The organism is Aquimarina sp. ERC-38 (assembly GCF_026222555.1).
GTDB lineage: Bacteria > Bacteroidota > Bacteroidia > Flavobacteriales > Flavobacteriaceae > Aquimarina.
In genome coordinates, this window is sequence record NZ_CP098511.1 from 282844 (window position 1) to 340514 (window position 57671).

Genomic DNA, 57671 nt, shown 5'->3' on the forward strand with positions numbered 1-57671 from the left:
AAAAATCTCTATTTACGGAAATTTGTCGTACACCCGGGGTCTTTTAACTTTGTAAAATGGCGATCTTTTATATATAGGTACATTTTACTTCTAAATTATCTTATCCATCGTAGTATTGCTTTCCAAAAATTAAAGGAAAGCCCGAATCGTAGCGTAACTTTTGACGGGTTATTCGTGCTACCTGCGTTGAATGAGACAGTAACAAATTGAGTTACCAGCAACTATTAAGACCCCGAAGGTTTTAGAAACCTTTGGGGTCTTAAGTGTACGACAAATTATAAAGCGCTTTTTTCTTTCACATACAAAAATGCTTCTTTGCACGTAGGGAAAACAAGTTGGGCTCCTGCTTCTTTCAACTGTTCCTGATTATATTGAGTTAAAATTCCTATCGGGTACATCCCGGCACTTTTAGCTGCTTTTAAGCCTACCAGGCTATCTTCAAAAATCCAGCATGCTGCAAAATCTTCGGACTTCATCTTCAGTGCGTTTGCTAAAGTTTTATAGGCTTCCGGGTCGGGTTTCGGTTTTTTATAATCTTCAAACCCAAAATATACAGGAAAATCCAAAGATAAACCCACTACACTTTTCTTTAAAAATTGCCGGGTGGCATTACTGGCAATCCCATATGGAATGTTTTGTGAAGTTGCCCATTTTTGTAAAGCTACTACTCCGGGCAATAAGTCCGGAAGTTCTTTATTCGTAACAATATGCTCATCTTTTAAATCATACAGGGCTTCCGCACTCTCCGTCTGACCTGCTTCCGTAGCAAAATGTTCTGCTATTTGCATCGGAGACTTTCCTGTTAAGAATTCAGGAAAGTCTCCAATGGATTTATTAAATAATGAGTGATATGCAGATTTCCAGGCATTATAGTGTACGGATTTACTATCCACCACTACTCCGTCAAAATCAAACAGTAACGCTTTCGGTTTTACGAACATCTTTATTTTTATTTACCAAGGCCGCAAGATAAGGATTCAAAAACTTATCTGTAGGATCCATTTCCTGCCTTAGCTTTTTAAAATCTTCCCATTTCGGATATATCTTGTTTAGTTCTTTATCCTTTGCTACAAAACGTTTACCCCAGTGAGGTCGTCCTCCGTACTTTAAAAAGATCCGTTCTACGGTTTTAAAAGCTTCATAAGTATCTGCTGTTTCGGCATTTCTAGATACACATCCCATAGTTACCGTATCCTGCCCGTATGCATAACTTAACCAGGAATTATCTTTATATATAAACCGAACGTCCATAGGAATATGTACAAAAGCATCGTTACTCCAGTCATTCAATTCTTTTTTTAATTCCTGGAATAACTGTGGAAACTTATCCAGGGCAACCGTCCATTCTGCTAACTCTAATGTAGAACCTCTGGATTTGGTTACTGTTGCCTGATACAAGGAACCTTTATGTTCTTTTTGAGAACTAAAGAAAATCCTATGTAAAATCTTATTAGCAATTCCTGTAATCCACGGAAATTTATGTGAATATTTATATAATATTTTAGATACTTTTCTACGGTGTTTTAAATATGCCGGTCCATTATTTACGACAACCTCCTTATCCTTATGAATCTTATCTCCGGTAATTACATAGCCGTAACCAGTATGGGGCAACCATAGAATTCTAAGAAAGTCATGCTTCTTTAAGTTTTCCGTAATATTAGGCAACCACTCCTTATCTTTTTGAGGTCCTTCTTTAACGTGTAGAATATACTCTGCTTCACATTGAAATGTAACTTCAGACACCACTCCTAATAAACCTAAAGATACTCGTAAAGCATCCATCAATTCATCCCCATCATTTACAATACGAATGGTTCCGTCTGCTAATACCAATCGGCATTCGTGAACATACTCTGCCAGGATATATCCGCTGGTACCATGCGTTCCGGTAGCAAGCGCACCTCCAATAGTAATTGTATTAATATCAGGAAGACAAGGGATGCACCACTCCAGTTTTTCTATTTCTTCTAATAAGGTACTCAAACGCATACCAGATTGTACGGTAATCTGCTTTTTTTCCTTATCAATATCAACAATCTGATCGTAAGAACGTATATCAATTAAGGTATCTACCCCCGCACTAATATCTGCCGAAGATTGCTTATTACCAAAGATTCGGATGTTATCTGCTTTTGCAACAATGCTACTTAGTTCTTCTTCAGTACGAACCTCATACAAATTTTTATAAGGATGCTTTACATTTTCATTCCAACTTTTCCATATTTTTTGAGCTTCCATAGTCTAGTAATTTTACTACGAAGTTGTTGATTTTTTATGGATTTGAAGCCGTCCTAACAAACAAAATTTTACCGCAATCCATGTAGATCGTACACGAATAGCAAATACCCAATATTTAGCTGAAACACTAATAGAATCGTAAAATTTAAATTCATTTGTTGCTAACTATTAAACTGATAAAAACTTCACCTTTAAAAATAAATTAACATTTTCAAATAGAATTCTTAAAATTTTTAAGAATTGTATACATTACATTACTAAAATTATCTAATGAGCACTTAAAAAACGTAGGTACTTTGTACTTTACCTTTCTAAAGTTTAAAGAAATGAGAAGTATTTTATGGTTAGTTGCCGTTATTGCTATTGTCGTGTGGTTGTTAGGTTTATTAGGTATTGTACCCGGGTTAGGAACCAGTAGCCTAATTCATTTATTACTGGTAATTGCAATCATTGTGATACTGTATAACATCATTACTGGTCGCAAACCCTTATAAAAAGGTTTCCCGACCGGATCATTTTTAAATCACTTTTAAGTTTGCCGGAAAGGCTATGATTTTAATTCACCGCCGGGCAATAACAAGGATATCTTTTAGGCCTACAGGCAAAGTTTAACCCTACGGTAATCTGATGAAATCCACCGTTGTTAAAAACAATAGGATTAGACTGATACGAGTAGGTATAGGCAAACATTAAATTCTTATAATTAACTCCTACAAAAGGTGTAAGATATTTCAAATTTTGATTTCTGATCTCAGAACCTTGTACGAATTCTAAAGCATCCAGACTGGTTCGATATGAAAAACCACCCCAAACCTTACCAAAACTCACATCGTAATATCCTTTTAGGTTAAAGTCGGCAAAACTTTGTTGTGTTCCAAAGCGATATGAATACAGCACAGAAGGTTCTAAAGACCAAGCCCTGCCAGCACGACTGAAGGTATAACCTGTAGATACTAATAAATTTCTAAGGTTACTCGTTACCTGCATATCACTATTTACCCCGGCATTTTCTAAAACATTCTTTAATGTAACATGAGTATAAAAGTTATATAATTGATAGGACATTCCTATATCCATATTAAACTCCGTATTGTTTAAGCGATCATCCAAAATTGCCAAATCAGTAGGATCATTGAATAAACTTTGATCAATACTATATTGTATGGCTCCGGCACTTAATCCAAAAGAAAGCATATTTAAGTCCAATTCATCCCTGGAGAACATTAGATGATGGGCGTAAGTTACATATCCTCCGGTTTGCTGGGTAAAACCATTTTCATCAGTAAAAAAATTGGCTCCTATACCTGATCTGCTTCCTACTTTCTGATTATAAGCAGCGGTAAATAACCCAGGGGTATCACCGTTACTTCCTACCCAATTCCTACGTCCGGTAACTCTAACTTGGGCACAATTTGCTGCACCTGCCATAGAAGGATGTATCAGGTAATAATTATCAGTTAGGTAATCGGAATATATAGGTAAGCCTTCCTGAGCCGATATTCTTTGCATCAAAAGTGCAAAAACCAATATCCAAAAATGCTTTATCAAAATATATTTTTTTATTGTTATCATTAATTTATTGATATTGGAATTTATCTCCTTAAATTAAAATGTCCGCTATATTCAATGCCGGTACCATCCATTAACCGGGCTGTAAACCAGTAATCCGTTGAAGGTAATGGTTGACCATTAAAACTACCGTCCCATCCTAAATCTTCCGGTTCTTGTCTACGTAATAATTTACCGTATCGGTCAAATATGAAAATTTCCATAGGAGGGATCTCATCATCTCCCTGTATTTTTACATTCCAGAAATCGTTGTTATTATCTCCATTAGGCGTAAAGAAAGCAGGGAAACCAAAAACTTTAATTTCACTAATATCTTCCCCGCAACCATTGACCTCACGTACCACTACTTCTCTAAGTCCCAGAGGTACATTTCTAAAAACATTACTGGATTGAAAAGGACCACCGTCCAGACTATATTCAAAATTACCGGCAAAAGGCATATCTGCAATCAGGTCATTTTCATCTGCAAACTGTCCGCGAGATAAAGATAAAGTCAAGTCTCCCGGTTGAATAGCCCGTACGGAATTTACAATGACCTGGCTGGTTTCAGAACATCCGGTAACCCGGTCCGTATAGGTTAAAGCATACGTACCTGCCTGCAGAACAGTAAGTAATTCAGCACCGACTTCCCCGGGAATAGGGGTACCTTCAAAACTCCATTGAAAGTCAAAATCGGCTGGGGATAAACCCGAAAGAATTTCAGGAAGACCGTTTACTCCGGATTGAAAAACACTGCCATCTTCATTTAAGCATAATACTCCGGTTACATCCAGGTCGATAATAGGTATATCTACAATTTCATAGGTTATATTAATACGTCCACTGGTACAATTAATCGTCATATCTTCAGCTTCTACCGAAAAAATATACGTTCCGGGTTGATCTACTACCGGAGTATAACTGGTACTACCTGCTACAACCAATTGGTTATTGTCATCATACCAGTTAGCAGTTAACCCGGCAGCTACGGATACTTCCAGTAAACCGTTAGGATCTCCAAAACAACTGGAATCTTGCCCGCTTGCAGTAATATCTACCGGTGGTGCTACAGAAGGACAGGAACAATCCGGAGCTGTTACTGAAACCTGAGTAGTACAAGCTGCATTACTTGGATTAGTTGCGGTGATATCCACATCAGTTCCATCGGGTATTCCGGTAATCGTACCAGCAGCTACATTCACCGTTCCTACATTAGGCGTAAGAGAATAGTTCCAGGTTCCATTGGCTGTAAAACTAATATCATACGTAGTACGATTGGTAGCACATACGGTACTGTCTATCATGACATCCGGAGTTAAATCTACAGAAACGTTTACCAGCGCTGTTGCCGGAATTGGGCAAGTAGAGGTTGATATAGTGTAAATATAATCCCCAGGAATAGCAGTAGCCGGATCAATGGTACCTCTATCTGCATTAGTCGTCGGTCCCGGGCCAGTCCAGGTTCCTCCCATATCCGGAGTTCCACCTAATTGACTAAAAAGATCAGTAAGACCATCCGTAGAACATAAGCGTATAGCATTATTTAATCCGGGATCGGCTCCAGGTTGTATAATTACCTCCACATTTGCACTTACCTGGCATCCGGCGGTACCTACTGTATACGTATATATTCCCCCTGGATCTGTTGCAGGGTTAAAATCTCCCTGGTCATTAGTTCCAAACTGAACGCTACCGGCAATAGGATCATTAAAAAACCATTCTCCCCCGGGATCCGGCGTACCTCCTAAACGTGAAAGGAGCGTAAAAGTAGTTGCACTACTACAGGTGGTTTCCATTCCATTAATACCAGCATTTCCTAAGGTACCTATAACTACATCTACCGTAGCCAGGCGAGGCAGACAACCTGGAACGGTCAAATCATAGGTATAGGTTCCAGTTATGTTAGAACCCGGGGTAAAGGTCCCTCTATCCCCATTAGTAAGAGGAGGTCCACCAGCCGGACCTGTCCAGGTTCCCCCTGGTATTGCTGCCTGAACTAAAGAAGTAAACAAATCAAATGGAGCCGTTGAAGACGTACAACTTGACTCAGTAAAAGATTCGGTAAAACCAATATATTCTTCCCTCCAATCTAATTCAGGAGTACCTGGGTCATAATTATTAGGGAAAGCCGTAGGCACATCAGTATTAGCTGCATTAGTATTTCCGGTTAATCGTCCTAATACCACCTTATCAAAAGCATCATCTAATCCGTCATTATCCATATCACGTCCTGAGGGGGTTGTGTCCGGAGTACCATCCTGATCTATGTCATAAGCTTCTTCTGTATCGGTCAAGCAATCTCCGGTAGCCGGATCGGAGTTTGTATCTACATAATCCGGTTCCGTATCAGCATTTGTATCTACAGGTACAACTGGGGTACCATTCAGATCATATACATCATCCACTCCGTTAAAATCACCGTCTATTCCGCTAGGGGCCACATATCCTAATGTAGTTTGTCCCTCAATATTATCTACAATTCCGTCATTATCAGAATCAATATCCAGATAATTATCATTAGTACCATCCCCGTCCGTATCAATTAAATTAGGGGTTATAGTACCTGAACCGGTAGCATTGATTGCTCCGTCGAAACGACCATCCCCATTTGTATCTGCTCCGGCATTTCCGGTTTCTACAATATCATAAATCCCATCGTTATCAGAGTCTAAATCTTCTGAGTTGGGAATTCCATCCCTGTCAAAATCACATGCACTGGTAGAAAGGAATATATTATCAATCCCTACATCATTTCCAAAACCGGTCATCGTCTGACGACTAGTTACCCGAATAGCAACCACCGTAGTACCAGCAGGAGCTATAAAATTACCAGTTACAGGAATCCACATATCAGTACCATTAGGAATAGGACCGGAATTACTATCAAAAAGTACCGTATTAGTTGCCTGATCTACCACTTCGATAGTTAGATCAGGTCTAACCACTCCCGGGTCATTATGTAAACTTGCAATAGCCATACTAAAATCATACGTAAGTCCGGGAGTAACCGGCAGGTCTCTTACTTCAAAAATGGGCTTGTTAGCGAAGAAAGCAGTATTCATATTAATCGCCATATAGCGCCCGTTTACATCACCATTTGCATCTACGTTTCTATTTAAGTCAGTAGATAAAAAGGTTTGTACAGTTCCTCCCAGAGCAGTTAATAGAAACGTAGAAGTAGCTACATTATATTCGCCATTTCCACCGTCTAAAGGAAGTCCCGGATTATAAGTTAAATCAGGCACCGCATAACGACTACGTGTTGGACCTCCAAAACCAAAATCTTCTTCTAATATAAAGATAGGTGTTGTAGAGCCTATACCTCCGTTACAATAGCTATCTTCCTCAAGGTTTGGAATCCCATCATTATCTTTATCCTGATCAGTCGTATCATCTACCCCATCCCCGTCAATATCTGTTATGTTACAGGGGCGTACGGTTACCGTAGCAGATTGTGGAGGACAGGCAGTTCCGCCAGCAACGGTATAGGTAAAAACCCCCCCATTTGGATTTGAGGTATCATAAGTTCCGGTACCATTGCTCCAGGTACCACCCATCTGAGGCGTCCCGTTTAGTTCATTAAATAAATTGATAATACCCGTTTTACCACATAAAAATAGGGTCGTATCAAAACCGGCATCCGGTACATCTTCTACGATTATTTCTATATCATCAAAGAGAGGTCCTGATGGCAGTCCATTTACCACAACTGAATAAATAGTTGTTATTTGAGGCGTAAACCTAATAAAAGAACAGGCTCCACCAGGTGCTGGCAAACTACAATTAACAATATTTGGATTACCTTGATCCTTATTCCATTGAACATTATATTGGCTTGTTGCCCCACTTGGTCGTGGTGGATTAACGGCCAGGTTAATTTGAATTTGAGTACCTCTACAAATAGTAGTAGCACCGGACAATGTTGTTAGTGTTGCTGACTGTGCATATAACAATTGCAACAGTACTACGGAAAAGTATAGAGACAGGGATAGTAATTTATGCTTCACAGTTTGTGTTTTAATTGGTTTTTGAACAGCCAAAGGTAACTTTAGTTAAGTGCTAATAACGGTAATTATCTTATCTTTATTTTAACATATTTTAGCTATTCGATAAGAAACTTATATACTCGATAAAAAGCTTGAATTAAAGCCTTATACAGGCTTATTGACCGAATTTAATAGGAATAAAATAAACGCATTAATTTTATCTAGGTATTGATCAAAATATCCCCTGGTAATATTAAAAATTTCTTAAAATATTAGGAATATCTTATATTTACGTTATAAAATTTAGAAGTATGCCTTTTTTAACAGAAAATGAACTACTGGATTATCGAACCCAGATTGAAGAAGCAAAGCAACAAGAAAGAGTAATCAACTATACCCATCATAAACAAATTGAAGATCGTAAAGAAGAAACTCAAAAGTATAAAATTGCTGCGATTCTTCTGGGAATTCTGGCTATTATCGGTATTGCCAGCACCATATACTACCAGTTTTTTAATATGGATCATACTATGATTCCAAAAGAACAATACTTTGCGGAAATTGCTAATTATCAAAATAAAATTACAGAGTTAGAATCTACTATCCAAGAGTTATCAATAAAAAAGGAATTGGCTCAGAATACTACAAGTTCTGAACAACCTTCTTTAAATAACGAATTGGTCTACACCGTGCAAATTGGTGCGTACCGTAACGAAAATATGGATTTATCGCTATACTCTGAAAAGTTTGTGAATTTTAAAGAGATACGTGGGGAACCTTTTAATAAATACGCTATTGGTAATTTTGCTACACTTAAAGAAGCGCAGCAATTTAGAAAACAAATAGTAAAATTAGGATTAAAAAATGCTTTTATAGCTTCTTACCAAGACGGAAAGCGTATAAAAATTGAGAAAACAAGATAATTTGATATTTACTTACTGGTAGTTTCTTTCTGAACTACCTGTTGTATAAATGTAATTATTGCGAAGGCTAATATCCAACGGGTATAAATAAAATAGCGGTCAATACTATGTTCTACCAGACATACTAAAACTGCGTTGCTAAAAAGCAATAAGAATAAAATTAGCATAAAGCTATCTTTTGTATTTCTTTTACGATGTATTACTACTTGAGACGTATAATATAGTAACAATAATACATGAAGGAAAAAGAGAATATATCCGTCAAAAGCATTCAGCAAATTTTGAAAGAAAATCCTGGTAAATTTTAAAAAATTATCCAGCACTAATGGCAACCACATTGCTATTAGCAGATCATTGTTTTTAATAAGTATCCTCTGAGATTCGCTATCTTCTTTTCCGAGAAAAAATCTTCCTTTTTTTGATAGGATCCCAAAAGATAAATCCGCATAATTTTTATGAAGATGGTGGTAAGAAGTATCGTCAAAAGAGGCTTTATAATAGTTTTGCAAAACCCTTGCACTATCTGCTTTTTGATAGACGTACTTAAAATAATTTTGCTTTAAAGGTTCTTTATAGATGTCAAAATCCCCCTGGTCTGCTACAAAAAATGGCATTGCCATAATTTGAACCCCGGTATTTGCCGTACTTACAAATTCTCCCCTCATGGCATAATGGTAACTTTTTTCAAACAACTTTAGGGCAACAGGTAGTAGCAGTACTATAAGCAGACTTGTATATATTATTTTCTTTTTGGCGATACGGATACTTAATGCGTAGAGTAAACTAATGACTAAAACCGGTAGAATAAAGAAAAATTGAGGACGTAAGGAGATTAGAATAAATAATACTGTAAAAAAATAGAATAGTTTTCTGCCCTGATACGTATGTAATAAACTTAATCCGATACCTAACCAAATTAAAAAAGTTGGATAGGCCAAAGCTTCACTTACTATTCTATTGGCCACCAAAATTCCGGGGTCCCAGAAAGGTACTAGCAGTATCACACTAAAACCAATCGTTAAGTAGGCTCTACACTGGTAATGAAATTTAATTTTATGTATAAAAAACCATATGGCGTATAATCCGTAGATCAACTGAACGGTTAGTACATAAGGCCCTAAACCGTCGATTCCAAAGATTTTTTTAAACCCGTATAAAAATAAGGGATAAACTGGGGTAGTTATAATGGTAAGATGTAGATAACTCCCGGTATCTCTTTCCATAATACTTCCTTTACTAAATACATATAGGATGGTTATCAAAAACAAGAAGAGCAAAGATCTGTTTTCTACAGTTTGGGCGGCTTCTCGGATTTTGTCAATAGATAGCATACCGCTTAAAGTTCGGTAGCTACTTTATCTATTACCGCTATGGTGGTATCCAGGTCTTGATAAGTCAAAGCATCTGTCAGGAACCAGGATTCAAAAGCGCTGGGTGCAATGTAAATACCATTTTTCAGTAATTGATGAAAGAAAGTATTAAAAGTCTTATTATTTCCTTTTGCTGCCGAAGCGAAATCAGTTACCGGATCATCGGTAAAATGAACGGATATCATCGAACCTATCCGGTTGATATGATGTGGTACTTTGCGTTTGTAAAAAACTTTAGTTATTCCTTCTTCCAGATATTTGGACTTTTTATTCAAACTGGTAAATACTTCAGGACTATTTTTTAAAGAAGTGAGCATTGCCAAGCCTGCGGCCATAGCTAAAGGATTTCCGCTAAGCGTACCTGCCTGGTAAACCGGCCCTATAGGAGCCAGATAATCCATAATTTCTTTTCTGGCAGCAAATGCCCCTACAGGCAAACCACCTCCGATTACTTTCCCAAAAGTAACCAGGTCAGCGGTCACTCCATATAGTTCTTGTACTCCCCCTAACGCTAATCGAAAACCGGTCATCACTTCATCAAAAATCAAGAGTATTTCATTTTCGTCACACAAGGCTCTTAACTCTTGTAAAAATCCTTCGGCCGGAGGGATACATCCCATATTACCGGCTACCGGTTCTATAATTAAACAAGCAATTTCACCTTTATTAGCCTGCATTAATTTTTCTACGCTTTCCAGGTCATTGTACGTGGCAAGTAGGGTGTCTTTTGCTGTTCCTACCGTTACACCCGGACTATTAGGCATTCCAAAGGTAACCGCACCACTTCCTGCCTGAATCAGAAAGGAATCACTATGCCCGTGATAACAACCGGCAAACTTTATAATCTTATCTTTTCCAGTAAAACCTCGAGCCAAACGTACGGCACTCATACAAGCCTCAGTACCTGAATTTACAAACCGAATTTTATCAATACCCGGAACCAGACTTACTGCCAATTCGGCAATTTCTGTTTCAATTTGCGTAGGCATCCCAAAACTAGTTCCTTGTTTAGCTTTTTCAATAACCGCATTGACCACCGGAGGATAGGCATGTCCCAAAATCATAGGACCCCAGGAATTAATATAATCTATCAAACGGTTTCCATCTTCATCATACAAGTATGCCCCTTTAGCTTCTTTTACAAAGATAGGATCCCCTCCTACTGCTTTAAAGGCTCGTACCGGAGAGTTAACACCTCCGGGAATTACTTGTTGTGCTGCTTTGAATAACGCACTACTTCTTTGATATGTTATCATGAGTTAAAATTCATCAAATTCGCTTTCGGTTTGTTTTAGTTTTAAAACCTGGCCTATAGAAATTGTATTATCTGTTAATTCGTTGATTGCTTTTAAAAGGCTTACTTCCATATCAAAGCGTTTGGCAATGGAATATAAGGTGTCTCCACTTTCTACCTTATATTCTTCGTATTGTTCATTCTTATTGGTAGTTTCTGTAGTTTTTGCAGGAACCGGTTGTACGCTTGTATTTGCTTCCCCAACTGTTTTTTCAGGAACCGGTACCGGTGTAGGTGCTTCAACAATAGCAGGTGTTTCTGTTACTATATCTACGGTTCGAGGTTTATCGTAAGTAGCTAAGCCAAAGCGTTCGATAATACTTATTAATTTTGCCGGATATTTGGGATCTGTTGCATAACCTGCTGCTTTTAAACCTTTGGCCCATGCCCGGTAATCATCTTTTCTATACGTAAACAATTTGGCATAGCGTTTTCGGTTTTTAAGGAATAGAGAGTGGTCCCTAAATGATTCACTAGGGTCGTTGTATTTTCTAAAACACTCCTGCGACAAGTCATCATCGTGATACACCCGGTCTCCGGTCCAACCATGACATTTTATCCCAAAATGATTATTTGCCCGGCTTGTTAATTCGCCATATCCCGCACCTGATTCTAATATTCCCTGTGCCAAGGTAATACTTGCCGGAATGCCATAGGTTGCCATTTCATCCTGCGCAGTACGACTGTAAGCGTTGATATATTGTTGTACTTTTGTATTATAAGAAGTAGCGGGTAAAGGTACCGCTTTAGGTTTTGACACTTCTTTACGAACCCTTACCTCTCTCTGAATTTCTTTAGTCCTGACTGGCAATTCTTTACGAGAGGTTGATGTAATTGCTTTTTTATTTCCCCCACAGGAAAGTAGTATCAAACCTACTCCTATATATTTTAAAAATTTCAATTTGTTCATTCTGATTGTGTCAAAATAAGCGGTTTATTCTTAGCTGCCAATTTTTGATTCATTGCCACAATACCTTGTAATCCGCCTGTGTGAATTGCAAAAATACGAGTATTTTTCTTAAAATAACCATTCCGGATCATATCAAAAATTCCGTAAAATAGTTTACCTGTATAGATCGGATCTAACAATATACCGTACGCTTTATAAAAAGCATTCATAAAGGTTATAAGCTCATCCGTCACTTTTCCATATCCCCCGAAGTGATAGGACGTAACCAATTCCCAGTTATTTTTCCTTGTCCATGTACCAATTTCAGCAGATACAAAGGTTCCTTTTAAAGCCGGAAAACCTATTACCTTTTGTAAAGGGTTGCTACTATTACAGAGACCGGCTAATGTACCTCCGGTTCCCACCGAAGCACAGATAAAATCAGCCTTGTTTTCTTTAGGAAGAATTTCCTGACAGCCTTTTACCGCTAATTGATTCGTTCCGCCTTCGGGAATGATATAAGCCTGAGGAAATTCATTCTTTAATTGTTGTAAGAAATTTTGGTCATTTTTCGCTCTATATTGTTCGCGAGAAATAAATTTAAACTGCATTCCGTACTCTTTAGCTTTTGCTAAAGTTGTGTTTTTTAAAAGAGTGTGCTTAAGGTTTTTTCCTAATTCTTCTCCACGGATTACTCCGATAGTGGGTATATTACAAATGTTTCCTGCTTTGGCTACGGCTGCAATATGATTGCTATAGGCTCCGCCAAAGGTTAGTATACTTTTATAATTACCTTTAATAGCTTCTTTAAAATTATACTTTAATTTACGGAATTTATTTCCTGACACTTCTTTATCAATGCAATCTTCCCGTATAACGGTTAAAGTAATTTTATGCTTATCCAAAAAATCTGACCGTAATTGAGTTTGAGGAACCGTTGGGTTTTGTTCAAAGAAAGACAAGTTCACCATTATAAATAAACTAAAAACTTCCAAAAACTACGTTTTGTCAAATAGTGCAGATCATTCTCATTTTGATAAGCTTCTTTTTCAAAACTAATATTTTGATAAGCTATATGGGCATTTTTAAACCGTAACCACTTTAGGAAAAATTCTATGACATACCAAATATAGAAGAAAAGAACGCCTAATTCTAATTGTTGGCGTAGGTGAATACGTTCATGATTTAAAAATATACGATCGTGTCTTAGGTAATCCTTTTTAATAACAATAAACGGCCACAAAGCTACTCCGGCAAAACGGCGACCCATCAAATATTTGTTAACTAAAATTGGCATCCACGCACAAGATAGTATTTTTGTAGGATGAACCGTTCAAAAAAAGTACCAAAACCTGAAGAAGGTGATTTTTATTTGACCCCGGAAGGATATCGTTGCTTTACGGAACAATATCACCTGAAACGTGGTTATTGTTGTGAAAGTGGTTGCCGTCATTGCCCGTATGGTTATAATAAAAAGACCAATAGCTATTCTTAAAATAACATAAATACTTCATTTCAAGTCTTATTTATTGGTATACAAGCCTTTTTTCTTTATAATATATGGTATCTTGAGATTGAAATACGTGACATATTGGTATAATTGTTGTGATTTCGGTTATGTATTAAATTTAAAATTTTAGAAGATGAAGAGGTTAGTTACTTTATTAACAATTTTTGCGGCTTTTGTTTTGACATCTTGTAGTACGGTGCGGGTGGCTTCCGATTTTGACCGACAGGTGAACTTTCAAAATTATAGAACTTTTGCTTTTTTTAAACCGGGGATTGATAAAGCAGATATTAGTGACCTGGATAAAAAAAGAATTTTACGGGCAATTGAAGGCGATCTGATAGCTAAAGGTTTTGTAAAATCTGAGAACCCGGATATGTTAGTCAGTATTTTTACAAAAACTCAGAAAAATGTAAATGTATATAATAACAACTTTAACGTAGGTTGGGGTTACGGATGGGGATGGAGTCCTTGGTTCTGGGGTGGTAATTTTAATAATGTGTCGCAGGTAACTGAAGGTACGTTGTATATTGATTTCATCGATTCTCGTAAAAAGGAACTAATTTGGCAAGGTATGGGTACTTCTGCCCTTACTACGCAGATTGATAAAAAGCAGGAAAAAATGAACGAAATTGTTTCAGCAATTTTAGAAAAATATCCGCCGGAGCAACGACGACCTTTATAAAATTTATCTTCTTTATAACTATATGCTAAGATGCCGTAAATGATCAATTTGATTTACGGCATCTTATTATTAAAGTGGTTTACACTTTTAATAATTTTTTACTATTTGTTCTAAAATACCCTATCTTTAAAACAGTAACATTGATCTGTTTATGCGGAATTTCTTTTTAGGTTGTTTACTGACTTTTATTTCGGCTTTTGCAATCTATCATTTTATTGAAAATAAAAAATCTCGTATTACTCAAATTGAGTCTACCGAATTACTACTGCATCAGATTAATAATGTTGGTAAACTTATAGTAACCGAAGGGCATTTTTCTGAGGTAATTACTTATAAGGATGCTAAAAAGTTATACATGGACTTTTTGACCGCTGAAAAGAAGGCAATAGTGGTGGTTAATGCGAAAGCAACGGTTTCTTATGACCTTCATCAGATTAAACATACCATAGATACTAAAAATAAAACAGTAACCCTTACTGAAATCCCAAAAGCGGAATTACAAATTGACCCGAAAATCACTTATCATGATATGCAACAGGATTATTTAAACCGATTCACCCCAGAGGATCACAATACAATTCGGAAGCAACTGGAACTGCGACTTCAAAAGAAAATCGAACAATCTACTTTACTTAAAAATGCAGAAAATCGATTGTTAAGTGAATTGCAAAAGATATATTTACTAACCAGTTCACTGGATTGGACGCTTCAATATAACGGAAAAACAATCAAAACTACAGAAGATTTAATTTTGTAAATATTACTTATTCTTGTGACGTTTCTATTTGATTTTTTAAGGTATTCCAAAAGATCATATCTCCTATTTGATATTTTGTTCTATCCGCAGATTTGGTTTGATATGAAATACTGTTTTCCCCGATTTGAATAATGATGGTGGTTTGATCTATAATTTTTAATACTGTTCCTTTTAAGATATGGGTTTGCCCGGCAACCATATTAGTCAATAATTCTAAAGGTGGGGCTTCTTTTATAATACGCCCTTTTTGAAGTAGCCATATTTGATCGGACATCTTACAAACTTCTTCACGGTCGTGACTGGCCATCAGTATGGTGGTGTTATTTTCTTTCTGAAATGTCTTGAGAAACACATGCATTTTATTTCGTATTCCAATATCCAAAGCAGAAAAAGGTTCATCCAGTAATAATATTTTAGGTTTTTGAACTAAAGCCCTTGCAAAGGCTACCCGCTGTTGTTGTCCTCCTGAAAGCTGAGTTGCTTTTTTATCCTGAAGCTTCTCTAAATCAATAACCTTTAATAATGTATAAATATCAGTATTAGAATTAGTATGTTGTTTAGCATATTCCAGGTTTTGACGAACCGTCATTGATGGAAATAACAAGTATTTTTGAGAAACATAACCAATGTTCCGCTTTTGTGGTGATAAAAAAATACGATCTTGACTGTGGTACCAACTAACTTTATCTACAGTGATAGTACCATCATCAGGAACTTGTAAGCCTGCTAGAATTCGCAAAATCGTCGTTTTACCTGAACCTGATTCCCCGTATATACTAATAAATGAAGCTTTGGGTACATAGGTTGAGATATTTAGGTCAAGCAAGCCTTCTACTGTATGGATTTTTTTCCGGAAGTTTATTTTAATCATCTCCAGAAACGTTTTAAAAATCCGGAATTTACCCCTTGTACCGCTAACAAGATGATAAAACTAACACCAAAAAGAAACAAGGAATAAATATGCGCTTGTTCATATTGTAAGGTTTCCACCAGGTCATAGATAGCGATAGATACCACCCGGGTTTCGTTTGGGATGCTCCCTCCTATCATCAATACTACCCCAAATTCTCCTAAAGTATGTGCAAAGGTTAAAATGATTCCGGTAAGTAACGCAGGTTTGATAGCGGGTAAGAGTACTTTTATTATTACGTTGAATTTGGATTTTCCTAATACATACGCTGCTTCTGATAATTCCCTTGGTAAACTCGCAAAACCCGACCGTATTGGATTGATCATGAAGGGTAAACTATATATTACAGATCCAATTAAGAGTCCGGTAAAGGAAAAAACCAGGGACTGATTAGTTAGATTCAGGTACCATTTACCAGGTAGAGATTCGGGACTTAACAGAAGTAGTAGATAGAAACCTAACACCGTAGGCGGTAAGACTAAAGGCATACTTACTAAAGCTGAAATAACTACTTTTAACCGGGAGTTATTTATAGCTAACCAATAACTAAATGGTACAGCAATCACTAATAAAATTGCTGTAGTGAGTACTGCCAATTTAAAAGTAAGTACAATCGGAGTCCAATCCATTATGTTGAAAGTTCACTACCCTATCGGGTTGGTAGTAAATATCCAAAATCTTTTAAAATAATCCCGGCTTCTTCAGATAAAATGAAATTAATAAATTTTTGAGCATTTTGTACGGGTACCTCCTCCTTTGTAGTTATTACAAGGTCCTGCGCAATAGGCGGGTAACTGGTATCTGGCAGTTTGATCCATGTTCCTTTTGTTTCAATATCTTTTGCCAGTACCGTGGAGAGAGAGGTGAAACCTATACTAACGGCTCCTGTTAAGATAAAATGATTTGCCTGGGATATACTTTCAGCATAAACCAGCTTCGACTTTACTTTTTCGTATAAGCTTTGATGCTTTAAAAAAGCAATCGCTGCACTTCCATATGGGGCCACCTCCGGGTTTGGTATGACAATACGTTTAATCATTGGGTGAGTCAGTTCGTCCGGAGTTACGTTTATTTTTTTATTGGTACTCCATAATACTAACTGACCGTAGGCATAGGTTACCGGGGGCTGATTGGTCATACCTTTTTTATAAATAGTCTGAGGGTATTGCTGATCTGCGGATAAAAAAAGGTGATAAGGCGCTCCTTGAAGTATTTGAGCCGTATGTTTTCCGGAAGAACCAACAATCAGTTCACAAGTAATCCCTGTCTTGTTAGTAAATTTTTTAATTAGTTTTTTAATTACGAATTGCGTATTTGAGGCGGTTGCAATTCGTAAAACTTCCTCTTTTTTATTAGATTGACACCCGATAAAAAGAAAAATTATAAAACTCAGGATTTGGTATTTAAAAAAAATCCGGATAATGGTCATGGTTGGTTTTTAAAACAAGCGACAAAACTACAGTACTCTCAAATCTTAAACGAATCTATTCTACTAATTAAATGTTAGAAAAGTAGTTAGTATTACAGTTTATTACAAACTGTAATCGGTATTTCTACTATTACTGCAAAAAAAATTCAATTTTTTAAATTTACTAATTTAATATTAACTCCTATAATTCAATACTTTAAAAGTTTACAAATACTTACAAACGAATACAAACGAACGTAAACGTTTCCCAACCGACTAGCTCTTGTAATGCATTATAGGTTTGCAGTGTTCAAAATTAATACTGTTCCATTTAATTATAAAGAACAGCAATAAGTAACAAATTTTAAAACTATACATTATGAATGCACTGAAAAACTAAGTACAATTAATCGGACACCTGGGACAAGATCCTGAAATTTTACAACTAGAATCCGGAAAGAAACTTGCTAAATTCTCCTTAGCCACGAATGATTACTATTATAATAAAAGCGGTGATAAAGTGGAAGATACTCAATGGCATAATATTGTAGCCTGGGGTAAAACTGCAGATATCATTGAAAAATATGTAAACAAAGGACAGGAAGTTGCCGTAGATGGTAAACTTACTTCTAGAAGCTATGAAGATAAAGACGGTATTAAACGTTATATCACCGAAATCGTATGTAAAGAATTTCTAATGTTAGGGAGTAGGTAAATCTGACTAAACTTTTAAAATAACTACTAGAATAATCCGGTTTCTCTATATAACTACTACATAGGGAAGCCGGTTTTGATATTTTTACATAATCTACTTTACCACTACATTCAGAAAGTTTATTTATTATCTTGATCTATATCAACTTAATGATTTCTTGTCAAATTTGAGGTATCTGCAATGAAGTATAATTTAATTATAAGATACCTTTTAATAAGACGGCAATCATGTTATTCTTTAAAATTTCAGGATTGATATCTTTTTGATTCGGGTACCACAGATAGAGGGTACGTAAAGTAGATAAGGTAGAAAAAACCATAATTTCAATATCGTAAGGTTGAATAGTCCCTTCCTGTACTCCATCTACAATAATAGACCGGAAATTTTCTTCGTAGGCTACCCGCATGTTTTTAAAATACTCCAGGTTTTTTTCTTCCAGGTGCATCCAGTCGTTATTTAAAGAAGCTAATCCGTCTGCATTAGTGAGGGTAATTTCTATATGTAGGCGAATGATTTTTTCAATTTTTTCTATCGGACTTAAATCAGAGTTCACAATAGTATTCATTCCTTCCGTAAAAGTTTCGGCTAACCTTATGATGATTAGAGATAAAATCTCCTGTTTTGAGGTAATATGATTGTATAAACTTGCCGCTTTGATCCCCATGGCAGTAGCAAGATCCCGCATTGTAACTGCACTAAACCCTTTTTCTTTAAATAAAATAGCAGCTGCTTCAATTATTTCTAGTTTTCTTCCTTCTATTACCATACAGCTTTGTGTGTTTGATTACGTATCCCTTTAGTATATAATTAACACCGTAAAAATATAATAAATTTGGTTGCCATAGGTTTCAAATAGGAAAACTATTGAATAAATGCAAGAAATATGAAAAATTTAGTTATCGGAATTTTAAGTCTTTTTCTGGCAAAAGATTGTAATTCTTCTAATAGCCAGGTGAGGGAAGTTGCGGAGACTACTATTGAAAAACAAGCTACAACTCCTGAGAAACCTACCCAAATAACAGGTGTTGTATATAAAGTAATGCAATTACAAACAAAAAGTTTAACTACGAATCAACCTACAGTGCGAATGCTCCCTTCTGAAAATTCAGTTTCCGGAAATTCAGGTTGTAATTCGTATACGGTTTCTTATACTAAAGAAGGTGATCAGTACAATTTCGGATATCCTATGGCTACTAAGATATTTTGTGAAGGAAGTTCTGAAAGCGAGTTTTTTACCACACTTAGAGAAATTAAAACGATTACTCAAACTAAAAACAAAATGATAGCACAAAGTAAAGAAGGAAAAATCTTATTTGAAGCAGTTGCTATTAAAAACTAACTTTTAAAATACTATTAAAATTACTTCACTACAATTTTCTTATGCAATACTAATTGATTAGAAGAATCTATCAATTTGAGAAAATACATTCCGGGCGTAAACCCAGCCGTAGGAATTCCTGAAGTGATTCCTATCAATCTTTTACTAGCTACTAATTGACCAGTTACGTTATAGAGTTGATAGGTAAGATTTTTTATGGTGTTATTTTCTATAAACAATACTTCTTTTACCGGGTTAGGATAGATTACAATTTTTTGATCGGTTGGCTCTAAGTCGTCAACCGTTAAACTTGATATCTGGATTAATTCGTCTAATACTTCAACCCCGGTGTTGATAGGGTCTAACCAGTCTGATAGACGCGAAGCTTCAGTTGTACCAAAATCCCAAGATACATCAAACCTTCCGAATACATCCGGTTCATTATTATCACTTAATCCGTCGCAAAAAGCCCCACCTCCAAATAGTTGTCCTATAATACGACCGTTCTGATCAAATAACGCCGAACCGGAAGAACCTTTTTCAGTAACTCCGATATCCCAATCATCAGTCCTCCAAACTTCTGAACTCTGTCTGTCAATACTTGCTCTGCTTTTGACGGGTGATTCATTATCCCGACTTATTTTCATAATATCTCCGCGCGGATGATGGATGCTTACGGTATAATCCGGCACATCTCCGGATCGGTCCCATCCCGCCCAAGTCAGGTTCCATCGATCATCTAACCCACCGGTAATTCGTATTAAACGCATATCAGACTCTTCGCTTAAAGCTAAACGTTCTGACCCGCTCGTAGTCTGATAAAAATTATCAGGTCCGTTATCAATATTTTCCTGATCCGTTGCACATACCGTGTTCTCACTAATCCAGTTAAAGCGAAACGACCAGTTTGCCTCTCCTCCCCCACAATGAAAAGCGGTTAACAAATAGGGGGCTTTATCATTTTCGGTATTGTTAATTAATGTACCTGTGCAAAAACTACCAATAGGTGAGATAATTAACGCAACTGATTGTTTTAAAACATCCCTCCTTGCTTCAAAATCATTTCCGATTTCACAATTGACATCTTGGTTGCAATTTCCGGAAGCATTCAGGTTTTTTTGCTGTAAGTTCGTATCGGTTACACTTCGATACCCATGAACTACGCTCCCTAAATGAAGCAGACCTTCACTTTTTGCAGTGGCAGGCACAAAATATTCCAAAGTAATCATATCTCCTTCTGCAAGCCAGGTACCTAGACTATTGTTTTTATTGTTCATTTTATTTGTGTAGGCGCCCAACACAAAACTTTTGTCCAGATTGTAAAGATGTAAGGTGGCACCTTCAGGCAAACGATATTGGTCGAATACAAAGTTTAAAGTTTTTGCACCTTTTGAAAATATACGAAGTCTCCAGATTTTATCCCCATTTGCTAATTTGGTTAAATTCCCCTTACTTTTTAAATCAATTGCTACCTTATGTTCATACCCAAACCTAAAAACTTTATTTGCCTTTTGATCGTTTACTTGATCTTCAGCTTTAAGTTTTTCCAAATCAAAAGATGGCATTTCTATAATCGGAATTGAAACATTTGATTTCAATTGAGAAGTAAAACTTTGAGGAGGAATATTGGTTATTTGTGCTTCTATACTTTCCGGTAATAAAAACAGTAAACAGCCGGTAATAAAATATAGAATTTTCATGGGTTTTAAGTTACTTAGCAAGTTGCATCTTTGAAGATATTCAATTTTTTACTGGTATCAAAATTTTATTATTTTGGTAATAAAGAAATCCTCTTCGTTTAGTACATTAAAAACCCGGATAAAATACATTCCGGCACTAGATGCTAAGAATGATGTTCTTTCACCACTGCTAATCCTATCACTTTCAAATAAAAGCTTACCGGAGATGTCATAAATTTCAAATTTAATATTCTTATCGGAAGAATTCTCAATAAAAAAAGACTCCCTGGTTATTGTTGATAATACGGAAACTTCATTTATAAGGCTTGGAGAGGTAGTTATGTCATTTAGTTCTTCTGACAAGGAATTTAGGGTCAATTGATTAGTATTAATAGGATCCAGCCAGTCTGATAACCTGGTTTCCGGACTTTCTCCAAAACCCCAGGCTACATTTAACCTTCCGTAAAAGTCAGGTTCACCGTTATCAGTCAGACCATTGCAAAAAGAAGCACCTCCAAAAAGCTGACCAATTAATTGGCCTCTCTCATTGAATAAGCCCGCTCCGGAAGAAGCCATTTCTGTACTCCCTAAATCCCAATCTCTTACCACCCAGGTTTGCGAAGTCTGATTATCAATGGTTATAGCTTGAGTAGTCGGGCTTTGATTGTCCCGGGATACCTTCATAATATCTCCTGACGGATGATGGATACTTACTGTAAAATCAGGGGGTTCTTCAGATCGATCCCAACCTACCCATTCAAGGTCCCAATCTTCATCCAGACCTCCGGTAATTTCAACTAACCTGAAATCTGATTCCGGGCTTTTAGCAAGATTTACTGAACCACTGGTAGTCTGGTAGAAATTATCCGGACCGTTGCTTACACTGTCACCTTGTTCTGCACATACATCTTCCGTACTAATCCAGTTAAAACGAAATGACCAGGCTGCTTCGCCATCTCCGCAGTGAAAAGCTGTTAAAAGATATGGAGCTTCATTCAGTTCTGTATTATTGATCAAAGAACCGGAACACCACCCAATACTATTTACTAAAATTAAGGCTACTGCTTTTTTTAATCTATTCTTTACAGGATCAAAATCAGAACCTACATCACAATTTACATCGAGATGACAATTACCAGAGCTGCCTAGTCTTTTTGTACTTACCTCAAAATCCGTAACTGTTCTATAACCATGCACTACCTCACCTATGGATAATTCTCCAGTAGTGGTGGCACTGGCAGGGACTGTATATTGAATAATTAAAGTATCTCCATCACAAGTCCAGGTTCCTAACGAGTTATTCACATTATTCATCTTATCCGTGTAAGCACCTAGTATAAAGGTTCTGTCCGGACTATATACATGTACCATTGCCCCGGGAGGTAAGATATAACGATCAAAAACAAAGTTTAAGGTTTTTGCACCTGCAGATTGTATCTGTATTCTCCAGATTCTATCACCATTAGGTAAGGTAGTCCATACTCCTGAATTCTTAATATTTAAATTAGTTTTATGAGCATAACCAAACCGATAGACTTTCTGAAGGTTGTTATCATTGATAGCGTCTTCTTTTCTTAATTTATCTAAATCAAACGCAGGCATCACTACCGTTGGTAAGGTACTACTCTTTAATTGGGTAATATGTGGAGGTGGTGTATTGGTAATTTGGCCGGAAACCGTCTGTAAGTAAAAAAGAAAGGACAGTATCCAAAAGAGTTTGATTAACTTCATTTATGGTATGCAATTTACAATTGAATTATTAGGAAACTTTATATTTAAACAACTCAAGGCTCGAAAGTCCTAAAAATATATAATATTTGCTATCAAATTCGGAGATTTGTTGTAATTTCTATATTTTAAAGTCTCTTTTTTACAATTTTTTAAGATTTATGCAAACGTCTGATGTTATTTCGAATCCGTTGTTAGAAAAACTGCCTCCTCACTTAAAACAGTTTATCAAACCACAAAATTATGAGGCTTATACTCCTATAGACCAAGCAGTATGGAGGTATGTGATGCGAAAAAATGTGGCTTCGCTACCTGCTATTGCTCATAGCTCATATCTGGAAGGTTTACAAAAGACAGGAATTTCGCTGGAAGAAATTCCCAGTATGTATGGGATGAACCGTATCTTAAAAGATATAGGATGGGCAGCTGTTGCCGTAGACGGGTTTATTCCTCCTAACGCTTTTATGGAATTTCAGGCATATAATATTTTAGTGATTGCTTCGGATATCAGGAAATTGGAAAACATTGAATATACTCCTGCTCCGGATATCATCCATGAGGCTGCGGGACATGCTCCTATTATTGCGAATCCTGATTATGCACAGTATTTAAAAAGATTTGGAAAAATAGGTTGTAAAGCAATTTCTTCAAAAAGAGATTATGAAATGTACGAAGCTGTACGCAAACTTTCTATTTTAAAGGAAGCTAAAGATATTCCTAAAAAAATTATCGCTGCTGCCGAAAGGGAAGTGGAAGAATTACAAAATAAAAAGGAACCTCCTTCTGAAATGGCTAAAATCCGGAACCTTCACTGGTGGACGGTGGAATACGGACTTATTGGTACTATTGAAAACCCAAAGATATATGGTGCCGGTCTTCTTTCTTCTATCGGTGAAAGTAAGTTGTGTATGACTAATAAGGTAGTAAAACATACTTATTCTGCGAAAGCAGCTTTGCAGGATTTTGATATTACCCAACCGCAACCCCAGCTTTTTGTGACTCCGGATTTTGCTTATTTATGCCAGGAGTTAGAGGAGTTTGCAGATACAATGGCCTTACGTAAAGGCGGACACCGGGGGTTAGCTAAATTAATTGCTTCGGAAAACCTGGGAACTATTGAACTCAATACCGGATTACAAATCTCCGGGGTATTTTCAAAAATGCTTACGGATGAGGACGACCAGGTGATCTATTTTGAGACTAAAGGGGAAACAGCATTGTCATATCGCGAAAAAGAATTAATTGGTCATGGTACGGCTACGTATAAAAATGGTTTTATTTCGCCTATTGGCAAGTTAAAAGGAAGCAACTTGTTAATTGAAGATATGTCCCCCCGGGATTTAAAGGCATATAACTTTTATGAAGGTAAATTTCTAGAATTTGAATATGAAAGTGGGATCACCCTGGCTGGAACTATTGTAACCGGCACCCGAAATGTGATGGGATCTCTGATTATCATTCATTTTGAAGAGTGTGAAGTGTTTTATCACGGCGAACTGTTATTTAAAAGTAATTCTGGTAATTTTAGCCTGGCTATTGGTAGTGAGATTATATCTGCGTATTCAGGTCCAGCAGACGACTATTCATTTAACCGGATTACTCATGTATCTTCTACCCAAACGATCAAACCTCATTATTCTGAAAAAGAGAAGGAATTGCATCAATTGTATCAATCCGTCAGAAATATCAGAGAAGGAAAAAATGCGATGTTTTCGCTAGAAGCCACATTTAATTTGTTACAAAAGTTTCATCCTATGGATTGGTTACTAAATGTTGAAATTTACGAGTTGGTACATCTATCCAATCCCTCTTTAGAAAAACAAGTATTAACTCATTTAAATGACTTAAAGACTAAAGAACCGAAAATTGCTACGCTTATCGATAGTGGTCTTACTATAAGTAGAAATCAAACAACTTCGCCTGCCAGCAATATGCATTAATTTTTTCGGTGTAAATGCATTAGGTTTTGATTGCATACAGGAAATAAATGTAGTAGTGAATGTTTAATTATGCTTATATAAAAAAAGAGAAATGCCTTCAGTTGAAAAACTTTTTGAAATTAAAGACACATCCGTACTGTTACTATTTTTAAGTGCTCTTGGCATTTATGTAAGTGTGATTCTATATACCCGTATTTTCGGTAAGCGTAGTTTTTCTAAAATGTCCAGTTCTGATTTTGCAATGACGATTGCTATTGGTTCTATTATTGCGTCTACTATTTTATCTTCGTTTGTTAGTCTGATAGAAGGTGCCATTGCCCTCTTTTTTGTATATTTTATTCAAACCGCTGCTGCGTTTTTAAGACGTATTTCCTGGTTTCAACAGATAGTTGACAACTCACCATTATTTTTAATGAAAGGGGAAGAAATTTTATATGAAAATTTGAAGAAGTCCCACGTAACCATTTCGGATATTAAGTCAAAGCTAAGAGAAGCTAATGTCACCCAACTATCCCAGGTAAAAGCCGTTATTTTTGAAACTACCGGTGATATCTCGGTGTTACATAAAGACGATCATAAAGAAATAGATCCCTGGATTATTGATGAGGTCATGGATCATTAATTTTTATACTCTCTACTTCTACAGGTTACCTCATTTAAGCATTTTATTACCATTATTTTTCCATTCCAAAATTTAGAAAATATACTATTCTTTAAACCAACTATTTACTGGATTCAGGTATAAATTAACAAATGAAAATAAATTGTTAAAAAATTGATTAGCAATTATTTAAGATCATAAAACCTTGTAATCTTTACTTAAAATATTGAAACATAACGGGGGCTTTTATAAATAACTTTGAAGTAAAGAAAAAATTAAAAGTTATGAATACAAAAACCATTTTTCAACCCACTATGTTTGAAGACGATTTAGAAGAGCAAAATTTAATAAGTCAGGTAAACGAACTTGAAGATTTTGTCAACTTAAAAGAAGACGATCTTTTTTATTAATCTATCTAAATTTAAACATATGCTTACAAATTCTAATTGCAAAAAGCCTAAAATTCCGGAATATCTAAGAGATTTGAATAAAGTAATTTGTCCGCAAAAGTATTATCAGATACAAAGGAAACCGGAAAAATTAAATGTTTTTTATGCGTAGTCTTTCCGGTATATGATTGTACATACCTTTTCGGATCATTATAAGATTATATTTCAAAGGTCACATGCGCTATTGTCCGCACAATTATTCTGTGCGATGCAAGAAAGCCTGATCCAAAAAGTAACCAATTATACGGAAACTTTAATTACCATCGCCTCTCATGACGATGGATTTACTAAAACAAGCGGAACCTATTATGTAACTAAAGACGGGGAGCCAAAAGATTTTAGAAAAAACAGGTTTGAAAAGGAAGCGTCTATACAAATCATTGAAAACGCAAGATTAAAATCAACCTGGTGTTACTTGATGGCGCTAAGCCATATGAATTATTTGTATAAAGAGAAGGAAGACGAAGAAATTAAAACATTCTTAAAATACGTACAGGAACAATTACAAAAGGCAATACGTGATTATGAAATAGATCAAACCTCAGTAAAACAAACCTATGAATTTCTTCGTTTTACGGATGAATTGTCTTTGTTTATTTGCTTTCATCTCTTTGATGAAAATCAGAGTGAAAAAGTCATTAAAGGAGTTTTTGAAGAAGAAAATAAAGAATATACCACTAGTTTAAAAGCTAGAACTCTTTATATACGTCCTTCTCCGTTTAAAGAAGGAGCTACCACCACGCTGGAATACCGAAAAATTCCGAAGATTTCCTATCGGGATGATGACCATTTGAATAAGGAGTTGGATAGGGCTTTGGTGAAGAGGGTTGAGGTTTTGTTGGGTGATAGGTGTTAATGATATTTTGCTGACCTAAATAATTCTTTGTCTTATTATTTTTAGAATTATAAAATTTGATTTTGGAATTTTTTTTATAAGGAAGTTAAAGGTTGTAGAGATTTATATTACAAAATATAAGTCAAACTAAAACAACCTTTTATGTACTATATACTTGAAAAAGATATTATAGAAAAATTAATTGCGACGTACCTACCTAAATCTAGTTGTGGTTGGTCACCTACGGTTCCATTGTAAGAGATTATCAAAGCTATAATTTACAAGCTTAAAGCTGAGGTTCATTAGCGTCTATTTTGGTAAAAGCTTTGTTTTCAGGTAAGGTGTTATCTTAGCAATAGGTCTATTACCATTAAATAAATAGTGCATATCTGAAACTTAGAAGGATTGTTGGATAAGTTTTTTGCTGCCTAAAAGGTTTATTTTAACCAGGAGCTATATGATGAAAGGTATGAAGTAGAAAATTACAATGCTATGATGGACAATCATGGTTTACTCCTTAATAGGTTCGATACTACAACTTAGAGTTAGGAGGGGTTCAACTAACTGTCTTTTATTGTAACAGTCGCCACAAAACTAAACAAAAAGAATATGTGAAGAGAGTGTAAACTGTACTCTGTCTGATTAAAATTTTAGTTTAATTTTAATGAGATATTATGACAACACAAGAACAACAAGAATTAGAGAAGAAGGCACTAGAGCAATTTATGTCTGGTAAGAGTCTTTTTAGTAAAGATGGTGCTTTTGCACCAATGCTTAAAAGTTTTATTGAGAAGGCTTTAGCGTCTGAGATGGAAGGTCACCTGGACGATGTTGAACGTTCCAAAGGAAACAAACGTAATGGCAAGGGCAAGAAGACCATCAAGAGCGGTTTTGGGACTTTTGATGTTGAAACCCCTCAAGATCGTCTCAGTAGCTTTGAACCAGAGCTGGTCAAAAAGCGGCAAAGTATCCTGGCAGACAACCTTTCAGATAAAATAATCGGTCTCTATGGCCTAGGGATGAGCTACCGTGATATCTCTTCACACATCAAAGAGATGTACGACACAGAGATCTCCCATACCGTGCTAAGCCAGATTACAGATAAGATCATTCCGGATGTAAAAGCATGGCAGAACCGTCCTCTAGAACCTTTATACTGCATCGTCTGGTTAGATGCTATGCACTACAAGGTTAAAGTAGAAGGGAAGATCGTTCACAAGGCACTTTACAACATCTTGGGAATTAACAAAGAGGGGCAAAAAGAAATACTAGGGATATACTTATCTGAGAGCGAAGGTGCTAACTTCTGGTTGCAGGTACTCACCGACCTTAACAATAGGGGGCTTGAAGATATTTTGATAGCCTGTACCGATAACCTAAAAGGATTTACTAATGCGATACTCGGTGTTTTCCCCAAAGCTGAGGTTCAACTTTGTATCGTTCACCAAATACGTAACTCCTTAAAGTATATAGCTTCAAAGGATCAAAAGGAATTTATGAGGGACCTTAAAAAAGTCTATCGGGCAACAAATAAACAAGTGGCAGAGGATGAACTGGAAAAGCTATCGGGCAAGTGGGAAGAAAAATATCCGGTAGTCATTCAAAGTTGGCAAAACAACTGGGAGCATCTATCACAGTACTTTAAGTATACAGCACCTATTAGAAAAATCATCTATACCACGAACGCTGTAGAGGGGTACCATCGCCAGGTACGCAAAGTAACCAAGACCAAGGGTGCCTTTACAAATGATATGGCACTGCTCAAGCTCGTTTACCTTGCTACGATGAACATCCAGAAAAAGTGGACAAGCCCTCTGCACAACTGGAACTCTACCATACAGCAACTTTATATTATCTTTGAGGATAGGATAAACCTGGATATTGGTAAAAACCAATCAAAACGTGTCGCTGACGCTAGGTCGCATTCCAAAATCAGTCGAAAACAAGTTTCGACTAATTTTGAAATGGATAAGAAAAAATAACTCAGACAGAGTTTAATTTACACTACCTATGTGAAAGTTTAGACTAATACTTTATATCTTGTAATACAATTCCGCACTAAGCACTTAATTCCCCAAAAAGTATATCCGAGGACATAGTTGCTATAATACATTGTCGTAAACTTTCAATTTTGACAACAATCTTATTCAAATTGTTAGTATTAACAATTTCGCATTCTAATCCTTGTAATGATCCGTTCTTAATAATCTTTTTTTGACCAACTATATTCCTTAAATTTTCAGTAGAGATGTTAGAAATATTTTGACTTGAAAGTAAAGATTTAATTCCTTCAATTTCTTTTTCAGTTGCTAAAGCATATTCTTTTCCAAACTTTATATAGGCGCATGCACCATTAGCATTTAAAGCCTTATAAAAATCTAAAGAAGATTGAATATTAACAAAAACATAGGATGGGAACAGAGGTTTATAAATAGTCTTTTTACGATCACTCCATGTTCGAATGGATTTTATCATTGGACAAAAAGCATCCAAACCGTCTTGTAGTAATAACTGATTAACTTTATTTTCATGTCGCGATTTAACGTACAAAACATACCACCCGCATCTGAGAGATTTTAACATACCTAGAATTAAAATTTTGTGTGAACTATAAAAAATAACAATAAATTATGGTCAAAGCTTCGCTTCTCCGACCCACATTATTATTTTACCTAAAATAATGTAGTCAGAACTGTAAATAAATAAGAACTTAGAGTACAATAGATATTAAAAATGAAATTCAATCTCAAATAAATATTGCAAAGTGGGGTAAAATTAATTTCAATGAAACAAATTTGCGTAATTGATTTAATTATGAACTTAATTAAATAATAATTGCTTCCTTACAAATATAAGACACTAATTTAATAGTGAGGAAATTATTTTTCATAAAATTTTAAAATTCCCCGTAAATAATTGTTTATCAAGTAGTAAAATGATTTAATTTAACATTTAGTTAATCTTATCAGTTGAATTTTATCATAATTACTAAGTTTGAAAATTTTAGTTTACAAAAAAGATTAATGATGATCAAATTAAAAATAGCGAAAGACAATTATATAGTTAAAGTTTTACTTAATGATTATAGACATTTCAATATTACTGTTTTAATTATGAGTGTTTCATAGGTTTAGCCCGTTATTATTGTTTTTAATTATAAGTGTATTTTTCCCTAATAATTTTTTGTAATAGATAATTTGCCGAGTTTTATTTTTTCAGGAGTTCTGCTAAAATATAGTTTACAAAAATTAAACTTTTTTTTACTTTTGGAGGGAAGCGTTAATTTCTTTCTAATTATTTATTCAATAAACCGTTAATACTCGTAACACAATTTTAACGTTTTTTCATGCAAAAAAAGAGCTCTACTATTTAATTATCTAATGATAAATCTAGTACTTCAAACGGGACTTAAACCCATACGAATTAATGTTCATTACACTATAAGCATGACGTATCTACCAATCTTTTATAAAACAAAAAACCCCGCCTTAAAAAGCGAGGTTTGTACTCGGGACGGGACTTGAACCCGTACGTCCTAATGGACATTGGATTTTAAGTCCAACGTGTCTACCAATTCCACCACCCGAGCATCCTATTCTTAACTTTTATAAAATAAAGAGCGAAAAACGGGATTCGAACCCGCGACCTCCACCTTGGCAAGGTGGCGCTCTACCAACTGAGCTATTTTCGCAAGTTTTTTATCTATTACTAATAAAAAGTACTTCCAACTAAGTTGCTTATCTATTTCCTAAAAAATATTTAGTGTTAGTTACTAAATATTGATGATACTCTAAAGAACTTCCTATATAACAAGCAACCGCTTATTTAATAGTGGTGCAAATTTAAAAGATTTCTTATAATTCCAAAGGCTTTTTCATAAAAAGAACGTAATTATTAACTAACTTATTTACTATAAAAGTGTTATCCTTTAAACTTTTATAAAAATCTTTGTTCAACCCGCAGATTTGCTTAAGCTTTTGCTGTTTTTTTTGCGGTCAACATTCTTTTAATTTCGTTTAATTTCATCAAAGCTTCTACCGGGGTTAACGTGTCAATTTCTGTATTTACAATTTCTTCTTTGATTTCTTCTAGCAATGGATCATCCAGGTTAAAAAAACTGAGCTGTAGTTCATCTTGCTGTTTTTCAATACGATCTGCTATTTTTTCACTACCTCGGGACGCTTCTAGTTCTACCAGCATTTTATTAGCCCTGCGGATTACTTGTTGCGGCATCCCCGCTAATTCAGCTACATGTATCCCAAAACTGTGCTCACTCCCACCCTTAACTAGTTTTCGTAAAAATAGAACGGTGTCTTTTAATTCTTTTACGGATACGTTGTAGTTTTTAATCCTGGGAAAGGTTTCACTCATTCTATTAAGTTCATGATAATGTGTTGCAAAAAGGGTTTTAGGTCGCGCCGGATGCTCATGAAGGTATTCACTAATGGCCCAGGCAATGGAAATACCATCATAAGTACTGGTTCCCCTTCCTATTTCATCTAATAATACCAGGCTCCGATTAGAAATATTATTTAGAATACTAGCGGTTTCATTCATTTCTACCATAAACGTAGATTCTCCCATAGAGATATTATCGCTGGCCCCTACCCGGGTAAAAATCTTATCAATAATACCGATACGGGCTTCATCGGCAGGAACAAAACTTCCCATTTGTGCTAATAGCACAATTAAAGCCGTTTGACGTAAAATAGCCGATTTACCACTCATATTAGGACCAGTAATCATAATGAATTGCTGTTCTTCATTATTTAAAGAGATATCGTTAGCGATATACGATTCACCCGGCGGCAGCTGTTTTTCAATTACCGGGTGTCTTCCATTTTTAATTTCAATAGCTAAAGAGTCATCTATAAAAGGACGAACATACTGATGCTGTTTAGCCAACATCGCAAAAGAAGCCAGGCAGTCCAACTGACCGATAAGTTGCGCGTTTAGTTGAACCGGTTGTATATAATCATAAATCCAAACAATTAATTCTGAAAACAAATTTTGTTCTAATACTTGAATTTTTTCTTCGGCTCCCAAGATTTTTGCTTCGTACTCTTTTAATTCTTCGGTGATATAACGTTCTGCATTGACCAGGGTTTGCTTCCGGATCCAGGTGTCCGGCACTTTGTCTTTATGCGTATTTCTAACTTCGATATAATACCCGAATACATTATTTGAAGCTATTTTCAGGGAGGTAATACCTGTAGCTTTGGTTTCCCTCTCTACAATATTATCCAGATAGTCCTTTCCGCTTTGCGAAAGAGACCGCAACTCATCAAGTTCCGAATGAAAACCTTCGGCAATACAATTTCCTTTAGCTAATTGCACCGGTGCATCTTCGCAAATAACACTTTTGATTTTAGTTCGTAAGAGTTCGCAATCATGCAACGTATCTCCGATTACCTTTAGTGCTTCATTTTCACTTTGAACCGCCATCGCTTTAATAGGTACAATGGCTTCCAGCGAATTTTTTAACTGTACAATCTCCCGAGGGTTAATTTTACCGGTTGCTACCTTAGAAATTAAGCGTTCAATATCCCCAATATGTTTAATTTGTGATTGCAGTTTATGCAAAATTTCCGGACGTGAAAGAAAATAGTCCACTACCTGGTGACGCTTTTCAATTTCAGCTTTGTTTTTAAGCGGTAATGCTAGCCAGCGTTTTAACGTTCTTCCGCCCATGGGAGAAATGGTATGGTCAATAACATCTAAAAGGGTAACGGCATTGGCCGAAGTTTGATGGTACAATTCCAGGTTTTTAATGGTAAATCGGTCCATCCAGATATAGGCATCTTCGGCAATCCGGCGAAGTGTAGTAATATGTTCTAACTGACGATGCTGTGTTTCGTTAAGATAATGTAAGATAACACCTGAAGATAAGCACCCTTCTCTAAGATGATCTACCCCAAAACCTTTTAATGAATTCACCTTAAAATGTTTATGGAGTAATTCGGTAGCATATTCTTGTTTAAACACCCAATTTTCGATAAAAAAAGTATGAAAATCCCCGGTAAATTGATCTTCGAATTGTTTTTTATCATTTTTAGAAAGCAGAATTTCACTCGGATTAAAATTCTGTAAGAGCTTATCAATATAATCAGCAGTACCTTGTGAAACTAAAAACTCTCCGGTAGATACATCTAGAAATGAAACACCTACTTCTTTTTTACCAAAATGTATAGCAGCCAAAAAATTATTGGTATTGCTCTGTAACACTTCATCATTTAATGCAACTCCCGGAGTGACCAGTTCGGTAACACCTCGTTTAACGATGGTTTTAGTTTGTTTAGGATCTTCCAGTTGGTCACAAATGGCAACCCGCTCTCCTGCTTTTACCAACTTAGGCAAATACGTGTTTAAGGAATGATGCGGAAATCCGGCAAGTGCCGTTTCGCTCTCGCTACCATTACCACGTTTGGTAAGCATAATATTTAAAATAGAAGCAGTTTTTACAGCATCTTTCCCAAAAGTCTCGTAGAAATCTCCAACCCTAAATAATAATAAGGCATCCGGATACTTTGCCTTAATTGCATTGTATTGCTTCATTAAAGGGGTTACCTTCTTTGCCTTATTCCCTGCCATAATAACTTTGATTTCTGCTTCTTTCAAAAATACAACTCTTCTGTAATTAATAATATAAGGATCAAAAACACTTATTCTTATTTATTCACAAATGCTTATCTACTTGTTGTTAAAAACTAAAGAAGCTCTAAAGCCCATTACCAGATTCATTTGGAGAGCAAGCATATCTAAAATACATTTGCAGGTATGCAGAAAAATTTAAAAATAAAAAATAGCGAGTTGGGCCGAAAAAATATTGCTGAGTTTAAAGAAGCTGACAAGATCCCAATACTAATTATCTTAGATAATATACGTAGCTTACATAATATAGGATCAGTTTTTAGAACATCCGATGCTTTTTTAATCGAAAAAATTTATCTATGTGGAATTACAGCCACGCCACCACATAAAAATATTCATAAAACAGCTTTAGGAGCAACGGAAACGGTGGATTGGGAATATAAAAAAGATACGCTTGCCTTAGTGAAAGAATTACAATCTACTCAAGTTGATGTAATTGCAGTCGAACAGGCCGAAGGTAGCGTTTCTTTAGAAAACTTAGAAATATCTTCTTTAAAACGGACTGCATTTGTCTTCGGAAATGAAGTAAAAGGAGTTGCTCAAGAAGTGGTTAGCGGTAGTGATAAAGTAGTGGAAATACCGCAATACGGCACAAAACATTCGTTAAATATTGCTACCAGCGCTGGAATTGTGATCTGGGAAGCATTCTGTAAATATGCTAAAACTTCTCTTTAGATTAAATATTATTAAATTTAAACATAGAAATTTTACTCCATATTAAAAAATTGAGGGGTTCATTTAAGAATTTCTAAATTTGAATCAATTTGTGTAGGATAAACTAAGGTTACTAAATTTTATAGCGAGTTAAAAGTTAAATAAATTCTAAACCGTAAAAATTATCATATTATCTGATTTTCAATTATATATAATTTTTTCAGATCGTACTTATGGTACCAAAACCTTCAAAATTAACAGGTTTTTAATATACCAACTGCTTCTAACGCTCTATGGGCAGTTGTATATTTAATAAGTCGTTCCATCCTCGTAAAATATTTTCATTATTAATAAGTTATGACTATATTAATTCACACCTTCACTTAAACTCATACCTATGAAAAAATTACTCTTTCCGTTTTTATGCTTCTTTCTAGTAAATGCCTGGTCACAGCAATACCAGGATATGATTGAAAGTGGTGACTACACCTTATCACAAATTCAAAAAGAAGCAGAAAATTATTTCAAAACTCATGATACTGGCAAGGGCTCCGGCTATAAACAGTATAAACGATGGGAATATAACGCAACCTTATCTGTAGATGAAAATGGGTATTTACGTCCGGATTCTTACTATTTTGATGAGTTAAAAAAGTACAATAGCTACCGTAATAAAAGAAAAAAAGCAGCTACTAATGACAATTGGGTAGAAATGGGCCCTACGTATTACAGGCAAACATCAGGGTGGAACCCGGGTATAGGTCGTGTACAATCACTGGCAGTTGATACCAATAATCCGGAACATATTATTATAGGATCTGGCACCGGTGGAATATGGCAAACTTTTAATGAAGGTAAAGATTGGGTTTCTCTAACTGATAATTTTAATAACCTTAGAGCCTATTCCCTGGCTATGGATCAAAAAAATCCTGAAACCTATTATTGGGGATCTTCAAATGGACGAATTTATAAATCTACCGATGCCGGAAGTACTTGGTTTGTGGTAGGAAATACTCATGATAATGCATTTATTAATCAGATTAAAATTCATCCGAAGAACTCTAATATTATTTTTGTTTCTGCTGCCGGACGTAATAGAGAAGGTCTTAGCAGATTTGGTATTTACAAATCTATAGATGCTGGTAAAACCTGGAAGCAGGTAATTAAAGCAAGTAGTACGTATGACATAGAATTTAAACCCGGCAACCCAAAGGTAGTATATGCTTCTGGAAATAATGTATTTAGATCTACTAACGGAGGAGAATCCTTTAAAATGATAGGAGAAGAAACTTTTACCACCTGGACTAAGATGCTGGCAGTAACCCCTGCTAATCCTGATAAAATTTATGTAGTGGAGAGAGAAAACAGTGCTTTCGGAGCTTTTTATGTTTCTGAAGATTCCGGAAATTCTTTTACCTTAAAAGAAGAACATAAAGACAAAAACTATTTTAATTATAGTTCGCAGGCAGAAAAAAATGATACCGGACAGGCGCCCAGGGATATGGATATTGCTGCCTCTCCCACTGATGAAAATGAAGTACATATTGCCGGTATTTTATCCTGGATGTCTACGGATGGAGGTACTAGTTTTAAAATCACATCACAATGGCAACCAGGTTCGGCTAAACGCCAAAATATAGGGTATTGCCATGCGGATATTGATATTATGGAATACATAGGTAATAAACTATACGTAGGTACAGATGGAGGTATCGCCATAGCGGATGATCCACAAACTATAAATGCAGAATATTACCGTGAAATAGGAGAAGGAATTGGAATACGGGATTTTTATCGACTAGGGGTTTCTCAAACTAAAAATGTTGTTATTACTGCTGGTTCGCAGGATAACGGTACTTCAGCTTTTACTAAAAACAAGGGTTGGACAGACTGGTTGGGAGCTGATGGAATGGAAAGTTTTGTAGATAAAAACGACCCTAATATCTTGTATGGAACTTCACAATTCGGGAGTTTATATAAATCTCTGAATCAGGGAAGAAGGCTTACTGGTATTAAAACTCCGGATGACAAGAAAGGAGAATGGATAACCCCTTTTGAGCAAGACCCAATTGAACCTAATACGATTTATACAGGGTATGATCAGGTTTATAAATCTATTGATGGAGGCGCTACCTGGACAGCTATCTCGCAGGTATTGTTAGAAAGAGGGTTAAACCATTTAAAGATTGCCCCTTCGGATAATAGCGTTATGTATACGGCCTTTGGTAAAAATTTATATGTAGAAACAAATGGAGATAAGATATGGGAGCTTGCCAATTCGTTTTCTTCTAATATTAACGCCATCGCCATACATCCTAAGAATCCAAACAAAATAGCAGTAGCTACCAGTAACGGTGAAAAGATATATATTTCTGAAGATACTGGTGATACGTGGAAGTCTCTTAAAAAGAACTTACCTAACTTTACCCCATATTCTTTAATCTGGCAAGATAATAGTGAAGATGGATTGTACGTTGGGATGAGTTATGGTATCTACTATACGGATAATACTTTGGACGAATGGGAAAGTTTTGGAAACAAACTACCTAACGTTCAGATAAGTGAAATGGAGATCAATTATAAAGATAACCGAATTTATGCGGCAACCTACGGACGCGGTATGTGGAGTTCTCCAATTTATAGTAATAAAAATGTGTTGAGTATTGAAGAATCCTTTAAGAAAAGCGGTATTTCTATTTACCCAAATCCTTCGAGCAACGTGATTAACGTATCTGCAGAACTAAAAGGGGATAGCGAAGTACGTTTATTTAACAACCAGGGACAAATCGTGTATTTTAACAAAAAGATATCTTTATCATCTCCTCTGCAAATCAACACCAGTCAACTGGCAACAGGTATCTATTATTTAAGGATAAATAGCGAACTGGGAGAATTTACTGAAAAGGTATTATTACAATAGCTATTGGCAGTTCAAAAGATAAAATTAAAAAGCCGTCCTTATAGGATGGTTTTTTAATTTTTAGAAGTTGCCATTTTTAAGGGTTTAAAAATTGTTCTTTATACGGGTAAGCATATCCGTAAAATCTTTTCGGTTAGCAGTAAAATCTTTTTCTGTAACATCAATAATGATGTAGTTCAAATCCAACTGAGATTTAAGGTACGCTAGATAACCTTTCTGCAATTTTACTAAATAATCCGGCTGAATTTGCTGTTCATAAGCCCTGCCCCGTTTTTTTATATGGATAAGTAGACGTTCTACATTTTGATACAAGTACACATACACATCCGGTTTTTTAATTTTAGAATACATAATCTCAAAAATTTGCCGATATAATTTAAATTCTTCCTCAGCTAGGGTAACTTTTGAAAATATAAGGGACTTACTGATTTCGTAGTCACTAACAATAAAATCATGAAATAAATTATATTGATCCAGCACCTCCAGGAGTTGATGATAACGTTCCGCTAAAAATGACATTTCCAAAGGAAAGGCATATCGGTCCATATCTCTATAAAACTTGGGCAAAAAGTCATTCTCCTTAAAATTTTCGTACAAAGGTAATCCGTTAAATTCTTCTGCAATCATACGGGCCAAGGTTGTTTTACCAGCGCCTATCACCCCCTCAACGGCAATATATTTTACCATATCTTTAAAAAAATACGATGCCGGGTCTTTTAAGCTATCCGTACTAAGCATTACCTGATCATCTTCATCCAACTCTTTGCTAAGAATTAGGTTTGTTTTTTTAAAAACAGGATGTACCAACTCCGGAGCTATTTCTGACAAGGGTTTTAAAACAAAGGCTCTTTGATGTAATAAAGGATGTGGAATGGTAAGATTTTGTTCTTTGATAATTCTTAAGTCATAATATAAAATATCTAGGTCAATCGTCCTGGAAGTGTATCCGACCCCGTCTTTTCTTTTCCTACCCAATCTGTTTTCAATAGTTAATAGAAGCGAAAGGACTTGATCCGGTGCATATAAAGTTTTTACTTTTATACAAGCATTATAAAAATCATCCCCCTTAAAACCCCAGGCAGGTGTTTGATATACTGAAGAAGTAGCTTCAATAGCACCTATCTCTTCAAAAATAGCATTTATTCCTTTTTGTAAGGTAGCTAATCGATCCCCCTGGTTACTACCCAGACCTATATAAACAAAATGATTTGTATTCAAAATTGGAATATCAAAAATTATAAACTAGCTTACTCGTTTCATAGTACAACTTTATTACTTGTATTTGTTTCAAATCTTTTTTAGCTATTATCTTGACAGGAAAAGTACACACTTCAAAACAAACTGCCATCGCTTATCGAATTTATTTAGTCCTGGCTGGACTCTTTATTGCTTCTTTAGTAGTTTCCAATTTGATTTTTCAAAAGTTTTTTACCTGGGACTTTTTTGGGTGGTATACATTTGAGATATCTGTAGGTATTCTTCCGTACCCAATAACTTTCTTGGTTACAGATATGATTAGCGAGATCTACGGGAAGAAAAAAGCCAATCAGGTGGTGACCGCAGGTATTTTTGCTTCGCTTTTTTCATTAGCTATTATTACCATTGCTTCTGCAGTACCGGCAACTTCGTGGTCACCGGTCAGTAATGATTTATTTGAAACGGTTTTTGGGGCTACGGTGATTGCGGTACTGGCTTCTATGACCGCTTATTTATTGGCACAATACATTGATATACAAATCTACCACTTCTGGAAAAAGCTGACCAAAGGAAAACATTTATGGTTACGTAATAATGCTTCCACCTTTCTTTCCCAATTTGTAGATACCCTGGCGGTACTGCTGCTACTTTGTAGTTTTAATAAAATCGAATGGAACCTCTTCGGTACGTTGCTCTTAAGTGGTTTTTTATTTAAAGTACTGGTTGCCTTTTTTGATACCCCCTTTTTATATGCAGGTGTTTATATATTTCGTAAAAAATTTAATTTAAAAGAAGGAGAAGAATTACGATTGGAATTTTAAGATTTTAGACTATTTTTTTAAATTCATAGGTTGTTGTTTTTTCTATAAAGATTTAGGTTATTTAGTATTGACTTAGCTTTAGAAATGTAAAAAACAATTTCAACAGGTAAAAATCGAAGACAGGTCTATAAATCTTTTATTTTTGTGTTGACCATAATATTGATGATAAGATAAATAATTATCTTTTATGTGCGAAAAATATTGAATGAGGAGTGTAAAAAATTTTATTAAAGCCCTAGGACAAAATTACTATTTAGATTTTTTAGTTGACCCTTATTCTAATTCTGTAGAATATGACAAACATTTTGTACTCGTAGAATATCAAAATAAAAATTACTTTGAAAATAATCTAGAGTTTATAAAGATACGCCAATAAGAAATCTTAATTGATTTGAAAAACCAATATGAAAATGCACTATCTCAAATATTCTTAAAATTAGCAACCACTAATTACGACACTTTTGATTCTTTCATAAAATTTAATATCGAAGCAGTTAAGATTAGTCTTAGAACTATTAAATCTGATTTCTACGTTGATAACAAGCAATCAAGATATTACTCGACACTAATTGATAATTTAGATACAAACAATATTGACGTAATAAATGAAAGGAAGATAAATTCTGAGGATTATCCAAAAGACGGTTCAATAATGCAAATATTTGAATCTCTAAATAAAAGCACTAGTCCATCCAAAGTAAATTACCTAGAGAGTTACTACTACTTGAACTTCCATAAGGCAAGGTCAAAAACTTTAAGTTGGTTGCCATTTGCGCTTTTTCACATCGGAAATCGTTTCATTTTAGATCTAGTTCGAATTCAGAATAACATCAATGAAATTCGTATGTCCAATCAAAAATCTACAAGAATAAGATGGCTAGGTAAAAAAACTCATATTGGTTATATTTTTAGTATGCTAGCACAAGAAGGTTATATTGAAACACCTGAGTTACCAGGTGGAGAAGTAAACTATACAGCTTTTGCTAGACTTATAAAGGAACTTTTTGAAGTAGATGTAGCTGAAGGAACTTTAAGAAAATACTTAAATCCCCTTGATACCAAGTTTGAAGAAAATCAAAAGACATTTGAGAAAGAACAATTCCATTTACCAAATGTGAAACGAGTTAATTAGTCCGTTCCGGAACACATTGGAACGTTTACTTTTTACATTAAATCTTTATTTTGTTGAACTTAATTTTACTATTATGGGACAACATACATACAGCCTGAATTTAATTTTTGTACTTTCATTTTTTTTAATAATTTTCTTTTTACTTTGGATTATGCCTACTAATAAATCTGGTATTGTTATTAAGCGAATAGTTCAATTAATAAATGCATTTCCATTATCTAAGATTTGTTTAATTATTTTAGATTACCTTGATAATAAAAAAAATTAATAAAAAGTACCACGGCTAACATTCCATAAGAAAACATAGGGATTATGTCCTTAAACGAGAAGTTCATGTTTATTTGCAAAGTCCGTTAAAGATAAAATTTAACGTTTACGGTAGAAAAGATAAAAGCAAAATATTTGTACTTAGTTAATAAACCAAAACGTTAGTGCTTATCACCTGCCCTACGTTTCTTATACTGAACGTTAGCAATAATTATATTAAACTTAAAGGAAAATCAATGATTGAATTAAGTGATGAATTATTATCTCCTGATTTACTTCAACAAATCAAAAATTTACAAGTAGAAGTTGATGAATTTCGTGAAACATCGATGGATAAAATTGCCGTTGAAAAATTAAGAGAACATTTTAGAACTCATCATATTTTTCATAGTTCCGGAATAGAAGGAAATAGACTAACTCTACAAGAAACTTCTATAGTTCTTAAAGAAGGGATTGATATTTCTGGTAAGCCATTAAAAGACAGTTTAGAGGTTAAAAATCTTGGAATTGCTTTTGATTTTCTCTATAAAATAGTAAAAGATGATGTTGAAATAACTGAGCATCATTTAAAACAAATACATAGTTTAATAATTGGAAATGAAGAGTCCCTTAATCCTGGTAACTATAGAGAGATTGGAGTTATAATTTCAGGTTCTGAGCATCGACCTCCTGAGCCTTTTGAAGTGCCAATCAAAATGAGAGAACTATTTGATTGGATTCATGAAAATGCAGCTGAAAATCCGCTAATTGTTGGAGCGATAGCACACCACGAAATGGTAAAAATTCATCCGTTCAAAGACGGAAATGGAAGAACCGCTAGGCTTTTATTAAACTTAATCTTACTAAAAAACGGTTTTCCGATTTGTAATATTAGAAGAGACGAACGACCTGACTATTATAATGCTCTTAGTTTAGCTGATGAAGGAGAATACGAACCGATAATAGAGGTCGTCACAAAAAATTGCACCACACTATTTGCTGAGTATGTAAGAATAAAAGATGAGTCTAACAGGCTTAAAGATTGGGCAAAAAGGATAGGTACTAAGGATACTCAACAAAGATTAGCAAAATCTAAAGCAGAATTTGAATTATGGCTTAATAAGGTTAACCAAATAAAACTTGAATTTAAACAAGTAGTGTCAGTTATAGATCAAAATGTCGAAAGCTTTTATGTAAGTTTTTATGAGTATCCCTTAATAACTTTTGAGAAATACCAACAACTAAAGGAAACAGGAATGGCACCAAATACAAACTTTTTTTCAGTTCGGTTTCATAATAATGATACTAATAAAATATTATCTACATTAATGTTTAGATTTTTTAGATCAGGAAATAAATATCCAAAGACATCCAATGTAATTCCATTAGAACTTAATTATTTTGACGAAAAATCTAAAGAATTTAATTTTATTGGATATTCTGAATATTCAAAACATATTTTATTGAGAGCATTTTATGTAGCTGATAATGGAGAAATTATAATTAGATATGCTCATTCTAACGAAGAAAATCCAAACTGGGAGAAAGATCATAATGATTTAAAATTGGCTAATGTTGTTCAAAGTTTTTTTGAAAATGTTTTTGCTTCCATACTTGGCGTAGAATAAAAAGTCACTAACTATTTGTATAGTTCATTTGGTCCCTACGTGATACAAACGCACCATACAAAGAATGTTGGCAATCATATAATAGAATACAATGAAAAACATAATCTTATTGTTACTGAATACCTCGTCAATTTCGGCTTTTGCCCAAAAAGATAAAAACGGAAATTTAATAGTTTAGTAAAGCAGTTACTTTAAATTGTACAGAGTCTAATCTAAATTAATTTTAGTCTACATCGGAAAGAATAAGATATTGCCAACAAGATGCGTCCACAATACTTTTTAGTATTATTATTAAAGGGAGTTTTATATTTGTGAGGTCGGCGTTACAAATTTCATTATTTTACGCTATAAAATTTAATACTAAAAAGTACAACGCCCTATGCTTTATTCAAAGTCAATGACTTTCTATTAGTACAGGCGTTTACATTTAATCATATGAAAAAAATAGTAAAAGTCACCGGAATCGTTCTTTTAGTCCTACTTGTTTTACTAATTGCCCTGCCTTATTTTTTTAGTGGAACCATAAAAGAAAAAGTAAAAACTTTAGTCAATCAAAATGTAAATGCTATTGTCAATTTTGAGGATGTCGACATTAGTGTTTTTAGAAATTTCCCTAATGCTTCGGTAGTGATAGATGATCTGGTTTTAATTAATAAAATCCCGTTTGAAGGGGATACGCTGGCAAATGTGGAGCAAATTTTCTTAACTATGGGCGTCAGCGAACTGTTTAAAGGCACTTCTGAGCCTATGGAAGTGCAAAAAATTATAGTAGACAAAGCTCAAATACATATTAAAGTAGATTCTTTGGGGCAGGCAAATTATGATATTGGTAAAGAAAGTACTACTCCGACTCAAGAAACTACAACATCCGAAGGATTTTCTTTAAACCTAGATCATTATGAAATCAATAAAAGTAACCTGATTTATGACGACCGGGCTACTAAAACCTTTATAGCACTAAACAACTTTAATCATCAGGGTGATGGTACGGTTAGCGGTAATACAATTTTATTAAATACCCATACGGATACTAAAATTTCATTCAACTTTGATCAAACCAATTATTTAACAAACAATGATTTATTATTAAATGCTATCATAGAGTTGGATCTTGAAAATCAAAAGTATACTTTTAAAGAAAATGAAGCCAAAGTAAACCAACTCCCCTTAACTTTTGATGGCTACGTACAATTGTCAGAGGCTTATACCGACGTCAACATCAACTTTAAAACCCCTTCTTCGGACTTTAGAAATTTCCTTGGGGTTATTCCGGAAACCTATGCAAAAAATATAGAAAATGTAAAGACCACCGGTAACTTTGAAGTAGATGGTAAAATCTACGGAAAAGTAGATGACACTTACATCCCTAAATTAAATATTAACATCAAGGCAGCTAATGCAAGCTTTAAATATCCTGATTTACCTAGAAGTGTGGAAAATATTACGATTAATGCTCTTTTAGCAAATGACACTGGTCTGGTTAAAGATACGTATGCCACGATAGATAATTTTACCTTTCGCATCGCCGAAGATACTTTTGCCGGTAACGGAAGTTTTAAAAACTTAACCGAAAATATACTGGTAGCGTTACAAGTAAATGGTACTTTAAATCTTGAAAATCTAGAAAAAGCATATCCTTTAATTTTAGAACAAAAACTTAAAGGCAAAGTAAAAGCTAATTTAACCACCAATTTTGATATGAATTCTTTAGAAAAAGAACAATATCAAAAGGTAAAAAGTGCCGGAAATATAACACTTACTGATTTTGCCTATGCATCTCCGGAAATACCGAATGAAGTAGCTATTAAAGAAGCTAGCGTTAATTTTGAACCGGGAGTTATCCGACTGGAAAAAATGACCGCGACTACAGGTGCTTCTGATATGACTGCTACCGGAACGATAGAAAATATGTTGGGATTTCTGTTTACCGATCAGCAATTAAAGGGTAATTTTAACGTAACTTCTACTACCTTTAATGTAAACGACTTTATGATAGTTAGTACGGATGAAGCTACTGAATCACAAACTAAAAGCACTACAAATTTACCTGAAGGCTCATTAAAGGTACCCTCTTTTCTGGATGCTACTTTAAATTTTAAGGCAGACAAGGTAGTCTACGACAATTTAAATTTATCTAATACAAAAGGAAGCGTTGTAGTTAAAGATGAAACTGCGCTATTAAAGAACATTACGGCAGGTATTTTTAACGGATCTATTGCATTTGATGGTTTGGTAAATACCAAGGAAACCACTCCTACTTTTAAAATGGCCCTGGATTTAAGCAAGATTGATATTACCCAGTCCTTTTCTCAAATGGAATTGCTTCAAAGCCTGGCTCCTATCGCAAAAGCCCTGACCGGAATATTAAACACCAAGTTAAACGTAAACGGAAAACTAAATAACGACCTCACCCCAGTTTTACAAAGTATAAAGGGAAGTGCCATAGCAGAGTTACTGAATGCCAAAGTAAATGAAGATGCCTCCCCCCTTCTGTCCAGTCTTGATTCAAAATTATCTTTTATCAATCTAAAAGACCTGAACTTAAAAGACATAAAAACCAATCTTGACTTTAATGACGGAAGAATCAATGTAAAGCCCTTTACTTTTAATTTAAAAGGAGTCAAAATCAATGCCAGCGGTTCACATAGTTTTACAAATCAAATGGACTATAAACTGGTCATGGATGTACCGGCCACCTATTTCGGATCTGAAATTAGCGGACTGGTGGCTAACCTGAACAAATCAGATCTTGAAAATACCATAGTACCATTACCCATTGGTTTATCCGGAACTTTTTCTAATCCTGCAATTAAAGTAAATCCTACTACAGCAATTAAGGAATTAACACAACAACTTATTAGTAAACAAAAAAGTGCGATAAAAGAAAAAGTAGGTAATCAGATTAAAGAAAAAACAAGTAATGTATTGAAGGATCTTATAGGAAATACGAAAGAACAAAAAGGAGATACTACTGCCCAAAACAAAAAAGAAAGCACAGAAGACAAATTAAAGGATGCTGCAAAAAATGTTTTAGGAGGTTTTCTTAATAGGAAAAAGAAAAAGGATAGCACTAAATAATGGTAGAAATCAAAATGACCTAACCATTATAGATAATTATATCCTTACACAGCTTAGCAAGATAAGAATTGATAACTTTCATCCGCATTTTTAGAATTACAGCGATATAATTTGCAAATAATTTTAAAAAAAGACGAAGTTAAACTGTTTTTAAACCCTTAAAATAGCCTTTAAACTAGGAAAAAGATGAGTATTATTAGTTTTCTTACAATAATTATCCTTAAAATATCCCCAAACATAGAAAATTAAAATAATCAGTAAAAGTCTGATTATCAATTAAAATTAAATATTAATGTAAGTATTATACTACATTTATTATGTTAATTAATTTCATAATATCGACGAACTCATAAATTTTACGGTAAAAACGTAAGAATTTTTTAATGATTCTTGGTATCTTAGCTGTAAGAAAAGTGAAAGTACTTTTTGATCAACCCCAAAATAATACTTATTATGAAAGTTTTAAATATTAAAATAGCTTTTTGTTTTTTAATACTGTTGTATGCAACAACCTATGCACAAGATTTTAATCAGAATACTAAATGGATGAGTGGTTGGACCAATTTTGATCCTAACATGACTGCTTACCCAGATACGGAAGAAAGTATTCCTAATGCTATAACCAGAGATACGTTCTTATCTAATGATACCGTATGGCTGTTATCAGGAGACGTATATGTTACAGAAAATGCGATCCTTACTATAGAAGAAGGAACCATTATCCGAGGTGATCATAAAAATCCCGGTAATCTTTTTGTAACCCGAGGATCCAAACTAATTGCCGTAGGGTCTGAAGTATCTCCTATTGTATTTACTTCTAATAAACCGGCCAAAGCCCGAAAGAGCGGAGACTGGGGTGGTATTATTATTGCCGGAAACGGTTTTGTGAATACTGTGAGTGGCAGTAGTGCTTTAAAAAGTTCTTTTTCTCCACAGTATTCTGTATACGGAGGACAACGTTATGAAGAGCAAACCGTATTGTTAACGAACGTACGAATAGAATTTGCCGGTAATAATGTAAAAAGTGGTGAAAACGCCAGCGGACTTACCCTACTAGGTATTGGTACAGGTTCTATGCTTTCTAACATTATGGTCAGTTATTCCGGACAAGATTCTTTTAGCTGGAAAGGTGGTAATAACGATGCGGGTAATCTTGTATCTTATAAGGCTGCAGATGATGACTTCCAAATGGTAGAAGGATATCAAGGAATTATAGATCACCTTACTGCCATCAGACATCCGTTTATTACCAGTCCTAGAGGATCTTATGCTATTGAAATTAACGGATTTAATAAAAATGGCGGATTGGCCAACCAGGATAAAGTTACAGATGTTACGATTACCAATGCTTCTTTAATTAATTTATCAGATGCCGGTAACTATATGCATACCACTGCTGCCATCGCTGCAAGTAACATGGCAAAAGTTTATCTGAACAGTTCTAAAATCTCCGGATTTTCTGATATTGTAAAATTTGATACTTCTTATACCTCACTTTCCTTTATTAGAAAAGCCTTTGGTATGGACAATAGCTTTTTTAACATCCACAAAGAAGGAGTACAAGTAGCTTTTAAACCTGCAGACGGAGTATTAGATATTTTAAAGTATAATCGTTTTACTCAGGAATTTGTAGATGTACAAACCTTATTTACAGATCCGCAAAGTACTATTTTACCTAAATTTGAATTACAAAAATCAAAAAACACCTATATGGTAATGCAGTAGAAAACCTATTGAATCAAGCAAATTAAATTATGATGTACCCACTTAAAAAACTAATCTTTGTATCACTATTTTTATCTGTAATGCTAACCTATGGTCAGAAAAGGGATGATGGCGTGTTCTTTATCAAAAAAGACCAAATCTCAAAATTCCACACCATTACGGACTTGCAGGAATTAAAAAAAGGAGATCTTCTGAAATTATACATAGATAGGTTTAAAGAGATTGCAACGGTACTACCCTACATTGCCATCACTCATGAAGCTGATGTAAGATTAAGTGATGTAGGTATTAAAGAGGATTCGGACCATATAAAAATTTTAAAGAAAAGTACGGATGCTACTACAGAATCCTTAGAAACGATCTCAGAATCCATTCAGGACCTGGTAGCTTACGCCGATACGGAAAAAATAATTTGGACGATTCTATTCTACGAAGAAACGATCAAAAAGATGAGGATTGGAGTTCAGGAAGGATTCTAGTTCACTATAAATAAACAACCAAAAGCTTTTTAGCAACCTATGCTAAAGTATTATTTATAACGGGTAAAACGGCATTATTTTAATGCCGTTTTTTACTTTATACCATATGACGCAAAACTTCTTATACAGCAATAAAAGGTATCATCAATTGGTTCTAGTTTACAGTAGCGTTGATAATAATAATTCATATAAATCAATCCCATTCCCAGCCCTTCCCAAAGGAAAGGTAGCCACAAAGTCCTTTCCTTTGGGAAGGATTTAGGATAGTATAAATATCTGTAAATAAATAAATTAGGCCAATTTTAATGCACTGATGCTATTGTAAATTAGGACCATGAATAATTTTATAATATTTATTTTCAATATTACAATAATTAGTCTTAATTCTTGGTTCTAAAAGTGGTAGCAATCTTACATCTATACCCAATACCAAAGAAAGATAATAGTAAAAGTATTACTGGTTATAAAAGCACTTCAATAGTAACCACATATCCTTCACTATTACGTACATTAAATACTGTATGATCGTCAAAAATTAGATATTGCCCTTTAATTCCCTTTAATAAGCCTTCAAATGTTGGTGTTTTTTCTAAATTTAAGCTTTTTAACTTCTCCGGGTATTCAAGTACCGGAAAGTTAATGTTTACTTCTTCCCCTTCTTCTTTGTAAAAAGCATGTACCTCATCAGGCAGGTAATTTTTTAGCTCATTTTTAAATACTTTTAAATCCACGTCTTCAATTTGATTCATAAGCATTTTACGCCAATTGGTTTTATCACCAATATGTTCTTTTAAAGCAACCTCCGTGATTCCGGCAAGATATCGGTTGGGCACCTCTACAAATTCGATAGCTTCGTGAGCCCCCTGGTCGATCCAGCGAGTGGGCACTTGTGATTTTCGGGTAACTCCTACCTTAATATTGCTGGAATTTGCCAGATATACAACATGGGGTTGTAGCTGTACTTTTTTTTCATAATCCAGGTCCCGGTCTTCTACGTCCAGGTGCGCCGTACTTAATTCTGGTCTCATGATCCAATCCCCCGCCTGTGGTTTACTATAAAAGTCGTCATAGCAAAGGCCCTGTCTAAAAATTTTTTTATCCAGTCCGCAAGCCAGGCATTGGTATCGCATGAACTTTATAGATATCTTTCGGTTAAGTAGTTGATTTACATGTATAAAATCGTCTTCAAAAAGTAAATAATATTGAATCGGATCTTTAAACTCAGTTCTCATTTTAGTTAGAACCCCTTCGTATTTCATAAATATGGATTATAAAAGAATAGCACAAACAGAATTTGAATATTTTTAGTATTTTAGATTTAACATCACTATCATACTAATCGGACGGGTAAAACAGTCCGTTCATCAGAGTTTAAAGATACATTAAAATATGCCAATCCCTTTAGTAAATTCTATTGCCAGTTGGTTTCTGAAGAAAAGGTTTCATCAGATGGAATTATTTTTAAAGTATCCTCATGACGTACAATTAGAATTGCTCACTAATTTATTACTGACGGCAAAAAATACGGAGTACGGAAAACAATACGACTTTGCATCTATTAAAAATTACCGGGATTTTGCCAGTCGATTACCTATTACCTGCTACGAAGAATATGAACCCCTTATTCAAAAAAGTAAAGCCGGGGTTTCTAACCTTTATTGGCCAACCCCCATTAACTGGTTTGCCAAATCAAGCGGAACTACCAATGCTAAAAGTAAATTCATCCCGGTAAGTCAGCAGTCACTGGAAGATTGTCATTATGCTGCCGGAAAAGATTTACTTTGTATGTATTTAAATAATAATGAAGATTCTAAATTATTTACCGGTAAAAGTCTGCGATTAGGTGGTAGTAAGGAGCTTGAAAAACAGCATCATATTACTACCGGTGATTTATCTGCTATTATTATAGACAATATGCCATTTTGGGCTGAGTTCAGTTCTACCCCCAGCAGTGAGATCTCTTTGATGAGTGACTGGGAAGTTAAGATGAAAGCAATTGTTCAGGAAACCATTTATGAGAATGTAACCAGCCTGGCAGGGGTTCCATCCTGGATGTTAGTTTTACTCAATGAAGTCCTGGAAACTACAGGATATACCAATTTGTTCGAAATCTGGAACAACCTGGAAGTGTATTTTCACGGAGGTGTAAATTTTGAACCTTATCGAGACCAGTATCATCATATTCTTCCTAAAAAAGACTTTAGGTATTACGAGATTTATAATGCTTCCGAAGGCTTTTTTGCTATACAGGATCGTAATGATTCTAATGAATTGTTACTAATGCTGGATTACGGTATTTTCTACGAATTTATACCTATGAAAACCTACGGGACAGAATCACAAAAAATTATTCCTTTACACGCAGTAGAAGTCGGTGTAAATTACGCCATAGTCATCACTACAAATGCAGGTTTATGGAGGTATCGTATTGGGGATACCGTACGGTTTACTTCTACCAATCCTTATCGAATCAAAGTTTCCGGCCGGACCAAGCACTTTATCAATGTATTCGGGGAGGAAGTTATTGTTGAAAATACCGAAGAAGCTTTACAAAGAGCTTCTAAAGAAATGCATTGTGAAATTGTGGAATATACGGTAGCTCCTGTATTTATGGATGGCAAAAATAAAGGAGCCCACGAATGGGTAATCGAGTTTAAAAAAGAACCCTGGGACTTACAAGCATTTGAAAAATCCTTAGACAAGCATCTACAGGCAATCAATAGTGATTACGAAGCCAAAAGAACCCATAATATTACGCTTAACCCTTTACAAATAATTAAAGCTAAGCCAAATCTATTTTATACCTGGTTAAAGAAGAAGAATAAATTAGGCGGACAACACAAAATACCCAGATTGTCAAATGAACGACATTATATAGAAGAATTAAAATGTTTAAATCAATCTACCTCTTCGTTTAGGGCAAAATCAGACTTTTTAAGGTAAAAATCCCATCCATAATGATAGTTTTTACGGTTTAAACGTACTATTTCAAAGTTATTTTTTGCGTTAAAATGCTATTTTTTGTGTATTTCAACGAAAATTATTCCCTCTTTATCTAAAAATTTAGAAATATCTTTTTTAAAGGGAAAAAGCATATTAAATTTGTTCACAGATAGTTATAATCATAAAGCCCTAAAATATGAAACGTATCGCCATCATTATTATACTTTGTTCCGGATTAGCAAATGCTCAAGACTTCACAAACAATAGTAGTATTTCAGAAAAAATTGAAACACTAACTTCTTCTACACAAAAAGTAAATAAAAACGAGATTACAACCGAATTTAAGAAACCAGAACATTACCGTGAAACTTCAAAAGTGGCATTTTACGAAGTATTACTTTCTAAAAATAATTTTAATATTGAATTAAAAGAAGATAGTAAGATTTCTTTCTATCAGGATTTATTATCAAAAAACAATTTTGACATTCAGCTAAAAGATAATACTAAAGTAGCCCTTAAAAATACTGAAGAAATGGTGAAAAAGTTAAAGAACCGTACCATGGTTGCTTCTAATTAAAAGTCAGAAGAACTTAAAAATAATACCCTAACATATCGTTAATTTTCAATTGCCATAATTAGCACCCTTGTTGCTTGGGGGTGCTTTTTTACTCTAAATCTTACTTTACCATATGACAATAGTTATTGTCATCCAGCTCTTTTTTTCTATACTATTATTAATCTAAACTTAACCCCAATGAGACTTTTAAAAGTAGTCGTTTTAAATCTTTTATTCTATAAAACCAAACAACAGGACTTATACATAAAATACTTACAGACCCGCCTAAAACCTAAGAAAACAACTTATTATAGCTAAATAAATATAAAATGGCATAGAAGATTTATAAAGAAAAAAATTGAAGATCAAGGCAAAAAATGCAGGCCTAGCCCTAGCTAAGACGAGGCTTTTTAACGCAGAGATTCAAGTTTTTTATATGAAGATTCATGTTATTTTATGTTGATTTAGCTATACAATAACACAACCTGAATTCAACTTGTACAAAAAAGCCGATTTATATAACGTAAATCGGCTTTTAACTTTGTAAATTTCATTTTATCACTTCTCGTCTATGATACTGCCTTTAGCTTATTAACTACAGATTTATTTAATTTTTTTTCAGCATAATCTTTGGTTACCCGTAATTCCGTTTCATTTCCTTCCGGCATTTCAAACATAGCATCCGTAAAAATAGCCTCACAGAGTGACCGAAGTCCCCTGGCTCCTAATTTATAATCTATGGCCTTTTCTACGATATAATCCAAAGCTCCTTCAGTAATTGTAAACTTAATAGAATCCATTTCAAACAACTTCTGATATTGCTTGATAATAGCATTCTTAGGTTCAGTTAAGATAGAACGAAGCGTCTTCTTATCCAGAGGGTTCATATAAGACAACACAGGTAACCTTCCTATGATTTCAGGGATTAAACCAAAGTCTTTTAAATCTTTTGGAATAATATATTGCAGGAGGTTCTCTTTATCGATAGCTTCTTCATTCTTTGAAGCACTGAATCCCATGGCCTGCATATTTAACCGCTTGGTAATAGCTTTATTAATTCCATCAAAAGCACCACCTGCTATAAATAAAATATTCTCCGTATCTACTTCAATAAATTTTTGATCCGGATGTTTACGCCCACCTTTTGGCGGAACATTAACTACCGTACCTTCCAGTAGTTTTAGCAAAGCTTGTTGTACTCCTTCACCAGAGACATCACGGGTGATACTTGGATTATCGCTTTTTCTGGCAATTTTATCAATTTCATCAATAAATACAATGCCCCGCTGTGCTTTTTCCAGATTATAATCTGCTGCCTGTAATAGGCGCGTTAGAATACTTTCTACATCTTCTCCTACATACCCAGCTTCCGTAAGTACCGTAGCATCTACAATGGCTAAAGGTACGTTCAGCATTTTGGCAATGGTTTTTGCAATCAAGGTTTTACCGGTACCTGTTTGCCCTACCATGATAATATTACTTTTTTGAATTTCAATATCATCACTGGTAGTAGGCTGTAATAATCTTTTATAATGATTATAAACCGCCACCGACATTACTTTTTTTGTAAATTCCTGTCCGATTACATATTGATCTAAAAAGCTTTTAATAGCCTTTGGTTTACGTAACATTAATTCGTTACTTAACTCTCCGGTTTCTTCATCCTTAGCTTCTTCTACTACAATACCATGCGCCTGTACAATACATCGATCACAGATATGTGCGTCTAATCCGGCAATTAGTAAATTGGTTTCCGGTTTTTTTCTACCACAAAATGAGCATTCTAAATCTTCTTTAGGCATAGTAAAGTATCTTCAAAAAGTTGAGTTCTAACGAGTATTGACGATTTGACACGAATACACGTATTCTTGACAATTAGTCACGTTTTAAAATTTCATCAATCATTCCATATTCCAGGGCTTTATCGGCTTTCATCCAGTAATCCCGATCACTGTCTTCGTACACTTTATCATATTCCTGCCCGGAATGTTTTGCGATGATTTGATATAATTCTTCTTTTAAGGTCAGGATTTCCCTGGCAGTAATTTCTATATCACTGGCCTGTCCCTGTGCACCACCCAGCGGTTGATGTATCATAACCCTACTGTGCGGCAACCCGGATCTTTTTCCTTTCTCACCGGCACATAACAATACCGCTCCCATAGAAGCTGCCATCCCCGTACATATAGTAGCTACGTCCGGCTTGATAAACTGCATGGTATCGTAAATCCCAAGACCTGCGTAAACACTACCTCCCGGAGAATTAATATAGATCTGTATATCCTTAGAAGAGTCCACACTCTCTAAAAATAATAACTGCGCCTGGATAATATTAGCCACCTGGTCGTTAATACCGGTACCCATAAAAATAATACGATCCATCATTAACCTTGAAAAAACATCCATGGCTACAACATTCATCTGGCGTTCTTCTATAATATTAGGAGTCATGCCTACCGGATACATACTACTGATAATATTCTGATAGTAGTTGCCATTGATTCCCCGGTCTTTAATGGCATATTTTTCAAATTCTTTTGTATAATCCATATAATATGTTACTGATATTTGATAGAAGCTATTTAATCAACTTCTTTAAAAAACATAAACCCTATTGCAAGTTTAATGCCTAAATATAAGTATTAATTCTAACTACAATCCTTAGCTTATTTGTAAACTTCTTTTACAAATTCATCAAAGGTAACTTCTTTCTCTTCCAGGTTAATGTTCTCCTTAAAATAGGTCAACATTTTTTGACTCATCAACTGATCCGAGATTCTTTTGACTTCATCTTTATTAGATAAAATACGTGCTGCAATATCATCCAGCTCTTTATCATCCGGTGACATTTGTCCGAATTGTGCCATCTGTCCTTTAATTAACTCTTTAGCAAAAGCCTTTAATTCATCAAGGGTAACCTGCAGGTTATTATCCGTAATAATTTTACCTTCGATTAGTTGATAACGCAACCCCTTTTTACTTTTTTCATATTCATCTTTGGCTTCATCCTCACTTAACTCCTTTTCTCCTGTAGCCTGAATCCATTTTTGTAAAAAAGAAGCGGGTAAGTCAAACGTAGTATTTTCTAAAACACTCTCGGTAATATCATTTAACAACTGCTGGTCAGAATGTTGTACAAACTGTTTTTCCGCATCGCTTTTGATTCTTTCTTTCAGTTCGGTGACACTTTTTACCGTATCTTTTCCGTAAACCTTGTCGAAAAGTTCCTGATCTAATTCAGCAAGTTCCTGCGTATTAATTTCAGAAACCGTAAACTGCAATTCAGCATCCAGGTTATCTGCTTTTTCCTGATCAATCTTTAAAGTATTTGCTAATACCGTAGCACTTTCAAAAAGATCTTTAGCTTGTAGGCTTAGGATATCACCTACTTTAGCTCCTGTAAACATCTTTACCTGTTCAGTACCTTTAATCTGATCGTAAGTAAGTGTTACCTTCTCGTCAATATTTTCAGCTTCATTATAGAAAGTACCGGTGATCTGATCTCCCTCTTCAAACTGTTCTTTAGAAACTAACTTACCGTATTGCTTTTGAATGGATTTTACCTGGTTATCCACCATTTCATCCGAAGCTGTAATTTTATAATTCGTTACTTTTTTATCTCCGTTTAAAACCACTTCAAACTTAGGGGCTAGTCCTAATTCAAATTCAAAAGAATAATCTTCCTGGTCCCAGTTAAAATTATCCTGCTCTTTAGGCAAAGGATTTCCCAGGACATCTAGCTTTTCTTCGGTTAAGTATTTGTTTAGTGCTTCCTGTAGCAGTTTATTTACTTCATCTACCAATACCGCTTTTCCGTATTGTTTTTTAACCAGACCCATCGGTACATGTCCTTTTCTAAATCCGGGAATGTTTGCATTTTTACGGTAATCTTTTAGAATTTTATCGACTTTATCGGTATAATCATCTTTAGAAATAGCAACGGTTACGACTGCGTTTAAATCATCAACCTGTTCTTTTGATATATTCATGTAACTTTTTTTTCTTGAAAATCGGGTGGCAAAAGTACGGATTTTAACTTAGTTCACAAAGTCCCAATTTCTTGAAAAACAGATAAATTTGAAATTACCCGGTTCTTATAAATAATTGGCAGATTGTTTTGTCGTTATATATGATTATAATGGTTAATGTTGATAATGTAGATAAGCTAAAAACAGCTATATGTCAAACTGGAATTATAGCTTAATAAGCTTGATTAATACTAAATGCTCAGTTCTATATTTAACAACTTTTTAATTAACTAATAGATATTTTAGTTGATTCCAAAACTTTATGTTTTCTCATACAATGTTAGTAATATTTTTACAAAAATTAATAAATTTGTTTTTATATTAAAATTCAAAAATTTTAATAATCAATTGATATTTATATGTTAAGTTCAATTAAAAATATAATAGATGGTTTCGTTGTAGTATTTACTTTCGGAATGACTATGCCAGTTAAAAAGAGTAGAAATAATATCTCTGATTATTGGTTTAAAACCGGAGAATATATAAATAAGGCCTATAATATTGAAACCCAACAAAAATAAAAATCCAAACGAAAATAATCAATCTGGACTTTCTGTAACAAAAACACAGTTGTACAAGGGAGCGATACCCCCACCGGATATGATGGCAGGGTATAAAAAGTTAGATTCCACTTTTCCTGATAGAATTTTAAAAATGGCAGAGAAAGAACAGAAGCATTCTCATAATATGGATTCCAAAACTCATTTTGCTATTATGTTACAAACTACGGTTGGCTTATTATCAGGAGTGTTGACTATGGCATCTTTGTGTTATTTAATTTATTATTCTGTTTCTAATGATCAATCATCGGTTGCTATTTCTATTGTTAGTGCTATGGCCGCGATTATAGGAGTATTTGTTTATAGATTTAAACGAAAAAATTAGATATAACTAACAATAAAGTTAATTACCAAACATTCTTCCACAAAACAAAAACTCAATTAAAAATTCAAGAACCTAAGACCTACAAAAGAGAAAAGACCATATACAATTGTAGACAGTCCTTTTTTTTCAAAATTCTAAAGTTTAACACTTTTCTACTTAAGCAATCAATTCACTTCATTACTCAAAGTAATTGTACCATAATCTCCAGGATCAACGGATGGTAAACTAGCCCTATACGTATTTTCAATTGCTCTGGCAATACCATTAGCAACAATCGCATGTACTCGAGGGGTAGGATGCACACCATCTAATGAAAATGCACCTCCACTACCAAAAGTTGCGGTGACCGTTCCTCCGTTAAAAGAAACTCCGGTTGCTGCAACTTCCGCCAGAGCTGCATTAGCATCATATAAAGCCAACTCATTTGTATCAGCAATAGTTTCAATTGTATTGTTATAGGAAGTTAATGCCGTTGAAATTTCTTCTTGTTCACTAGGTGTCAACACCCATTTATCCTCTAGAGGAACACCTACTCCAATAGTAGTTGCCGGATCTGCTGGATCTAATCTGGTTCCAATGACACTACTTGAAGTTAAAACCAATAAATCTTCAGGGGTTGCCTGTCTAATTTTTGGTAAAGCTGCAAACGCAGGATTAATAGCTCCCAAATCAGTAAGGTTTTCATCAAAAATCACAACCGCATTCTGACCTTCGCTAAAGTTAATAGTTCTACTAGCTACTTCATCTTCGCTAAAAAGTCCAGTTCCATTCAAAGCTGCAAAAGCGGCTTGCAACCCACCGTTATATTGCGCATAAGCTGCATTAGTACCTGCTGCAGTTGCTGCATCTAGTGGTATTGGATTAAAAGGTACTGTCGTAAAAAATGGAATCGAAGTAACATCCGGTATAGTAACTAACACCCCTTTAGCTCCGGCTCCTGTTAATCTGGTTACAACATCTCGATATACCCCTGCAAAAACATCGGGATCTGTGATATCATTCGGTCCGTAGGTCGTAGGATCTAAATTACCGGTTTGATCCACCCCGGTTCCTCCGGAAACAGCGTATCCTAAAATATCATTATTTCCAATCCATAACGAAAAGAAGGTAGGGTTTTGTGCTAATGCATCTGCCAAAATGGTAGTAGAAGGTGAAGAAGCAAATCGTACAAAATATGGATTTGCTGTAGGAATGGGTGTACCAAGTCCTTGAATACTCCCATAACCTGGAGCTACCAAATGGTAACTTTTAGCCCCGGGTACTCCCATATTATTAAAAGGCCCGGTCAAAATAGTGGATACCTCTGTTTGAATTTCCTGTCCGGTAAACTCCCGCGGAGCCCGGTTACCATCTTCATCTACTGCTAATACAAGACGTCGCCCTTGTATAGGCATACCATTTAATAACAAACCCCCGGCATTGTTGGCTACTAAAGGTTGAACAAAATCACCTCCCCCGGTCGCCGCAAAATGAGTAGTTGCTAAAATATTAGGAAAAGAATTTTCCTGACCGCTAATAAATAATGCATTAGATGCCAGTCCCGCAGTAATGGAGTTACCTAATGCTACATAGTTAGAAAAATCTGCTTCACCGCTGGTAAATTCTTCGGATTCTTCAATAGGATTATCAAATTCGGGTTCGCAGGCAATCAGTCCGATAGCACAAAATACGATATATGTTACATCTTTTAATTTCATGTGTATACTTTTTTATTTCTTAATAGTCACATAGAACGTGCCGTACAATTACTTTGTTTAAAAAGAAATTTTAGCCCGGCATGTTTCATCCTGTTATAATTTATAAGTTAAACCAAGGCCGGGTGCAAATGCACTGGATTTGTAAGTACCTCCAAAAGAAGAACGTTCCCCGGTAACAGGATCGGTTCCAAAATCGTAGGATTCATCAATTTCTTCAAATCGTAGGTAAAAGAAAGAAGCATCAATGG

46 protein-coding genes, 2 tRNA genes and 1 pseudogene (1 of these 49 running past the window's edge) are annotated in these 57671 nt (G+C 34.9%); 23 read left to right on the forward strand and 26 right to left on the reverse strand.

All coding sequences use genetic code 11. The features are described from left to right. Window positions 1-275: 275 nt before the first annotated feature. Together NBT05_RS01330 and NBT05_RS01335 are read right to left on the reverse strand one after the other, a co-directional pair. Window positions 276-941 (reverse strand): HAD family hydrolase, encoded by a 666-nt coding sequence (locus NBT05_RS01330; RefSeq protein WP_265771622.1) that lies wholly within the window; start codon window positions 939-941, stop codon window positions 276-278. After that, on the reverse strand, window positions 910-2241 hold the full coding sequence (locus NBT05_RS01335; protein WP_265771623.1) for a D-arabinono-1,4-lactone oxidase: 1332 nt from the start codon (window positions 2239-2241) through the stop codon (window positions 910-912). Before NBT05_RS01335 ends, NBT05_RS01330 begins: the two co-directional genes overlap by 32 nt. Window positions 2242-2567: 326 nt before the next feature. On the opposite strand from NBT05_RS01335, the gene NBT05_RS01340 reads away from it, so the two are divergent. Beyond that, a complete protein-coding gene (locus tag NBT05_RS01340; RefSeq protein WP_265771624.1) occupies window positions 2568-2735 on the forward strand; it encodes a lmo0937 family membrane protein in 168 nt (55 codons plus the stop codon). Between the two features lie 61 nt (window positions 2736-2796). Here the strand turns inward: NBT05_RS01340 and NBT05_RS01345 are convergent, their stop codons facing one another. Both NBT05_RS01345 and NBT05_RS01350 read right to left on the reverse strand, forming a co-directional pair. After that, window positions 2797-3789, reverse strand: a complete 993-nt coding sequence (locus NBT05_RS01345; protein WP_265771625.1) for a type IX secretion system membrane protein PorP/SprF — start codon at window positions 3787-3789, stop codon at window positions 2797-2799. A 44-nt stretch (window positions 3790-3833) separates the two neighbouring features. Further along, on the reverse strand, window positions 3834-7796 hold the full coding sequence (locus tag NBT05_RS01350) for a T9SS type B sorting domain-containing protein (RefSeq protein ID WP_265771626.1): 3963 nt from the start codon (window positions 7794-7796) through the stop codon (window positions 3834-3836). Window positions 7797-8086: 290 nt separating this feature from the next. On the opposite strand from NBT05_RS01350, the gene NBT05_RS01355 reads away from it, so the two are divergent. Further along, the gene (locus NBT05_RS01355; RefSeq protein ID WP_265771627.1) at window positions 8087-8698 is read left to right on the forward strand and encodes an SPOR domain-containing protein; all 612 of its coding nucleotides are present in this window, start codon (window positions 8087-8089) and stop codon (window positions 8696-8698) included. 8 nt (window positions 8699-8706) lie between these two features. Here the strand turns inward: NBT05_RS01355 and NBT05_RS01360 are convergent, their stop codons facing one another. Genes NBT05_RS01360 through NBT05_RS01380 form a run of 5 tightly spaced genes read right to left on the reverse strand, consistent with a single transcriptional unit; the run spans window position 8707 to window position 13548 of the window. Further along, entirely contained in the window at window positions 8707-10029 is a 1323-nt protein-coding gene (locus NBT05_RS01360) for a hypothetical protein (RefSeq protein WP_265771628.1), read from the reverse strand. A gap of 5 nt (window positions 10030-10034) precedes the next feature. Beyond that, window positions 10035-11321 (reverse strand): glutamate-1-semialdehyde 2,1-aminomutase, encoded by a 1287-nt coding sequence (hemL, locus tag NBT05_RS01365; protein ID WP_265773191.1) that lies wholly within the window; start codon window positions 11319-11321, stop codon window positions 10035-10037. A gap of 6 nt (window positions 11322-11327) precedes the next feature. Further along, window positions 11328-12272: a glucosaminidase domain-containing protein gene (locus NBT05_RS01370; RefSeq protein ID WP_265771629.1), complete on the reverse strand. Its 945-nt coding sequence runs from the start codon at window positions 12270-12272 to the stop codon at window positions 11328-11330. Beyond that, window positions 12269-13222, reverse strand: a complete 954-nt coding sequence (locus NBT05_RS01375) for a 1-aminocyclopropane-1-carboxylate deaminase/D-cysteine desulfhydrase (RefSeq protein ID WP_416346190.1) — start codon at window positions 13220-13222, stop codon at window positions 12269-12271. The genes NBT05_RS01370 and NBT05_RS01375 overlap by 4 nt, the downstream gene beginning before the upstream one ends. Continuing rightward, a complete protein-coding gene (locus tag NBT05_RS01380) occupies window positions 13222-13548 on the reverse strand; it encodes a hypothetical protein (RefSeq protein ID WP_265771631.1) in 327 nt (108 codons plus the stop codon). Before NBT05_RS01380 ends, NBT05_RS01375 begins: the two co-directional genes overlap by 1 nt. 27 nt (window positions 13549-13575) lie before the next feature. On the opposite strand from NBT05_RS01380, the gene NBT05_RS01385 reads away from it, so the two are divergent. The 3 genes from NBT05_RS01385 to NBT05_RS01395 all read left to right on the forward strand — a co-directional run bounded on the left by NBT05_RS01385 (window position 13576) and on the right by NBT05_RS01395 (window position 15200). Further along, window positions 13576-13746: a DUF5522 domain-containing protein gene (locus tag NBT05_RS01385; RefSeq protein ID WP_265771632.1), complete on the forward strand. Its 171-nt coding sequence runs from the start codon at window positions 13576-13578 to the stop codon at window positions 13744-13746. Between the two features lie 148 nt (window positions 13747-13894). Continuing rightward, window positions 13895-14443, forward strand: coding sequence for a DUF4136 domain-containing protein (locus tag NBT05_RS01390; protein WP_265771633.1), 549 nt, complete (start codon window positions 13895-13897; stop codon window positions 14441-14443). Between the two features lie 151 nt (window positions 14444-14594). Beyond that, window positions 14595-15200, forward strand: a complete 606-nt coding sequence (locus tag NBT05_RS01395) for a DUF4230 domain-containing protein (protein WP_265771634.1) — start codon at window positions 14595-14597, stop codon at window positions 15198-15200. 7 nt (window positions 15201-15207) lie between these two features. Here NBT05_RS01395 and NBT05_RS01400 read toward each other — a convergent pair whose 3' ends face one another. Genes NBT05_RS01400 through modA form a run of 3 tightly spaced genes read right to left on the reverse strand, consistent with a single transcriptional unit; the run spans window position 15208 to window position 17539 of the window. Beyond that, complete coding sequence (locus NBT05_RS01400; RefSeq protein ID WP_265771635.1) at window positions 15208-16071, reverse strand: ABC transporter ATP-binding protein; 864 nt, start codon at window positions 16069-16071, stop codon at window positions 15208-15210. Next, window positions 16068-16739 (reverse strand): molybdate ABC transporter permease subunit, encoded by a 672-nt coding sequence (modB, locus tag NBT05_RS01405; RefSeq protein ID WP_265771636.1) that lies wholly within the window; start codon window positions 16737-16739, stop codon window positions 16068-16070. The genes NBT05_RS01400 and modB overlap by 4 nt, the downstream gene beginning before the upstream one ends. 20 nt (window positions 16740-16759) lie before the next feature. Beyond that, window positions 16760-17539 (reverse strand): molybdate ABC transporter substrate-binding protein, encoded by a 780-nt coding sequence (modA, locus tag NBT05_RS01410; RefSeq protein ID WP_265771637.1) that lies wholly within the window; start codon window positions 17537-17539, stop codon window positions 16760-16762. Window positions 17540-17927: 388 nt separating this feature from the next. On the opposite strand from modA, the gene NBT05_RS01415 reads away from it, so the two are divergent. Next, complete coding sequence (locus tag NBT05_RS01415; protein ID WP_265773192.1) at window positions 17928-18233, forward strand: single-stranded DNA-binding protein; 306 nt, start codon at window positions 17928-17930, stop codon at window positions 18231-18233. Window positions 18234-18429: 196 nt separating this feature from the next. On the opposite strand, the gene NBT05_RS01420 is transcribed toward NBT05_RS01415, so the two are convergent. Beyond that, the gene (locus tag NBT05_RS01420; protein ID WP_265771638.1) at window positions 18430-18999 is read right to left on the reverse strand and encodes a TetR/AcrR family transcriptional regulator; all 570 of its coding nucleotides are present in this window, start codon (window positions 18997-18999) and stop codon (window positions 18430-18432) included. Between the two features lie 117 nt (window positions 19000-19116). Here NBT05_RS01420 and NBT05_RS01425 point away from each other — a divergent pair, with 117 nt between their 5' ends. Beyond that, window positions 19117-19572 (forward strand): META domain-containing protein, encoded by a 456-nt coding sequence (locus NBT05_RS01425; protein ID WP_265771639.1) that lies wholly within the window; start codon window positions 19117-19119, stop codon window positions 19570-19572. A gap of 20 nt (window positions 19573-19592) precedes the next feature. Here NBT05_RS01425 and NBT05_RS01430 read toward each other — a convergent pair whose 3' ends face one another. After that, entirely contained in the window at window positions 19593-21251 is a 1659-nt protein-coding gene (locus tag NBT05_RS01430; RefSeq protein ID WP_265771640.1) for a T9SS type A sorting domain-containing protein, read from the reverse strand. A 57-nt stretch (window positions 21252-21308) separates the two neighbouring features. Further along, window positions 21309-22961, reverse strand: coding sequence for a T9SS type A sorting domain-containing protein (locus NBT05_RS01435; protein ID WP_265771641.1), 1653 nt, complete (start codon window positions 22959-22961; stop codon window positions 21309-21311). 158 nt (window positions 22962-23119) lie between these two features. On the opposite strand from NBT05_RS01435, the gene NBT05_RS01440 reads away from it, so the two are divergent. From NBT05_RS01440 to NBT05_RS01460, 5 genes and pseudogenes are all read left to right on the forward strand, one after another. Next, on the forward strand, window positions 23120-24898 hold the full coding sequence (locus tag NBT05_RS01440; RefSeq protein WP_265771642.1) for an aromatic amino acid hydroxylase: 1779 nt from the start codon (window positions 23120-23122) through the stop codon (window positions 24896-24898). A gap of 91 nt (window positions 24899-24989) precedes the next feature. Further along, window positions 24990-25520 (forward strand): DUF421 domain-containing protein, encoded by a 531-nt coding sequence (locus NBT05_RS01445; protein WP_265771643.1) that lies wholly within the window; start codon window positions 24990-24992, stop codon window positions 25518-25520. A 263-nt stretch (window positions 25521-25783) separates the two neighbouring features. Next, window positions 25784-25909: a hypothetical protein gene (locus tag NBT05_RS01450; RefSeq protein WP_265771644.1), complete on the forward strand. Its 126-nt coding sequence runs from the start codon at window positions 25784-25786 to the stop codon at window positions 25907-25909. Between the two features lie 163 nt (window positions 25910-26072). Then, entirely contained in the window at window positions 26073-26804 is a 732-nt protein-coding gene (locus NBT05_RS01455) for a DUF3891 family protein (RefSeq protein ID WP_265771645.1), read from the forward strand. Between the two features lie 653 nt (window positions 26805-27457). Continuing rightward, window positions 27458-28657 (forward strand): annotated as a pseudogene (locus NBT05_RS01460) (IS256 family transposase); the annotation flags it as partial. A gap of 184 nt (window positions 28658-28841) precedes the next feature. Here the strand turns inward: NBT05_RS01460 and NBT05_RS01465 are convergent. The 4 genes from NBT05_RS01465 to mutS form a co-directional block, all read right to left on the reverse strand. Next, entirely contained in the window at window positions 28842-29333 is a 492-nt protein-coding gene (locus tag NBT05_RS01465) for a UpxY family transcription antiterminator (protein WP_265771646.1), read from the reverse strand. Window positions 29334-30288: 955 nt separating this feature from the next. Next, window positions 30289-30372: transfer RNA gene (locus NBT05_RS01470), tRNA-Leu, on the reverse strand. A 29-nt stretch (window positions 30373-30401) separates the two neighbouring features. Continuing rightward, window positions 30402-30474 (reverse strand) — tRNA-Gly (locus NBT05_RS01475). 278 nt (window positions 30475-30752) lie between these two features. Continuing rightward, complete coding sequence (gene mutS, locus NBT05_RS01480) at window positions 30753-33374, reverse strand: DNA mismatch repair protein MutS (protein ID WP_265773193.1); 2622 nt, start codon at window positions 33372-33374, stop codon at window positions 30753-30755. A gap of 186 nt (window positions 33375-33560) precedes the next feature. Here mutS and NBT05_RS01485 point away from each other — a divergent pair, with 186 nt between their 5' ends. Together NBT05_RS01485 and NBT05_RS01490 are read left to right on the forward strand one after the other, a co-directional pair. Beyond that, entirely contained in the window at window positions 33561-34109 is a 549-nt protein-coding gene (locus NBT05_RS01485) for an RNA methyltransferase (RefSeq protein ID WP_265771647.1), read from the forward strand. Window positions 34110-34485: 376 nt separating this feature from the next. Continuing rightward, window positions 34486-37008 carry a VPS10 domain-containing protein gene (locus NBT05_RS01490; protein WP_265771648.1) on the forward strand — a complete coding sequence of 841 codons (2523 nt, stop codon included), beginning with the start codon at window positions 34486-34488 and terminating at the stop codon, window positions 37006-37008. 84 nt (window positions 37009-37092) lie between these two features. On the opposite strand, the gene folK is transcribed toward NBT05_RS01490, so the two are convergent. Continuing rightward, a complete protein-coding gene (gene folK / locus NBT05_RS01495; protein ID WP_265771649.1) occupies window positions 37093-38226 on the reverse strand; it encodes a 2-amino-4-hydroxy-6-hydroxymethyldihydropteridine diphosphokinase in 1134 nt (377 codons plus the stop codon). 92 nt (window positions 38227-38318) lie between these two features. On the opposite strand from folK, the gene NBT05_RS01500 reads away from it, so the two are divergent. From NBT05_RS01500 to NBT05_RS01525, 6 genes are all read left to right on the forward strand, one after another. Continuing rightward, window positions 38319-39026, forward strand: a complete 708-nt coding sequence (locus NBT05_RS01500) for a queuosine precursor transporter (RefSeq protein WP_265771650.1) — start codon at window positions 38319-38321, stop codon at window positions 39024-39026. Between the two features lie 391 nt (window positions 39027-39417). Then, on the forward strand, window positions 39418-40158 hold the full coding sequence (locus NBT05_RS01505) for a hypothetical protein (protein WP_265771651.1): 741 nt from the start codon (window positions 39418-39420) through the stop codon (window positions 40156-40158). Between the two features lie 503 nt (window positions 40159-40661). Continuing rightward, window positions 40662-42032: a Fic family protein gene (locus tag NBT05_RS01510; protein ID WP_265771652.1), complete on the forward strand. Its 1371-nt coding sequence runs from the start codon at window positions 40662-40664 to the stop codon at window positions 42030-42032. 435 nt (window positions 42033-42467) lie between these two features. After that, a complete protein-coding gene (locus NBT05_RS01515) occupies window positions 42468-45110 on the forward strand; it encodes an AsmA-like C-terminal region-containing protein (protein ID WP_265771653.1) in 2643 nt (880 codons plus the stop codon). Window positions 45111-45563: 453 nt separating this feature from the next. Next, window positions 45564-46835: a hypothetical protein gene (locus NBT05_RS01520; protein WP_265771654.1), complete on the forward strand. Its 1272-nt coding sequence runs from the start codon at window positions 45564-45566 to the stop codon at window positions 46833-46835. A 29-nt stretch (window positions 46836-46864) separates the two neighbouring features. Beyond that, the gene (locus tag NBT05_RS01525) at window positions 46865-47314 is read left to right on the forward strand and encodes a hypothetical protein (protein WP_265771655.1); all 450 of its coding nucleotides are present in this window, start codon (window positions 46865-46867) and stop codon (window positions 47312-47314) included. A gap of 461 nt (window positions 47315-47775) precedes the next feature. Here the strand turns inward: NBT05_RS01525 and NBT05_RS01530 are convergent, their stop codons facing one another. Next, window positions 47776-48573 (reverse strand): DUF2797 domain-containing protein, encoded by a 798-nt coding sequence (locus NBT05_RS01530; protein ID WP_265771656.1) that lies wholly within the window; start codon window positions 48571-48573, stop codon window positions 47776-47778. Window positions 48574-48703: 130 nt separating this feature from the next. Between NBT05_RS01530 and NBT05_RS01535 the strand changes: the two genes are divergently transcribed. Then, window positions 48704-50257, forward strand: a complete 1554-nt coding sequence (locus tag NBT05_RS01535; protein WP_265771657.1) for a GH3 auxin-responsive promoter family protein — start codon at window positions 48704-48706, stop codon at window positions 50255-50257. 196 nt (window positions 50258-50453) lie between these two features. Beyond that, the gene (locus NBT05_RS01540; protein WP_265771658.1) at window positions 50454-50834 is read left to right on the forward strand and encodes a hypothetical protein; all 381 of its coding nucleotides are present in this window, start codon (window positions 50454-50456) and stop codon (window positions 50832-50834) included. Between the two features lie 548 nt (window positions 50835-51382). Here the strand turns inward: NBT05_RS01540 and clpX are convergent. From clpX to tig, 3 genes are all read right to left on the reverse strand, one after another. Continuing rightward, entirely contained in the window at window positions 51383-52615 is a 1233-nt protein-coding gene (gene clpX / locus NBT05_RS01545) for an ATP-dependent Clp protease ATP-binding subunit ClpX (protein ID WP_265771659.1), read from the reverse strand. Between the two features lie 73 nt (window positions 52616-52688). Next, entirely contained in the window at window positions 52689-53363 is a 675-nt protein-coding gene (gene clpP / locus NBT05_RS01550; RefSeq protein WP_265771660.1) for an ATP-dependent Clp endopeptidase proteolytic subunit ClpP, read from the reverse strand. A 116-nt stretch (window positions 53364-53479) separates the two neighbouring features. After that, window positions 53480-54802 (reverse strand): trigger factor, encoded by a 1323-nt coding sequence (tig, locus tag NBT05_RS01555; RefSeq protein ID WP_265771662.1) that lies wholly within the window; start codon window positions 54800-54802, stop codon window positions 53480-53482. Window positions 54803-55342: 540 nt separating this feature from the next. Between tig and NBT05_RS01560 the strand changes: the two genes are divergently transcribed. Continuing rightward, window positions 55343-55726, forward strand: coding sequence for a DUF2335 domain-containing protein (locus NBT05_RS01560; RefSeq protein ID WP_265771663.1), 384 nt, complete (start codon window positions 55343-55345; stop codon window positions 55724-55726). A gap of 164 nt (window positions 55727-55890) precedes the next feature. Here NBT05_RS01560 and NBT05_RS01565 read toward each other — a convergent pair whose 3' ends face one another. Together NBT05_RS01565 and NBT05_RS01570 are read right to left on the reverse strand one after the other, a co-directional pair. Then, window positions 55891-57423 (reverse strand): G-D-S-L family lipolytic protein, encoded by a 1533-nt coding sequence (locus NBT05_RS01565; protein WP_265771664.1) that lies wholly within the window; start codon window positions 57421-57423, stop codon window positions 55891-55893. 93 nt (window positions 57424-57516) lie between these two features. Further along, window positions 57517-57671: the final stretch of an OmpP1/FadL family transporter gene (locus tag NBT05_RS01570; RefSeq protein ID WP_265771665.1), read on the reverse strand. Its footprint extends 1099 nt past the window's final position; only the last 155 of its 1254 coding nucleotides appear in the window; its start codon lies beyond the right edge, outside the window; its stop codon occupies window positions 57517-57519.

What these genes read in the sequence shown, in the direction of transcription:
- NBT05_RS01490 (WP_265771648.1), top strand. Translation starts at nt 34,486, where the DNA reads ATGAAAAAATTACTCTTTCCGTTTTTATGCTTCTTTCTAGTAAATGCC.
- NBT05_RS01530 (WP_265771656.1), bottom strand. Translation starts at nt 48,573, where the DNA reads ATGAAATACGAAGGGGTTCTAACTAAAATGAGAACTGAGTTTAAAGAT.
- NBT05_RS01400 (WP_265771635.1), bottom strand. Translation starts at nt 16,071, where the DNA reads ATGATTAAAATAAACTTCCGGAAAAAAATCCATACAGTAGAAGGCTTG.
- NBT05_RS01540 (WP_265771658.1), top strand. Translation starts at nt 50,454, where the DNA reads ATGAAACGTATCGCCATCATTATTATACTTTGTTCCGGATTAGCAAAT.
- NBT05_RS01455 (WP_265771645.1), top strand. Translation starts at nt 26,073, where the DNA reads ATGATTGTACATACCTTTTCGGATCATTATAAGATTATATTTCAAAGG.
- NBT05_RS01330 (WP_265771622.1), bottom strand. Translation starts at nt 941, where the DNA reads ATGTTCGTAAAACCGAAAGCGTTACTGTTTGATTTTGACGGAGTAGTG.
- NBT05_RS01360 (WP_265771628.1), bottom strand. Translation starts at nt 10,029, where the DNA reads ATGCTATCTATTGACAAAATCCGAGAAGCCGCCCAAACTGTAGAAAAC.
- NBT05_RS01485 (WP_265771647.1), top strand. Translation starts at nt 33,561, where the DNA reads ATGCAGAAAAATTTAAAAATAAAAAATAGCGAGTTGGGCCGAAAAAAT.
- NBT05_RS01525 (WP_265771655.1), top strand. Translation starts at nt 46,865, where the DNA reads ATGATGTACCCACTTAAAAAACTAATCTTTGTATCACTATTTTTATCT.
- NBT05_RS01370 (WP_265771629.1), bottom strand. Translation starts at nt 12,272, where the DNA reads ATGAACAAATTGAAATTTTTAAAATATATAGGAGTAGGTTTGATACTA.
- NBT05_RS01535 (WP_265771657.1), top strand. Translation starts at nt 48,704, where the DNA reads ATGCCAATCCCTTTAGTAAATTCTATTGCCAGTTGGTTTCTGAAGAAA.
- NBT05_RS01340 (WP_265771624.1), top strand. Translation starts at nt 2,568, where the DNA reads ATGAGAAGTATTTTATGGTTAGTTGCCGTTATTGCTATTGTCGTGTGG.
- NBT05_RS01445 (WP_265771643.1), top strand. Translation starts at nt 24,990, where the DNA reads ATGCCTTCAGTTGAAAAACTTTTTGAAATTAAAGACACATCCGTACTG.
- tig (WP_265771662.1), bottom strand. Translation starts at nt 54,802, where the DNA reads ATGAATATATCAAAAGAACAGGTTGATGATTTAAACGCAGTCGTAACC.
- clpX (WP_265771659.1), bottom strand. Translation starts at nt 52,615, where the DNA reads ATGCCTAAAGAAGATTTAGAATGCTCATTTTGTGGTAGAAAAAAACCG.
- NBT05_RS01515 (WP_265771653.1), top strand. Translation starts at nt 42,468, where the DNA reads ATGAAAAAAATAGTAAAAGTCACCGGAATCGTTCTTTTAGTCCTACTT.
- NBT05_RS01520 (WP_265771654.1), top strand. Translation starts at nt 45,564, where the DNA reads ATGAAAGTTTTAAATATTAAAATAGCTTTTTGTTTTTTAATACTGTTG.
- NBT05_RS01425 (WP_265771639.1), top strand. Translation starts at nt 19,117, where the DNA reads ATGAAAAATTTAGTTATCGGAATTTTAAGTCTTTTTCTGGCAAAAGAT.
- NBT05_RS01395 (WP_265771634.1), top strand. Translation starts at nt 14,595, where the DNA reads ATGCGGAATTTCTTTTTAGGTTGTTTACTGACTTTTATTTCGGCTTTT.
- NBT05_RS01510 (WP_265771652.1), top strand. Translation starts at nt 40,662, where the DNA reads ATGATTGAATTAAGTGATGAATTATTATCTCCTGATTTACTTCAACAA.
- NBT05_RS01385 (WP_265771632.1), top strand. Translation starts at nt 13,576, where the DNA reads ATGAACCGTTCAAAAAAAGTACCAAAACCTGAAGAAGGTGATTTTTAT.
- modB (WP_265771636.1), bottom strand. Translation starts at nt 16,739, where the DNA reads ATGGATTGGACTCCGATTGTACTTACTTTTAAATTGGCAGTACTCACT.
- NBT05_RS01450 (WP_265771644.1), top strand. Translation starts at nt 25,784, where the DNA reads ATGAATACAAAAACCATTTTTCAACCCACTATGTTTGAAGACGATTTA.
- modA (WP_265771637.1), bottom strand. Translation starts at nt 17,539, where the DNA reads ATGACCATTATCCGGATTTTTTTTAAATACCAAATCCTGAGTTTTATA.
- NBT05_RS01435 (WP_265771641.1), bottom strand. Translation starts at nt 22,961, where the DNA reads ATGAAGTTAATCAAACTCTTTTGGATACTGTCCTTTCTTTTTTACTTA.
- NBT05_RS01380 (WP_265771631.1), bottom strand. Translation starts at nt 13,548, where the DNA reads ATGCCAATTTTAGTTAACAAATATTTGATGGGTCGCCGTTTTGCCGGA.
- NBT05_RS01440 (WP_265771642.1), top strand. Translation starts at nt 23,120, where the DNA reads ATGCAAACGTCTGATGTTATTTCGAATCCGTTGTTAGAAAAACTGCCT.
- NBT05_RS01375 (WP_416346190.1), bottom strand. Translation starts at nt 13,222, where the DNA reads ATGGTGAACTTGTCTTTCTTTGAACAAAACCCAACGGTTCCTCAAACT.
- NBT05_RS01565 (WP_265771664.1), bottom strand. Translation starts at nt 57,423, where the DNA reads ATGAAATTAAAAGATGTAACATATATCGTATTTTGTGCTATCGGACTG.
- NBT05_RS01430 (WP_265771640.1), bottom strand. Translation starts at nt 21,251, where the DNA reads ATGAAAATTCTATATTTTATTACCGGCTGTTTACTGTTTTTATTACCG.
- NBT05_RS01355 (WP_265771627.1), top strand. Translation starts at nt 8,087, where the DNA reads ATGCCTTTTTTAACAGAAAATGAACTACTGGATTATCGAACCCAGATT.
- NBT05_RS01390 (WP_265771633.1), top strand. Translation starts at nt 13,895, where the DNA reads ATGAAGAGGTTAGTTACTTTATTAACAATTTTTGCGGCTTTTGTTTTG.
- NBT05_RS01335 (WP_265771623.1), bottom strand. Translation starts at nt 2,241, where the DNA reads ATGGAAGCTCAAAAAATATGGAAAAGTTGGAATGAAAATGTAAAGCAT.
- clpP (WP_265771660.1), bottom strand. Translation starts at nt 53,363, where the DNA reads ATGGATTATACAAAAGAATTTGAAAAATATGCCATTAAAGACCGGGGA.
- mutS (WP_265773193.1), bottom strand. Translation starts at nt 33,374, where the DNA reads ATGGCAGGGAATAAGGCAAAGAAGGTAACCCCTTTAATGAAGCAATAC.
- NBT05_RS01420 (WP_265771638.1), bottom strand. Translation starts at nt 18,999, where the DNA reads ATGGTAATAGAAGGAAGAAAACTAGAAATAATTGAAGCAGCTGCTATT.